The following is a 41,345-nucleotide window of genomic DNA, read 5'->3' on the forward strand; positions in this document are numbered from 1 at the left end:
TTATTAGTGTGAAAAGACGAATCAATCAACTGTGATAATTATCACTTTATTATACGAGTTAAAAAGTAAAATCGCCCGACAAACATAACTGATGGATAAGTTAATGAAAAAAATAATACCCGCAATTTTCTTATTTAGCACCTGTACTTACGCAGCTGTTATTCCAGATGCACAACTGAAAGAGATGTGGTTATCGCCAAAAATATCTGCTGAAAAAATCATCTCTAAAATGAATTTTGAAGAAAAGTTAGGGCAAATATTAATGGTTGATATTCGCTCCTGGAACCATACTGATAACGATGATAAAACAGCATTCATTGAAATTAATGATACTGTCAGTAAGATGATTCGCGATTATCACTTAGGTTCAATTATTCTTTTTCGTGAAAATCTGATTGATACACCACAAACAGTCGAGTTAATTAATAATCTTCAAAATGCGCGCAGTAATCTCCCTCTGTTTATTAGCACTGACCAAGAAGGGGGCTATGTCACTCGTTTACGAGTGGGTACTGAAATGCCAGGGAATATGGCATTAGGGGCCACTGGGTCATCCAAGTTTGCTCAGCAAGCTGGAAGTATCCATGGCTATGAGTTATCCAGCTTGGGCTTTAACTTTAATTTTGGCCCCGTAGTTGATGTTAACAATAATCAGAACAACCCCGTTATTGGCGTACGTTCTTATTCCGATGATCCTGTGTTGGTGGGGGAATTAGCCCGCAGTTATATCAGTGGCATTCACAAATATAATGTACTCACCTCACTCAAACATTTTCCAGGCCATGGCAACGTTACCTCGGATACACACTTTTCCTTGCCGACAGTCAATATTGATAAAGCTGCATGGCAGCAAGTCGAACTGAAACCCTTTGTCGAAGTCATGCCAGTGACTGATGCCATTATGACTGCTCATGTGGTTGTGCCAGCCCTGGATGATTCAATGCTCACAAATATTAAGGGCGAAAAAGTGGGTACTCCAGCCACATTATCAAAGCCTATCCTGACCGACATCCTCCGCAATCAGCTAAAGTTTGATGGCTTGATCCTGACTGATGCTATGGATATGGGGGCGATTACCAGTAACTTTGATCGTAACTGGTCTATCAAACAGGCCATTATGGCTGGTAATGATATTGTCTTAATGCCAATGGAAATTAAGAATCGCACCAGTATTGAACAACTCAATGCACTTTATGTTTATTTAAAAACTGAGGCCACAAAAGATCCTGCGCTTAAACAACGTATTGAAGATGCTGCACAGCGAGTCATTTATACCAAACTGAATAAGCGTATTTCTCCTGAGCCACATGATGTCGCTATTGCGGAAAAAGTTGTGGCATCGAAAAACCACAAGAATATTGAGAATTTCATTTCTGAACAGGCCATCACATTAATTAAAAATGATAATGTTTTACCTTACCAAGTTAAGCCACAAAATAAGATAATGGTGTTCTCCGACGAGAAACCACGCAACGAACTCATTACTAAGCATCTAGATGATATTGCTAATGAATTTCACGTTGATTTTTCCATTAAAAATCAAGTGATAAAACTGGATAAAAGTGATACCAGCTCTGAAGATCTCGCCAAACAAATTAAAGGTCAAGATCTTATCATTCTTGCTACCTATAATCTTAAACTCGATCCCATCAATGCACAGCGCATCATCGAAGAAGCTAATAAGGCTAATATTCCTCTGGTCGTTATATCTAGTCGCAATCCTTACGACATTGCTTACCTATCCGGTGTAAAGGCGAATATTGCTATTTATGGTATTACGGGGTTCGATGTGACCAATAATGTGCGAAACAGTTTAGAAACTAATATCCGCAGTGGGCTAAGAACGCTATTTCAGGGGCCAAAAGGGAAATTAGATGTATTGGCAGAACCACATGGGAAATTGCCGGTGGACATTAGAACTCCTGATAATAGCCAGATACTCTATCCACGTGGTTATGGATTAACGACGTTATAAAATTACGGACGGTGAAAATGAATATCTTAAAAGGACTTGTGGTTTTCAGCACACTAACAATGTGTACGACTGTATTAGCAGATGAATTTGAAACTGACTATGAACAGGAAATTTATAAATTAAATAAGAGAATTCAACAAATAGAAAAAGAAAAAAAAGAAGTACAGGATAAGTTAAAGAAAAAAGTCTGGAACTTCGAAACTTATATAGGTGCAGAGCAAGAGATAGACAGTGATGAAAGTTGGAAGTTTATTAAAGGTAGTATGGCAACCTCACCTTATGTTGGTGCCTATATTTATCAGAATGACTCACTGTGGCTATATGACATTCAGTTTTTAAAAACATATCTGGATAATAATCCAGAGTATGATCGTACGCGTTGGCAGGCAGGAGTAACCAGAACTTTTCCTTTTACCTACGATGGTAAGAGTGGTAATGCGAAATTGCGCTTAGGTTATCGTAATGATAACTGGCATTATCCCTCAATAAGTAATCCGGCATTGGCTGACCCTGAGTACAAAGGGGATGTTCGTAAAGGTGAAGAGCGGCATGAAATTTGGATCCGTCCACAGGCATATTATCAATATTCTGAGAATCTAAGTTTTAACGCCAGCTTATCATTTCGCTTGATTGATCGTAAATTGGATTATGCTCGCGCTAAAGGGAATTATGGCGTATACAAACGAGATTGGAGCCAAATAAATGAGCATTTTGCTGGTGCCAATATCACCTTTAATCAGAAGAATTCACTCTGGTTAAACTATTTGTATATTGATGAGCAATTGGTCAATACGCTTTATAACAAAGAGCATTTCTTATGGGGAATTTATCGCCATAAGTTTGATAATGGTCTTCTGTTTATGCCTTATACGCGTCTGGCCCTGGTTAGAGGAACGCAAAGTTTTCGTGACTCGAATAATCATGAAACTGTACATAAAGAAAAGAATCGTAGTCGCTATGGTTTGCAGGTGCTCTATCCGTTAACGAAGCAGACTTCAATTTTTGCTGATACTTATTACCGCCCAGAGCAAACCTGGACTAACAGCAACAAAACCAGCAATAATTTTTGGTTTTGGGCTGTGGAGTTGAGACATAATTTCTGATATTTAATTAGATATATCAGAACACCAATTTATTAATAGTGAGAGACTAGGGATGGGGTATTTCCTGAGAATATTATTATGTCTGTATGGGCTGTTTATTATCACTGCTGCTCATGCCGGCGTTGCCCAAGAAATTATTTTAGGTGTTGATCAGGAAAATGTTTATGGACCACTGCTAAAAAATAAGCGCATTGGTTTAATGGTCAACCAAAGCTCGATTAACAAGGAAGGGCGTCATACCGTCGATAAATTGTTATCCGAGCAAAATAAATTCCATTTTACAGTGACAAAGCTATTCTCTGTTGAACACGGTATCCGTGGGAATGCAGATGCCGGATTGGGGGATGATAATCACATCGATAAACAGAGCGGTCTCCCTATTATTTCTTTGTATGGAAGAGATAAAGATGGGCGAATGAGGGCACATCCCACTGAAGCGCAGTTATCTGATGTGGATATCGTTATTTATGATTTACAGGATGTTGGTGTTCGTTATTTTACCTACACTATTTCCATGCATCATATGTTAGAAAGTCTGCAAAAATATCATAAACAATTTATGGTATTTGATCGGCCGAATCCACTCGGAAATCATGTTTATGGGCCAATTCTTGAAGAGGAGAATATTTCCGGAATTGGTATGCATCCTGTCCCTATGGTGCACGGGCTGACATCGGGAGAGTTTGCCCGCATGATAGTTAATGAAGGCTGGTTAACCCATTTCAATGATGCTAATTGGCAGGCATTTGGTATCAAAACTTACCAATTCCCGCCAAAGGATTTGACTATTATCGCCATGGGCAATTACACACATGATTCGCCTTATTCATTGCCGGTAAGACCTTCGCCCAATTTACGCAGTGATTTGTCTATTCAGCTTTATCCTTCTTTAGGATTATTCGAAGCAACCAGTGTCAATATGGGCCGAGGCTCAGACTATCCCTTTGAGCAGTTGGGTTTCCCATCCAGAAAGTTTTATATTAATACCTGCTATCACGTAGATATTAACCAGCAGAACACCGGGTGGCCGCAGGCGGGCAAAGAAGTGTGTGGTGAAAAGTTTACTGCCACCAATATAGCCGATATTAAACCGACGATACGTTACTTTGTTGAATGGTGGTTTAAATTTAAAGATGCAGGTTATCCCATGGTGATCCCTGCTCAGATGGAGGTAAATTATCTGGAACATCAGGAAGAGTATTTTCTAATACGCCCTACTTGGTTGGCTAAATTAACAGGTACGCGCAATCTGGTTAAATTAATGGAAGAAGCAGATAAGAAGAAATTAACTGTCGATGAGACCGTGAATTATCTGGAGTCTAACTGGCAGTCCGATCTTGATAATTATCTGAAGTTACGTGAGAAGTATAAAATTTATCCGTAAATCTTATTATTCTTCTTTGACGTTTGGGGTGACAGTGAAAGCTGCATCCCTTTTTTATGATGATTACCTTGGGTAGCGTAATGGCTTATTCGTATCAAATAAAAAGGAGTCAGACGATTCCTCATCTAACTCCTTGTTTTATATGGTGGCCCCTACTGGACTTGAACCAGTGACCAAGCGATTATGAGTCATAAAATTGGCATGTTTTTAATTGTTCGCCATTGTCTCTGTTTGTATTTTTAATTGTCTATAATCAATCGGTTATGAAGTTGTTTTTGTTTCTGATTGGTTCTCTTATTTCCCCATTGTACTATCCTTACCTGACCCGTTACCTGACCCGAAATGGGCATCGGGTCAGGTAACGCTTATTCTCAGAAAGGTAAACTCATGGCCGCTAATCTTACCGAGACTGCTATACGTGGATTGAAGACAAAAAGCACGGCGTACTACGTGTGGAGCAACAGTGCTCAACGTGGTACTGGCAGGCTTGGTGTTAAGGTTCAGCCTTCAGGCAGCAAAGTTTTTTATTTCCGTTATTACGTTGAGAAAGGGAAGAAAGAGAAGTTCATCCAGTTGGGCATCTGGCCTGAGATGAAACTGGTGACGGCCAATGAACTGGCGAAAAAGTACGGAGCCTGGCTTGTCGAAGGAAAGGAACCCCAGCAAGAGCTTGAGCAACAGCGCCTGGCCGAACAGCACATTATGCAGATCCATCGTTCTCAAGGATCGTTTGAAGAACTGGTACATGGCTACGTTAACAAGATGAAGCTCGACAACAAGCGTACTTGGGCTGATGTATTGAAGCGCATGGAGCGAGAGTGCTACACCGTTATTCCTCGTGATACTAAAGCGAAGGACGTGACGCCTCTGCAGATCAAAACCATCCTCTCGGGTATTATCCAGCGTGATGCGGTGGTCCATGCGAACCGAGTTCGTTCTTATTTGATGGCGGCATTCAACTACGGTCTGAAAGCTGATAACGATCCGATGAATACCAGCGTGGGTATTACGTTCGGCCTTGAAGTTAACCCGGTATCGGCCATACCGAAGCAGTCTTCGGCGGAAAAAGTGGGTGATACATGGCTAACGCTGGAAGAGTTGCGTGTTGTCATGGAGCAGTTCGCAGAGGCCACCAATGTTGGGCCGCTGATGCAGCATTTAATCCGCTTCTGCGTTTATGCTGGTGGGCAGCGTCCATTTGAAATGATTGCCAGCCAGTGGAGTGCGATTGACTGGCAGCAAAAGACGCTCCTGGTCATTGCCGATGTATCGAAAAACAAGCGTGAGCACCTGATCCCGCTGACTGAATCGGCGCTACAGGAATTAGCTTCAGTGAAAGAGCTGACTAAGGAAAGTAACAGTCCCTATATTTTCCCGCTATCAACAAACGGTGAGCGCCCGGTGCGTACCGACAGTCTGGCGCGTTCCATCATGTATTTCCGGGCCTTTAATCCTGAGTTTAAAGTTTTCACGGCGCGAGATTTACGTCGGACCTGTAAAACGCTGATGGGAGAGGCGGGGATCAGCAAAGAGATCCGCGACCGTATTCAGAATCACGCTTTGAACGACGTCAGCTCGAAACACTATGACCGTTATGATTACCTGACTGAAAAGCGCAGGGCGCTTGAGATTTGGGAAGATAGAGTCAACAACTACCAGCGACAGCAGGAAAACAACGTTGTGAACTTGTTTGGACGGAGGTAAGGGCTTGTCAAAATATGAGCTTAATTCAGCAGAAGAGCGGTATCAGCCGGGCTCTGGGGACTTGGTGCTGGCTAATAAGCTGGGAATCATTGATGAACAGGAAATGGATACGCTGGAGTCTGGCCTGCTGCTGATGCTGTATGAGCAGCTATTTATTGAGAGCCAGCCGCCTGAGGCGCTGGCTTTTGAGCACATCAGTAGGTGGCATCGTCAATGGCTGGGGAATGTGTACGACTGGGCGGGGAGGCTGCGTAATGCCAACCTAACTAAGGGTGGCTTCCAGTTTGCTGCTGCCGACAGGATTCCTCTGCTTCTTGATGGTTTCGAGAGGCAGTTTCTCTCCCGAACTGGTGAACTGAAATCCCTGGCTCGCCCGGAGCTGGTTAGTTCTCTGGCTGAATGCCACGTGGAGTTTATTTTGATCCACCCATTCAGAGAAGGTAACGGGCGTCTGTCGCGGCTGCTTTGCGATGTACTGTCGGTTCAGGCAGGGAAGGGCTTACTGGATTACAGCCTGTGGGATGAGCACAAGGAGTTTTACTTCAAGGCAATACAGGCAGGCGTATCAGGGAACTACAGTCCCATGATGCAACTAGTGGGCGATATCTTGCCTGACTAACGGGCGAGGCCAACGGCTTTCGCCTGTGCCTGGTTTTGTTTGAGTTGCTGCTCAATTTTTTGCACAGAAACGCCCGTTTCGATCGCGGTTGAGCTGGCAACGGAACGATAAATCTGGGCTTTTGTAACTTGCGGTGATGTTGATTGGCTACTCATCTGAGGACTCCTTATGCTATCTGGCTATAATAGTGGTACAAGCTAAGTCTAGCAAGGTTGCTGAATGTGTTGTAAGACTTACAACTACACCATAGTCGATTAGAAAAAATTTAATAATTGCTCGATACTTATTGAGCCTGCTCGGATTATATCTCATTATCAATATGTAGTTTGTTAAAAGTGACATATGTAAAAAACTCCCATGTAAGTTGGATTTTTTAGTATTGTACTAATTAGTTATCAATTACAATGATAGCAATGAATTAAAAAATACAAATGAATTAAGGTGTTGTGTGATGGGGGTTGGTAATGAAGTTATTCTATTCTTTATCCGAAGTTGTTGATAAGTTTGGTCTGGATATTGAGTTTATTATTAGCGAGTGGATAATAGGGAAGTTTTATATTTTTATTCATTTTGATGGTGAACCATGCACGTTAAGGCATTGTCGAGAAAATAAGGATGATTTTGAATATGATGTCCGTAATGGAATGGATTTATTTCAACACGAAAGTAACCCGCTTCATGAATATTTATCGTTTACACCTGAGCAGAACTTAGAAAAACACTTTCAATGGAAGTTTAAACATGAGTGGTCTATTCGCTTCTTTAAAGGATATAACGAGTATAGATATGATGGAATGGCGTATGGTTACTGGCATATAAGACCGACAAAGACTACGCATTTTAGCCGTGCACAGTACGTATTGTCTGATAAAGAAAAATATAATAATTTGAAAAACAAAGCTGGAGTTGTTTTTGTTTCTCCTTTTTATAATTCTGATTATGACTATTTGGTTTTCCGTAAATCTTTAACATCAGAAATAAAAAATCTTTATATTGAAAGAGAAGCGATTGAGCTATTTTATAATGATCTGATATCTGAATCTACTATTAAAAATACTGATGGTAGTGTTAGTGCTCCTGAGGAATATGAAGATGTAATAGTATCTTACTATCCACCGAATAGTAGAATTGCAATATACATTCTAATCAATGAGATTTTTTCTCGAAATGGAAAGGTCCCTCCAGGTAAAGCTGCTTGGTTTTTTCAAAAAGAAGGTATTCCGATTAACCCATCAACGGTGAAATTGTGGATGGATAATCCACCAGTCGAACGGAATGTACAGTATCGAGAAAAAGCAAGAGTTAGTGAGATGATCTATATGCTACTGCGTGAGCATTTTAAAGATAAAAAATTTTTGAGAAATCCTTCTGCTGTAGCTGAAGTACTAACAGAAATAGCACAGTCAAATACATACAATTTTGATGTTAACTTCACTTGCGAAGAAGTACGTAACTGGTTGAAATTAAGTAAAAAATAATCACTACCACCACTTGCTAAGCACTTACTAAGCCTTAGCAAGTGGTATGCCGCTTTTTTTAGACTCATCCATAGTTCATTCTTCTTCAACCAAAACGAAGGAGGCAGAATGGAAACATTATTTAACTACCCAACAACTCAACAGCGGTTACAACTTTTGCAGGGCTACGGTGAACCTAGCGATCGCCTGGTTCGAGAGAAAGAACGTCAATACATCACATCTGTATCTCGGTCAACAGCATGGAAACTGGAGCGATTAGGGAAATTCCCTCAAAGGAAATCAATTGGATTAAAATCTTGTGGTTGGTTATTAAGCGATCTTCTTTATTGGATCAATGAACGTTAAGGATAATTAAGTTTTTATAGAAAATAGGAGAGAAACCTGTAGTTTTTTATTTTTTTTCTGAAAACAGAGGAGTGATGACATGTATGTCTAAAAGAAATAAATCCCAGCAAAACAAAGAGCTCTGTCTAGAATTTCAGACGCTACCCACTTTTGCTCAAGAAATAATAAATTACATACATTATAAAACAGGAGCCGCCGCTGAACTTATTTTAATAGTGTTACTTGGGGTAATGGCACTTGCCTGCCAGGACAAATTTGATGTTCAGCTTAAAAATGGGAAAACCTTTACATCACTTTATCTCATGCTATTGGCACGCTCAGGTAGCAGGAAATCAACCGTATTCAGGTTGTTAATGGAGCCTATCTACCGACTGGAAAAAGAGCTGAAAGATGATTTTCTGTTAAAGGAGAAACTTTATGAGCTGAAGTTAATATCTTGGGAAACTGAGTTAAAAGAGCTTAAAAAACAATATAGCAAAGCTATTCGTCAGAAGACCGATGTGACTGAAGCGCTTGAAGTACTGGAGGAATGCCAAAGAAGAAAACCAGCAGTTCCAGCAAGAAAATATCTTACTAAAAACGATTCGACAAGTGAGGGGCTTAGAAAAGTATTAGCACTTGGGTCTCCGTCGTTGATGCTCGGTTCTGATGAGGCCGGAGGATTATTCGACGGTAATCTTTTCCGCAATACACCAGTACTTAACTCTCTTTGGGGGGAAGGAAGAATTTCAGACAGCAGGGCTTCTCGTGACAGTTACGATGTTGATGATGCACGGCTAACGATGCTGCTGATGATGCAACCTAGTTTGTTTGATGGCTTTCTTGATAAACAGGGACAAAAAGCAAAAAGTTCTGGGTGTCTAGCCCGGTTATTACCTATTGACATGGAGCAGATACATGAATTGTGTGACGTCCCTAATGCCTGTTCATGGTCTAGTGAGTCAGGGCTTGAAGGATTTTTCTCTACTCTCACTAAGCATTTGCAAGATGGGATAAAGCGCAGAGAGAAAAATGAAGAACGTATCTGTGTTACTTTTTCTCCGGAGGCACAAGTCGCCTGGAATTCACAGAGTGGAGAAATTCAGGAAAAAATAAAAAAAGGAGGCGAACTACACCATTATGATGATTTTGGTGCTCGATTTATGGAGCATGCTTCAAGAATTGCAGCTGTAATGCAAATGTTTATTACACCCGACTCACCAATAATTACTAAGGAGACTTTGGTATCAGCGTTTAAAATAACTGAATGGTTTATTAATCATTTGATGATGAAAATAGATTCCACCAGAAAATATAGTGATTCTGAAATATTGTTTTTTTGGCTTGAGGAACATGTTCCCAGTAATAAATCTTACGACTTTAGGAGGCATAGCATTCGTAGAGATGGTCCAAATTCTCTTAGGAGCATAGAGCGCCTGATATCTGCTTTAAATAAGCTTGAAAGTGAAGGAAAGGTTCAGTTATTCAAGGAGGGTGGTGTTGATTACGTGAAATTAATTGGTTCAGAAATTAAGCCTGAAGATTTGGCTATTGCATTAAACATACCATTAATTTCATCTGGGTCTGTTGGTTTTAATAAACTACCAAGGCATGAATAACTTCAGAGTAACCAATGTCTTTCTGATTAATATATTTTATTCTAGAAGCTAGTCACGCTGCGGATTTAGCTTGATTTATTAGCGAGGGTAATCAATGGGTTTTAACTGGTATATGTAATATACCTTTATCAATAATCTAATCTTATACCTGCATATCCCCCCCACTAGGGATTATATCCAACATCACATGGGTAGCGTGAGGGCTACCCATTACCTAATGATTAATATTTACAGAATGAAGGATTATTATGGAATCACAATATTCACTTACCAACGAAGAAATTGATTATTTGGCAGCAATAGCTTCCAAAAAGTATAAATCACCTATAGACAGATACATGCTCATCGCATTACTTAACATGGTCTATAACGCGCTGGAGCAGCATAAGCGTATACTGGGTATTCGTACTGACCCGAGGTTCGCTCTGTCTCATGTACCGGGAGAGCCTGATCTACCACTGTGCTTCCAGCGAGACGATACGCAGGCAATCACTCGCTTCTTCGATTCACTGAAAAGCCAGTTAAGGGCAGATCATAACCGGTCCAGGAGACCGGGTAATCCAATATTGCCATTTTATGGATGGTGTAGAGAACGTGACACAAGCGAGCATCCCCATTACCACCTGATGTTGTTGTTTAATGCAGATGTGTATGGGTACCTAGGCAATTACCAAGAACTCAATGCTAAAAATATGGCAACCCGAATACAGAAAGCCTGGTGTAGTGCTATAGGGCTTGCTCACGAAGAATACGCGACATTAACTGAATTCCCACCTAATGCTGTTTACAGGTTTACCAGGATTGATGCCTTGGATCGTAACTCAGTCTACTGGGATTTCCTGATTCGACTGGCGTATCTGGCGAAGACTAGAACCAAGGATACCCACAGCAGCAACCGTAACTTTGGCACAAGCCAGTGTCCAACCTTAGGCGGATTAGCCTGTAAATAGCACTCAGGGTGAGGTATTTATCCTCACCCAGTCTATTAACATAATTGATACATTTCTCGGTAAAAAATTCGATACTGTGTCTCGGTACCCTGCTACAACCTGCTACATGTAGCAGCTGTAGCAGTCTTCAAAGATTGGAATAATCATTTTGGTTGAGTATAAGACCATCCCAATACAACCAACTGAATGTCTGGGCTGCTGACAGTTCAGTATGCTTATGTAGAGTTACCTGTGAGATTTAACTTCGGACTTTAAAAGTACGCTCCACTGTCGCTATATGATGCTGCAGTCGAAGCTCGAAATCGTTACGGTTCGCATCTGGAGAGTATACCCCTTCTTCATCACGCGATTTTGCGAGTTCATAACCTGCTGCATCTATCCAATGAATAGTGTTGCCCTGTAGAACAGGGACGACGGCGTAGCGTTTCAATTTCCCGTCCGTACCTGTCAGCTCCGCGTTTTCCACTCCACTTTCGGCTTGCATTACCCTGTTGTGTTGCTGGCTGCGTTGCCATTTGAGGAATAATTGAGGATCAATCATGTCTTCATCTTCAAGGTTTTCATACCCCTCGTTAAGCCATTTCTCAAATTCTGCACGGAGTTCTATCGCTTCATTTCGCGTTTTTGCCAGTCCCTGTGCCAGAACAAATGCAACAAATGGGTCAAGTGTACCCCAGCGTAATAATTCTCGTGCCCAGAAACCGAACCACGGCAATCCCGTTGTAGCACGCCACTTCTCTAACGTTGGTACAGCCAGCGGATCCCCTTCCCCGTTAGTCCAAGCTCTAGCAACTACGGCTCCAATAGCCACGCCCAATCGAAACTCAAGATTATCGGTAACGAATCGTTGCCACGCCCGTAGGTCGCCAGGAGCTGGAAAATCTGCAACGGTTCCTTTCATCCACCATGATAAGAGGCTTGGCCAATCGTCTAGAAGACGCTGGTCAGTTGCCGTGTTGCGAATACGGAAGCCAAATCCTCGATCATTAGCAACCAGTTCACCAATGTTCTCGAAGAGTGCCAAACGCTCAGCATCGGTGGCACTACCATAGTTAATTGCCTGCACAATCAACTCGTATATTTTCTGCGCCACTGCTTCGAAGCGACGGCCGACATAAGGCGTAAAACCGTAGAGGTAAAGTCTTTTCCGTTCATCACTGTCTGGGTAGATATTGTCGATAAGTGCCCGCCCGCGCCTCACAAAAGTCTTTGCAAGCCATTCTTCTTGCGCTGCGACAACATTTGTAAACGTTTTTTGCCACAACTGAACAAGGTGCACTTCAGCCTGCATAGCAGTCAATTCCTGAGCCTGTCCTTGGTTTAATTCTTCTATCGCGCTTAGCAAAACTCCATCAAGTTCGTCCAGACTATCGGCAAGGCGAGCAATAGGGATTGTTTCGGCTCTCCCAGCCATATCGCTTATTTCACCTGGGCTCGCAAAGTCAAGCCATTCCAAGAAATCTTCACCTTCTATTCCAAACAGTTCCGCAGCGCGTGCAGCAATCGTATCAATCAATAGGGCAAGTGGACTGGAGACAACCTGAGCATCCCTCGCGTCATCTAATAAACGCCCACGCAACAAGCGATAGTCGGCAATGAGTTCTCTACGTTGCTTTTGTTGGGTTATAGCGTCACTGATACAGAAGGCATGGTTGAGTGCCCTTCGGATAAGTGGTTTCAATGAGTATCGAACACTGGTCCATTTCCCCGAGAACCCGCGCTATTACCTCAACATCAACGCCAATAACTTCAGGCAGGTTTATGAGGATCTGAGCTTCAGGTTAAGTTACTTCGCAAAAAAACGGACGAAGTCCTACAGCCGGGAGATACGGTCATTTGGTTGTAGCCAGAAATAATAAGGGAGTATGACGCCGGCGTGGCTGAAGTGGCTCAGCAATTTTGCTGAGCTGTTCAGTGAGCCCGGATGAGCACCATTGGACTATATTGGCCCGGTTGAGCTCTCTATTGCTCCGTCTTCAGTCTAAAAGGTAGGTTATTCACTTCACGTAAAGCCAGCAGTACTTATTTGCCACCAATATATTCAACTACAGAAGTACTTACGGTAAATTGACCGTCAGACTGAGCTTCTTAGCGAAAGTACAAATCATCGGCACCAAAACAGCATCGAAACATTTATAAGTTGAGCTTATGAGATTTCACCCCGAAGGTCCTTCTATACCAGATATCCTGTTAGAACGGCGTGATGCTGGTCGCGTTGTATTTCTATGTGGTGCCGGAGTTTCGATATCGTCCGGCATGCCAACATTTGTAGATCTCGCTCAATACGTGATTGAACGCTTTGCCCCTCCGGCAAACTCAGAAATCATGACGGCCTTTAAGCCATGGCTGAGTAATCCGTCTTCGGTAAATATCCCTCTCGATCAGATATTCAATCTACTCCACCATGAGTACGGTAAGGATGAAGTTAACCGCCTTGTCACCGAGCGTTTAAGTATTTCCCAGGAGAGAGGAGAAGTTGGACGTGAGCATGCTCTCCTCAAACGAATTTCATCAAACCAGAGTGGAGTACCGCAAATTGTTACAACAAACTTCGACCGTTTATTCGAGATAGGCCATGATGGGAAAAATCTGGCTTGGCATGTACCACCAGCATTCCCAGAACTAAAATTTAGTTCTAAAATTGAGGGAATAACATATCTGCACGATCGTCTGGTAGAAGTCAATTCTGAAAGCCATCCCTACATATTGAACAGCGCAGACTTCGGGCGAGCTTATCTCTCAGAAGGTTGGGCTACCAAATTCGTCAAACTTCTACTGGAACAATATATCGTTGTTTTGGTGGGCTATCAGGCTGAAGATCCACCGATTAAATACCTTCTTCAGGGCCTCAATCATGATGGGCAATATGATCGGTCAAGGCTCTATGCATTTGATCGTGGTCTTCCTGAAGAGATCGAAGCTAAGTGGCGTGATCGCGGTGTCACTGCTATAGCCTATTCCGATCATCCCATGCTCTGGAAGAGTATGGCCGCATGGGCAGAGCGAGCTGATGATCCACGTAAATGGCGAGCTTCTGTGATCGCTAAAAGCCAGCAAGACCCGAAAACTATGGCACCGTATGAACGTGGTCAAATTGCTCATGTACTCCGCACAGCACAAGGTGCGAGATTATTCTCTGAAGCTGTTCCACGCCCTCATCCAGAATGGGTTTGTGTGATGGATGCAAATATCCGGTCAGCGAAACAAAAGCGAATTTGTAGCGACGACGAAGTATTCGATCCTGGTGCAGCTTATGGATTGGATGACGACCTAAGAAATATATCTGATGATGAGCTCAAACAGGGGATTAATAACGACAATCTCCTTATATGGCGTGAAGAAGATGATAGCCCGCCATATTGTCACCGCCTGACGGGGGGCTTTGAGGCTTTACCTAAAAGACTTTACCACCTCGTTTCCTGGTTTGGTAAATCGCTTGATAGCCCGGTAATTGCCTGGTGGGCAATCCAACAAAATCGACTTCATCCACAACTTCTACAACAGCTAGAATGGCAATCTGAGCGTCCAGGCACTCTTCATACCCGTGCTCGTCATGCCTGGAGCTTGATACTTGAACACAACCTAGATACTCGTAATTATAAATATAATAACGATTGGTTCGACCTGAAAGCACGAATTAATGCCGTGGGCTGGACTGCAAGTGTTATACGAGAATTTCGGAGAGTTACAACACCGCGATTGGTTATTAAACCACCATGTGGCTTGGGGGAAGTCAGGCCGCCAAGTGGTGACTGGGAGAAAATACAGTTTAGTGAATTAGGGCAGTGCGAACTTGTTTTTCCAAAGAGGCATAATGAAGATTTAGGAATTACCGATGATGTATTGCCTCAAATTATCAACATCTTGGAGCAACAACTGACCGCTGCTTCAGAGTTGCTTAGTAATAGTGATGCGCTTTACTTTAAAACGCCGAGCTGTTATCCGGACCGCAAAGTTGAGGGAAAAGAGTTCTTCAGTGAGTCCGGCGAAATCTTACTTTGGTTCGTCACACTTTTTGATCGAATGGCTGATATGTGGCCAGACCTTGCAAATGCTCATGCAACGATTTGGCCCGCAACAGAACAATTCTTCTTTCGTAAGCTCAAGCTGTATGCATTTAACAAAAAGTGAGTTTTTAAGGCTGATCATGTTGCCGAAGAGGTTTTGGCCTTAAAGAATGACGAATTCTGGGACACTTATCTTTCCCGAGAACTTCTTTTCCTCTTGGTGGATCGTTGGAAGGAGTTTTCTCAGGTGAATCGAAATCAAATCACTGAGCGTATTGTGGGAGGTCCTAGCCAGATACCCTACTGTTCAGATGAAGAATTTCCGGTACAGAGAGATGAGCTTGCTGCCTCCTACGCCAGTTATCTCAAGTCGCAGGGTTGTGAACTGAATACATTTTACAACGAACGGCTTGCCGAAATGATCAAAGGAATTTCTGGTTGGAATAATGGTTGGGCGAACTCTGTAGTAACCAGTAAAGGCTCGTATACTCAACGGATTCATACGGACGAAAAACCAGATGTAATCTTGGACCTTCCCGTCAATGAGGTTATCGATAGAGCAAGGAAAGAGACAGGGCGGGAATTTGATGGTTCTATTATGAAACAACCTTTCCTTGGTTTAGTAAAAGCAAACCCGAGAAAAGCGTTATCTGCACTGACTATTAAGGGAAAAGCTGGCGACTACCCCAATGAATTCTGGTCGTCTATGATAAAAGATCTTCCGACAGACGTTACACCTAGGCTGAAACGGGTGTTCCTGAATCGAATAGCGCGGTTACCGAATGTAGTTATAGTCGAACTGCGTCATACATTAAGCTATTGGCTTGAACAAAACTTTGTTAAAACCCTTAAGTTTGATGCAGGCCTCAGTTGGACTGTCTATGAGCATGTAGTCGAAGGCATATTGAGCGGTGGGACTGATTCTACAAAGGGCGCTCTTCGTGATATTCGCCAAACTGGCGAACTAATTCTACCCTCCCGACGCACATTTGGTCATGCACTTAATGGCCCGATAGGTCGATGTACCAAGGCCCTTATTCACTCTATTCCAGGAGAAGAACAGGATGCTGGCTTACTGATTCCGGATGATATTAAATCTCGCATTGAGTATCTATTCAATGCACCGGGGGAAGGAGCAGACCATGCCGTTGCAATAGCAGCCAGCAATCTGAACTGGCTGATGTTTGTTGACCCCGTCTGGACAAAGGAACACCTTATACCAATGCTTGTCTTTGATAATCCAGTTTCAGAACCTGCATGGAATGGATTTCTTCATGATCGTAATGGGCCTTCAAACCCAGTAGTTAGACTTATTAAACCTAGCTGACCTGCTCCCCGTTGATTAATACACCGCGATGTTAGTAATGTCTTCATAAGCCACATGAGGACATCCCCATGAAGAAGCGTTTTTCCGACGAACAGATCATCAGTATTCTCCGCGAGGCTGAAGCCGGAGTTTCTGCCCGTGAACTCTGCCGTAAGCACGCCATTTCCGACGCCACGTTTTATACCTGGCGTAAGAAGTATGGCGGCATGGAGGTGCCTGAGGTTAAGCGCCTGAAGTCGCTTGAGGAAGAGAACGCCAGACTCAAGAAGCTGCTCGCCGAGGCCATGCTGGATAAGGAGGCGCTTCAGGTGGCTCTTGGGCGAAAGTACTGACGACAGACCAGAAGCGCGAAGTCGTGGTGTTGATGTGTGATGCGACCGGTCTGTCGCAACGTCGTGCCTGCAGACTCACAGGTTTGTCCCTGTCGACCTGCCGCTATGACGCTCAGCGTCCGGCGGCTGATGCCCATTTATCAGGGCGCATTACTGAACTGGCACTGGAGCGCAGGCGTTTTGGCTACCGCCGCATATGGCAGTTACTGCGCCGTGAAGGGCTTCTGGTTAATCACAAGCGCGTGTACCGCCTTTATCATCTGAACGGGCTGGGCGTTAAACGCAGACGTCGTCGTAAAGGGCTTGCAACAGAACGTCTGCCGCTGCTCCGCCCGGCGGCGCCCAACATGACCTGGTCGATGGATTTCGTCATGGATGCGCTGGCTACTGGTCGCAGGATCAAGTGCCTTACCTGCGTCGATGACTTCACAAAGGAATGCCTGACGGTCACTGTTGCCTTCGGGATTTCAGGCGTGCAGGTCACGCGTATTCTGGACAGCATTGCGCTGTTTCGCGGCTATCCGGCTACGATAAGAACCGATCAGGGCCCGGAGTTTACCTGCCGCGCGCTCGATCAGTGGGCCTTTGAGCATGGAGTGGAGCTGCGACTTATCCAGCCCGGCAAGCCGACGCAGAACGGATTTATTGAGAGTTTTAACGGACGCTTTCGCGATGAATGCCTGAATGAACACTGGTTCAGCGACGTCAATCATGCCAGGAAAACCATCAGCGAATGGCGTCAGGATTATAACGAATGTCGCCCGCACTCCACGCTGAATTATCAGACGCCGTCTGAATTTGCAGCGAGCTGGAGAAAGGGTAATTCTGAGAGTGAAGGATCCGACATTACTAACTGAGCCTTGTATCTAATCCTGGGGGCAGGTCATAGCCTATTAGAGCTTATTCCGTGGCTAAAAAGATTCTCTTGGGAGAAAGAACTGTCCATAGAGGCTGCCCTATGGCTAGGACGTATGAGAATATTTAAAATTGATGAAGAGGGCGGTCTTTGCCGAGGTGAAATGCGCCCGGTGTTGCGCTCTATGTCGGATGAAACACGAAATCGCTTCATCGCTTGGTTGGGTTTTGTTGGGCAAAAAGAAGATAACGGTTGGGCTAAATACATTATTCCGTTAATCAATGAGGACTGGCCCAGAGAACGTCGATATAGGACGCTAGCTTCAGCGAAAGCGTGGATAGGATTGTTAGGGGAAACCGGTGATGATTTTCATAGGGTTTACGAAACAGTTAAGACGTTCTTGGCCCCGTTGGAAACTGAATATTGTCCGTTATATCGCTTCACTCGAGAGCACGGTAATAAAAAACCACTTACAACCATTTTCCCTGAATCGACACTGGATTTAATGAACAGAATTACGCCATTAAGTCTTACCCGCCCGCCACTTGAGCTACAGAAAGTACTTGCACTGATTGAAGATGTAGAGCCCCGGCTGATCACGGATCAACGATATTTAAGGCTTACTGATTTAGTAGAAAAAAATTAATGAGACCGTTATAAACATGCTGAGGCGGTTTCTTTGTAACAGATGTGGTAAGGTCCGGACTGCTCGAAAGTGAGCAGTCTCTGCTTTTATTTCTGAGTTATACTGCAACAGTATATCAATAAGTTCCTGCCATTGTAGATTTGTACTACATTATTGCACCGATAAAAATTTTGGGAAGATATGATTCGGTACCATGTTTTGTTTAAAAATGGCATTAACCTGTGTGCTGAGACGACGTAACAACTATTACATCGTCAAGATGGGTAGACCGCATATTCAGTGACTACATATTTTGCCATCACAAAAATTTAAGCTATGGCTATAATTTCATTATATTCGTCTTCAAGTAAATCAGATAACAGCTCATTATCATGGGGGCGTTTCATGCCAGAAATTGTTGGATACAATTGCCAGTACCAGTTGTTTTTGCGTATGAAAGTTGCACTTTAAACTTCAATACGAAATTAATCTTGGTGAGTTTTTTAATGATGTACTCTTACATATGAACTTGGAGTTGTGTCATTGCTTTCTTCAAAAATTATTAAAATGCCACTGCGGGTGCTTAATCACTGATCTAGCATACTGGCATATCTGCTACCATATGGATTAATTCTTTTAGACCGATGCGCTTTGTATATACCGACTTGCAGACAAAGTTTAACACAGCAGAGCTGAAAGACATTTTAGCCAGATTAGTATCCCGAAAAATAATATTTATGATGATTCTTCTGTTGATCGTATTCCGTACAGCTAACCGAAGAGTGAGGGGGGGTCCATCCCATTAACTGGAAATCTCTTCAGATATTACAAAGATAAAAGACTTTAAAACTCAGGTCTATGTCTAAATCAGATGATTGCAGACCTGAGTCTGGAGTGCTACTCACTGAAAAACGTCATCGGAAATAGCCATAAATCAGCTGGTAAGCGCGATTTGGTAACTAACATGGACTCCGTATTCGCTAGGGGTTGCGTACGTTGAATCTTAGACGGATGATTTAACGTAACTGTCAGGATAGCATTCGTAGTTAGTTTATTTTTTGAATTACAAGCAACAGATGAACGTTAACGTTTTGTGAATATGAAAGGCAATGGAAAAGCTTACGAAATGTACTGGTTTTGTGTTCTATAGCAAAACACATTTAGACATTAGGAATAGTTCCTCCATCTCAGTTTTTTCGATAACCTAAAATTGCATGGTGACGTTGAATTTTACTCCTGAGAATTATTGAACACAGAAGAAAATAGCATTAATTAAATATGTTAGTTACATACCCATCCCACGTAATCCTTCCTGTTTTTATTTGTCTGTATTTTCCATAAGTGAAATTTTTTCATTATCTAAAAATACCCATCATTTTCCTGTAACTAAGAATCTATTCTGAATAGTGACAATTTATTAATCCATTTGTACTCATAATTTAAAAATGCGGAAGGAGGACCATACGCCCTCCCTCAACGTCACTTATTTACCCTAATTCATAATGCGGTCTAAGCGTGCCCCGCTAGGGCTTTAAATACCATGGCAATGGCATGAGCGCCAGGGTCCATGTTACCTACCAGGCTGTCGCTATTCAGATATGACGAGCGACCGGCGTTGGCTTTAGCGGCATGGCAGGTTTTCTCGGCACCCACTTCAGCTGCCAGGTATGCGTTTTTAAGGTCGCCTGGTTGGTTTGCAAGCGCTTCGAGAGCGGGTTGCAATGCGTCAATTAAAGTACGATCACCTAAATCAGCCCCACCATAGTATTTCATCTGTGCCAGACCCGTTTGCAGTGCCGCTACAACTGACTCACCTTTCTGGAGTGATTGCCCTGTAGCAGTAAAGAAAATGGACATCAATACACCGCTGGAACCGCCCATCACCACAGTTAAACGTTCACCAATTAATGCGCAAAGCGTTTCCAGCTGATTCAGTGGTAACTGGCTTTGCTGACGTAATAAGGCAATTTCGCGGGCTCCGGCAGCAAATGTTGAACCGGTATCACCGTCGCCCACTTTGGCATCCAGGGCATTAAGTACACTTTCCAGGCTCGATAACGTTTGGGTGACCACATCCACATAGTGACCCACTGCGTTATTTTCTGAAGGCTGGAATGCGACTCGGGCGCTTTGTAAAGCACAGGGTATGATGCGCGGTGAACGCAGGCGAACCAGTGTTTGCCAGTTAGCGGTTTCTACATCAGTTATCAGCGCTTTTTCAATATTGCCTTCCATTACCATTGCCGTGATGGAAAAACCTTTCATATCCAGTGCACTTACTAGCGCTGCAGGCCCAATCAGCCAGTCGATACGGCCTGCTAAAGCGCTATGCACCAGTTCACGATTAAGGACAGCCATCTCGGTAATAGAAACGCCGCCCAGGTTGTTGAGCATCACCACCAGACGACCTGTCGCTGGTAACGCCACGAGCAGTTTATCGACCATCAGTTTGATGATTTGCTGGCTATTTTGAGTGTGAATAACGCTGGCACCTGGTTCACCATGAATACCCATTCCAAGCTCTGCCTGGCCTGGATGGTGGCGAACGGCATCATCAGGATCTTGGGGAAGGTGGCAACTGGAGAGGGCAACACCAAGACTAAAGACGCGCGCCATAGCAAAACGTGTTTCTTGCACAACTGTGTCCAGGCAGTTGCCTTGTTCGGCAAAATGACCCGCCACTTTATGGATAAGGATCGTGCCTGCAATACCGCGCGGCTGTTTGTTATCCGGCAGTGAAATATCATCCCCAACGATAACCATTTCGACTTTGTAGCCCAGGCGACGCGCTTTTTCTGCCGCCAGCCCAAAGTTGAGCCGATCGCCGGTGTAGTTCTTAACAATAAGCAGGCAGCCTGCTTCACCTGTCACCGCCTGGATTGCAGTCAGTACCGCATCAACACTAGGTGAAGCAAATAAATCACCGCAAACCGCCGCGGTTAGCATTCCTTTGCCAACAAAACCGACATGAGCTGGCTCATGCCCGGCACCACCGCCGGAAATAATAGCAACCTTGCTTTTATCCAGCTCACTGCGCACCACAATACGAATGGCCGGGTCGGTTTCCAGTCGGGCTAAATTGTTCCACGGGCAGGCGACAATGGCTCCCTCGATAGCGTCATTAACAAGGTTTTCGCGTTGATTATAGAAAAATTGCGACATAACGGTTTCCTGAACATGAGGTACAACATTCCCTCGGAGAGATCTCCGGGGCGAATGTTAAGGATGGAAGATTGGGTTGTGTAACTACGAACGGACGGGTACGTTTTCCAGCGTTAGCAAGTCACCGCTGCAAAAATTTTGCAAGGCATCTCCCTGTTGGCAGAGGAACGGAATACCAGCCTCTCTGGCAATAATTGCACTATGCGACAGAGCGCTTCCTTCTTTCAGGCTGATACCTGCCACTTTGCGGGTATCCAGTTGAAGCACCACAGAGGGATAAATATCATCAGCAATGATGATCGTCGGGCGCTGATGTTGCGGGTGTCTTTCCGTGGTTTGCGTCAGATGGCCTAGCACGCGCTGCAAAATATCATCTACGTCGATGTAACGAGCTTGTAGATAGGCATCATCCAATTGACGATACTGCGCACTTAAATCAGCCATCACAGTATGCCAGGCCCATTCGGCGCTATAGCCATGAGTGCGCAGCAATTCGCAGGCGCTGTCGATGAGTTCCGCATCGTCGAGCAGGGTATGGTGACCCGAAAAAATCGCCGCAATGTCGTCGGAATATTTTTCAGCAGCCAGTTGGGTGAGGCTGTTGAGATCGTCAAGAGTATGGCTGATGGCCATTTTCAGACGTCTGGCTTCTTCATCAGCGCTGTTACTAGCCGATTCCCTTAATGCAAAATTAACCGGAGAGTAGCGCAGCACCTCACCGCTGACAGTAACCACATCCGCAGTGGATTGCTGGCGGGAAGGTTGTGTTGCCAAATCCTCGCCAAAGTTTTCCACCGCCAGTGTTTTAAATGCCACCAGCGCTTCAGTGGCTTCCGGGCCTTTGGCAATTAAGCGAAGTGTGTCTTGGTAGCGAACCTGGAGCAGGGCAATCTGGTTAATGCTATCTGGCTTGACGCACTTACCGTCTTTTTCGAGCACCAGATGCGCATTAAACCCTGCCAGCGCTGAAACCAACTGCGCCGCCGGGCGAACATGCAAACCATGAGGATTGTTGATGACCACAGTGGCAGACAACGCTTCACCGCCAAGTGATTCATTACTCGCCAACGTTGGTGCGGTAGCCTCTTCCGCTGGTAGCCCTAACTGCACACGTTTCGCCTGTAGTGAGTTTTGTGCATCCATAATCACTTTTTCAATGCCAGCACCTGCGGCTGCGCTGACCGTAGCCGCTAAGGTTCCTTCTACCAGAGGCGCTGCGCATAAGCGGACTTTCTGTGCGATGACGGGGTCGAGTAATTCCAAAGCCGTCTCAGCACTTAGTAAGGCGCTCCCCATATCCATCATGACCAGCACATGATCGGTATCGGCCACGGATTCAATCGCTTCCATGACTTTAATGGGATCCGTACCAATGGGATTCACAGGATCGTCGATCCCTGCGGCGATGGCCAACCGACAGCCATCCCCCCTTAACATCTGCCGGGCCAGTTCCCCGACTCCTTGGCCCAGTTGGGCGCTATGAGAAACAATTACCAGGTTTACCATCGCCTTATCCTTTGCTTTACTCTCTGGCCGCCGCGGCCAGCATCTGCATCATAAACAACACCGAGGTTGCACCAGGGTCCTGATGCCCGATGCTGCGCTCACCCAGATAACTGGCACGCCCTTTACGAGCCTGCATCGTAATAGTCGATTGTGCTGCCTGCTCAGCAACCTGGCAGGCAGTATCCAGGGCCGCTAGCAGCGACAAATTTTGCTCGCTGGACTGCTTTAGCGATTCGGCAACTGGTAGCCAAACATCACACATGGTTTTGTCGCCTGGCTCTGCTTTGCCCCGATTAATCACGCCGTCGGCACCTTCACTTATCATCTGATACAGCTCATTGAGCGTCAGACTTTGGTGGGCCTGAGTCACCTGGGCTGCACGAATAAAGAAGGTTCCAAAGAGGGGGCCACTGGCGCCGCCAACATTGGAAAGCAGCACCATGCCGGTATTCTTCAGGATAAAACCAATGTCTTTGTCAGCAATGGAAGGGAGTTTTTCCACGACCTTGCTAAAACCACGGTGCATATTCAGCCCATGGTCTGCATCACCTATTTCTCTGTCCAGCCCGGTCAGAAAAACACACTCGGAGGTGAAAATCTCCCCGCAGCGGTAGAGCCAGTTAACAATTTGATTTTTGGTTAGTGACATTGCAATCTCCTTAGTGACCCCAGTTCAATGCAGGGGTGTGAACAGGGGCATCCCACAAAGTGAGAGTCTCTTTATCCGCTTTCAGTAAGGTAATCGAGAAGCCTGCCATATCCAGCGAAGTACACCAGGTGCCAACCAGGTTACGAACGATAGAAATCCCAGCTTCCTGGCAGCATGTTTCCAGGCGGTTGTAGACGCCGTACAGCTCAGAAAGTGGGGTGGCTCCCAGGTTGTTGACCATCGCAATCACCTTATCGCCGCTTTGCAGTGCTTGTTTGGCTTGTTTTACTTCCTGCCAATTGCCCTTGGTGCGATCCCATTGGCGCAGGGTTCGGCTGTAGTTACCATTTTCGAGTAACGTGCTAAACATCTCATCTACGGTGTTATCCAGCGAGGTGAAACGGCGGCGGTCTATACCTGGCTCACCGTGAATGCCCACCCCAAACTCCATTTCGTCATCCTGAAGCTCGAATGAGAGTATCCCCGACGCAGGAACGGTACAGGCGCTTAACGCGATACCAATAGAGTGCCCCAAATTATTCAGCTTGCGACCCAGTTCGGCACAGGCTTCCAGAGAATCGCCTCGTTCTGCTGCCGCCCCAACCAATTTCTCAATCAAGACCGTATTGGCAACTCCACGGCGTCCTGCGGTGTACAGGCTATCTTTTACTGCCACATCGTCATCGACCACCACAGTGGTGACTTTAACACCGCCTTCGTGTAGCAGCTCGGTTGCGGTTTCAAAATTGAGGATATCGCCGGTGTAGTTTTTAATAATCAGCAGGACGCCTTCACCACCGTCAATCGTCATGGCGCATTCGTACATTTTGTCCGGTGTTGGGGAGGTGAAAATCTCACCAGGACAAGCTCCGGTAAGCATTCCCTGGCCGATAAAGCCGCAATGCATCGGTTCATGGCCACTACCGCCGCCAGATAAAAGAGCGACTTTCCCCGCAACAGGGGCATCGGCACGGGTCACGTAAACCGGATCCTGATGCAGTTTCAGTTCAGGATGAGCTTTAGCCAGCCCAGTAAGTTGCTCGCTCAGTACATTTTCCACACGGTTAATCAGTTTTTTCATTATTCATACTCCGCAGGAGATCTATGGGTCATTGGGTTGTTCAGGCCCGGTGTAGGGTATCGGCCTTCGCAAAACCTTTTGCAGCCGACGCAATAATTCTCTCCTGGGCAGGGGAAAAAAAAACAGCGAAAAAACCAGTTCCATAGTGGAACGGAAAATTATTAATTTGTTTCAAAATGGAACTCATTTTGCCAGCAAACGACAACAATGAGAGCCTGGGCAATCTTTTGAATGTTTCTGATGTGCTAGCCAGGTCTGGTCGCCGTGTCCAGCGGGCATTATTTTTCGGAGGGTTCAAGTAAAAGGGTTATTATTCAGTTTCTTTGTTCATACTGACTGTGATGCAAAGACGGATCAGGATCTCAATCCTTACTTTTGTTCAGGTTATACGTTCCATAATGAAACTTACATTTTGATTTTACGTTTCATATGGGAACAAAAATTATGAAGATTTTTTTGTCCGGCACCCGCTCTAGAGTGATGTTACCGCGCCGCAGTGTTCAACCTCTCGCTGGAACCGATTAGCAAGAGTGAGCAACGTCAGGCGTCATCATGTAAACGAGTTCAAAAAATCAATTTGAGGGTGAAGAGAATGCTACAAGTTATTCAATCTCCGGCAAAATATCTCCAGGGTCCTGATGCATCCGCGTTGTTTGGTCAATATGCTAAAAATTTAGCGGATAGCTTTTTTGTGATTGCTGATGATTTCGTGATGAAGCTGGCTGGGGACAAGGTGCTCAATGGTTTGCACCAGCACGATATTATCTGCCACGCAGAGCGTTTTAACGGTGAATGTAGCCATGTGGAAATCAACCGCCTGATTGCCATTCTGAAACAGAAAGGCTGCAAAGGCGTGGTGGGTATTGGCGGAGGGAAAACCCTCGATACCGCAAAAGCAATTGGTTATTACCAGAAACTGCCAGTTGTTATCATCCCGACCATTGCTTCTACTGATGCGCCAACCAGCGCGTTGTCTGTTATCTACACCGAAGCCGGCGAGTTTGAAGAGTACCTTATTTACCCGAAAAACCCCGATATGGTGGTGATGGATACCGCCATTATCGCCAAAGCGCCAGTACGTTTGCTAGTGGCCGGGATGGGCGATGCACTCTCTACCTGGTTTGAAGCGAAAGCGTGTTATGACGCAAGAGCGGTCAGCATGGCGGGAGGGCAGTCCACTGCTGCGGCATTAAGCCTTGCGCGCCTTTGCTACGACACCTTGATGAACGAAGGTGAAAAAGCACTCCTGGCGGCACAAGCAGGCGTGGTGACGACGGCACTGGAACGCATTGTTGAAGCAAACACCTATCTGAGCGGTATTGGTTTTGAAAGTAGCGGTCTGGCGGCAGCGCATGCGATTCATAATGGTTTCACCATCCTTGAAGAGTGCCACCATCTTTACCACGGTGAAAAAGTCGCTTTCGGTACGCTGGCACAGTTAGTGCTGCAAAACAGTCCGATGGAAGAGATTGAAACGGTGATGGGTTTCTGCCAGCGAGTCGGCCTGCCAATCACACTTGCGCAGATGGGCGTTAAAGAAGGCATTGAAGAGAAAATTATGGCTGTTGCAAAAGCAACCTGTTCGGAAGGGGAAACGATTCACAATATGCCATTCCCGGTTTCGGCAGAAAGTGTTTATGCCGCCATCCTTGCCGCAGACCGTTTTGGTGAACAGTGGCTGGCAGGTAAATAACGCCAGCTGACAAAGAAAATGACGACACGTTTAAAAATGTGACCTTGCCTCCGCCTTTCGGCGGGGGCATTTTTGCCCTTATGGCAGCCGGAGTCGGCACCCGTTGCTGGGGCTAAAACAGGCTATGACTATGCAGAATCAAAAAACCGAACAGGAAGTTTCCTCCTTTATCGCTCAATCCTGGCATCGTTGCGGGAAAATTATGCAGCGGGAAACATGGGGTATCCCTCACCAGGCTCAGGGGCTAACTTTTGAGTCCATCTGTCGTCGTAAAACCGCGCTGCTGACTATTGCTCAAGCCGCTCTGGAAGATGCCTGGGAGTTTATGGATAGCCGCGCCTGTGCGTTAATTATTCTCGATGAGTCAGCTTGCATCCTCAGCCGCTGTGGACACCCTGAAACCCTGGAGCAGCTAAAAACGTTGGGGTTTCGTGCCGGGAGTTATTGTGCGGAAAGCATTATTGGGAGTTGTGCCCTTTCGCTGGCGGCTATGCAGGGGCAGCCGATAAAAACCCACGGCGAGCAACATTTTAAACAGGCGTTGTTTCCGTGGTCATTTTGCTCAACACCGGTGTTTGATAACAACGGGCGGCTTTTTGGATCGATAGCATTGTGTTGCCGAACCACCGAGGCAACACCAGCAGACTTGTCGCTGACTCTCGCAATTGCCAGAGAAGTCGGGAACTCACTCTTAACCGACAGTTTGCTTGCCGAATCTAACCGCCATCTGAACCAGATGTACGGCCTGCTGGAAAGTATGGACGACGGGGTGATGGCGTGGAATGAACAAGGCGTTTTGCAATTTCTTAATGTGCAGGCAGCAAACATGCTTCATCTGGATAATCAGGTCAGCCAGGGGAAAAATATCAGTGAACTGCTTACGCTCCCGGCTTTGCTGCGCCGGGCGATTAAACATGCCAAAGCGCTAAACCACGCTGAAGTGACATTTGAAAGCCAGCATCAGTTTATTGATGCGGTAATTACTCTGAAGCCCATCGTTGAAGAGCAGGGCAACAGTTTTATCTTGTTGCTCCACCCGGTTGAACAGATGCGTCAGTTAATGACCAGCCAACTGGGCAAAGTGAGCCACACCTTTGAGCAAATGTCGGCTGATGATCCTGAAACTCGCCGTTTAATTCACTTTGGTCGCCAGGCGGCGAGAGGGGGGTTCCCCGTGCTGCTGTGTGGGGAAGAGGGCGTGGGAAAAGAGCTGATTGCTCAGGCTATTCATAATGAAAGTGAGCGCGCTGGTGGCCCCTATATTGCCGTAAATTGCCAGTTATATGCAGACAGTGGTCTGGGGCTGGATTTTATGGGAAGTGCGCCAAATAGCGACGAAAATGGGCGATTAAGTCGGTTAGAACTGGCTAATGGCGGAACCCTTTTTCTTGAGAAAATTGAATATCTGGCACCAGAACTTCAGTCAACGTTATTGCAGGTGATCAAACAGGGTGTTCTGACGCGCCTTGATGCCCGTCGTCTTATTCCCGTCGATGTGAAAGTCATCGCCACCACGACGGTTGAACTTGGGAATCTGGTGGAACAGAACCGTTTTAGCCGCCAACTTTATTACGCATTACACTCCTTTGAGATTGTTATTCCCCCTCTGCGTGAGCGAGCGAACAGCATTCCATCGTTAGTACACAATCGGCTACACAGCCTGGAGCGGCGTTTTTCTTCTCGCCTGAAAGTCGATGACGATGCTCTGGCGCAACTGGTGGCATATTCCTGGCCGGGTAATGATTTTGAGCTAAACAGCGTGATTGAAAATATTGCCATCAGCAGTGAGCATGGCCGCATTCGCCTGAGCAATCTTCCTGCCCACTTGTTTAGCGAACGCCCTGGCGACAGAAGTAATTCCTCATTGCTGCCTGCCAGTCTGACATTCTCCGCCATCGAGAAAGAGGCCATTATTCATGCGGCCAGAGTCACCAGTGGCCGAGTGCAGGAGATGTCTCATTTGCTTAATATTGGCCGCACGACTTTGTGGCGTAAAATGAAGCAATACGATATTGATGCCAGTCAGTTTAAGCGTAAACATCTGGACTAAATTGCGGTTCTGGATGGCACTCTTCCAGGCGAGCCATAGAAAACAGCGCATCAGACAGCCGATTAATGTAACCCTTCAGTGCATCACGCAATGGGATGTCGCGATCCATGGCCACCAGGATGCGCTCGAGCTGGCGAGCTAACGTACGGGCGACATGCAATTGTGCTGAAGCCATGTTTTTCCCAGGAATCACAAACGCTTTCAATGGGCCGGTTATCGTCATGTTCTGGTCAATCAGCTGTTCCAGCTCGCTAATATCTTCAGCTTCAATGACACGAGTTAACCGAGCTGCGCCTTTGGCATCGCTGGCCAGTTCTGCTCCGACAATAAACAAGTCTTCCTGAATCTTATGCAGAGACTGGCGCAACGGCGTGATTTTGCTGGCGGCATAACAGACGCCAAGTTGAGAAATTAGCGCATCAACGGTGCCGTAAGCTTCCACCCGGATATCGTCTTTATTGATTCGGCTACCACCAAACAGGGCGGTGGTTCCCTTGTCTCCGGTACGGGTATAAATGTGATACATCGTTAAGTTGCCTCACTAAAAGGGATCACTTTGACCAGTTGCCCGGCATTCGCGCCAATGTTGCGCAGCTTACGCAAACTGCTCTCAGGCGGGCAGCTCCGCAGCGCCTGGTCGATGGGCAATTGGGCATGAGTTAACACTGTTTCACCCAAGGCACTGACCCCCAACCCCACACGTAATGCGGAGCTACGCGCTGCGCGCTGACCGAGCTGGAGTGCGCTTTCCCCGGTGTTTTGCAACGTGGTCTGGCAAGGTATACCTTGTTCTTCCAGCCCCATACAAATCTGAAAAATAATGCCATTGCTGATTATCTTTTCATCGTAAAACAGATGCACGGCAGGCGGTTTAGGAATGCCAGGATTCTGCATGAAGTTGGCTCCATGACGAGTGAATATAAGGAGTTAAAAAATGGGCCGAACAGGCGGCCCATTGAATCATCAGAACGCCTGACGGAAGATTTCAACAATGTCTTTTTCATTACCTTTTCGCGGGTTAGAGAAAGCATTTCCGTCTTTCAATGCCATTTCAGCCATGTATGGGAAGTCAGATTCTTTAACGCCTAAATCGCACAGGTGCTGCGGAATACCCACATCTGCAGAAAGACGTGCAATCGCGTTGATGGCGAGTTCAGCCGCATCCATTGTTGATAAACCCGTGGTGTTCTCACCCATAAATTGTGCGATGTCGGCGAATTTTTCTGGATTGGCAATCAAGTTATATCGTGCGACGTGAGGCAGTAAAACCGCATTTGCCACACCGTGCGGCATATCGTAAAGGCCGCCTAACTGGTGAGCCATGGCGTGAACATAACCGAGATTCGCGTTATTGAATGCCATGCCAGCCAGTAGGGAAGCGCAGGCCATATTTTCGCGCGCAACCAGATTGGTGCCTAAGGCCACAGCTTGACGCAGGTTGGTCGCAATCAGTTTAATCGCCTGAATAGCGGAGGCGTCGGTAACCGGGTTGGCATCTTTTGAGATATAAGCTTCTACTGCGTGGGTTAACGCATCCATACCTGTTGCCGCGGTAAGACCTGCTGGCTTGCCAACCATCAATAGTGGGTCGTTAATCGAAACCGAAGGCAGGTTACGCCAGCTCACAATCACAAACTTCACTTTGGTTTTGGTGTTGGTCAACACACAATGGCGAGTCACTTCACTGGCTGTACCGGCGGTGGTATTCACGGCAATAATCGGTGGCAATGGATTCTCCAGCGTTTCAATACCTGCGTAGCTGTAGAGATCTCCCGGATGCGTCGCAGCAATGCCAATCCCTTTACCGCAGTCATGAGGACTACCGCCACCAACGGTAACAATCACGTCGCATTGCTCTTTCTGGAAAACAGCGAGTCCATCGCGAACGTTAGTATCTTTCGGATTGGGTTCTACGCCATCAAAAATAACCACGTTGATGCCAGATTCGCGCAGATATTTTACGGTTTGATCCACTGCACCATCTTTAATTGCACGTAAACCTTTATCCGTCACCAGGAGTGCTTTTTTACCCCCTAATAATTCGCAGCGTTTCCCTACGACAGAGACTGAATTAGGGCCGAAAAAGTTCACATTTGGAACCAGGTAATCATATATGCGATTGCTCATAATAAACCTTCATAAATTGCTGAGGAAATAATATTAATTTTGAGAGAAACAATTAAGCGCGACAACTGCTAATTGAATATCTTGCTCTACGGTGCCGCCGCTGACACCAACAGCACCAATAACTTGACCATTTTCAATAATAGGGAAACCGCCACCGAAAATAACAATGCGCTGTTGGTTAGAAAGTTGTAAACCGTAAAGAGATTGCCCCGGTTGGACATCATGAGTGATTTCATGAGTAGGTTTTTTCAGGCAGCACGCTGTCCAGGCTTTGTTTAGCGCAATCTCGTAACTGGTGATAAAAGCTTGATCCATCCGCTGTACCAGTAGGGTGTTTGCACCACCATCCACCACGGAGAACACGACTGGCACGTGCATTTCCAATGCGGATTGCTCTACAGCTTCAGCCATTTTTTTCGCGATAGCGAGGCTGACATTGCCAGCGGTATGACTTTTTTTCATGTGATCTCCTGATAATAGTATTCTAACGGCCTTACCAGGGCCGGATGGATTAATTAAATAGGTTGTCGATAAATTATTGTGAAGGTTATTTATATTCTCGCCTTACATTTTCATTCTATTTTTACTCAATTGGACATGAAGTCAATAGTGCCAAAAATAGTGAAAATTAATTCTGTGGTTATATTTTTGGTTGTTTTCTGGAATAAGTAAGGATTAGGGTCACATTTCTTTGAAAAGTTAATTCTTGCTGTTTCGTTATGAAACCTGGCAATAAAAATACGTGCCATAATGAAACGTAATTAATTTTGTTTTTATATCACGTTATTCATCTTAAATTTTCGGCAATTACCGCCGGGGGCATTAGCCCTGGGTGTCACACTTATCCTTTGAGCCAAAATATGATGAAAAGATCAAAACGATTTGAGGTTCTCGCCCAACGCCCCGTGAATCAGGATGGCCTGATCGGCGAATGGCCAGAAGAAGGCTTGATTGCAATGGGAAGCCCGTGGGACCCATGCTCTTCCATTAAAGTAGTCGACGGATTGATTGTAGAGCTGGACAGTAAGCAGCGCGCCGAGTTTGACATGATCGACCGCTTTATCGCCGATTACGCCATCAACATTGCCGAAACTGAACGAGCCATGGCGCTGGATTCGCTGGATATTGCGCGCATGCTGGTGGACATCCACGTGAGTCGTGCCGAGATTATTAAAGTCACCACAGCTATTACCCCAGCTAAAGCAGTCGAAGTAATGACTCATATGAACGTGGTCGAGATGATGATGGCGTTGCAGAAAATGCGCGCCAGACGCACCCCGTCTAACCAATGCCATGTTACCAATCTCAAAGATAATCCGGTCCAGATTGCCGCAGATGCAGCAGAAGCGGGGATCCGTGGTTTTTCAGAACAGGAAACCACGGTGGGTATTGCCCGTTACGCGCCATTTAATGCCCTGGCGTTGCTGGTCGGTTCCCAATGTGGACGCCCTGGCGTGCTCACCCAGTGTTCTGTGGAAGAGGCTACGGAGCTGGAGTTGGGTATGCGTGGCTTGACCAGCTACGCAGAAACAGTATCGGTGTACGGAACAGAACCGGTATTTACCGATGGAGATGATACCCCATGGTCCAAAGCGTTTCTTGCCTCCGCTTATGCTTCCCGCGGATTGAAAATGCGTTATACGTCGGGCACTGGCTCTGAAGCATTGATGGGATACGCAGAAAGTAAATCGATGCTGTATCTAGAATCTCGCTGCATTTTTATCACTAAAGGTGCAGGAGTTCAGGGGCTGCAAAATGGTGCCGTGAGCTGCATTGGTATGACGGGAGCGGTGCCTTCGGGGATCCGCGCTGTATTAGCCGAAAACCTGATTGCCTCGATGCTGGATCTGGAAGTGGCTTCGGGCAATGATCAAACCTTCTCCCATTCGGATATTCGCCGAACCGCCCGTACGCTGATGCAGATGTTGCCGGGTACTGACTTTATTTTCTCCGGTTACAGTGCTGTGCCGAACTACGACAACATGTTCGCGGGCTCGAACTTTGATGCGGAAGACTTCGACGATTACAACATCCTACAGCGCGATTTGATGGTAGATGGCGGGCTGCGTCCCGTGACCGAAGAAGAGACCATCGCCATTCGCCAAAAAGCGGCCCAAGCTATCCAGGCAGTATTCCGCGAGTTGGGATTACCGGTAATTACGGATGAAGAAGTCACCGCAGCAACCTATGCCCACGGCAGCAAAGATATGCCACCGCGTAATGTGGTGGAGGATCTGAGTGCGGTTGAAGAAATGATGAAGCGCAATATTACCGGGCTGGACATTGTGAAAGCGCTGAGTTGCAGCGGTTTTGAAGACATTGCCAGCAACATTCTCAATATGCTGCGCCAGCGTGTCACCGGGGACTACCTGCAAACCTCTGCCATCCTTGACCACCAGTTTGACGTGGTGAGTGCCATCAACGACATCAACGATTACCAAGGGCCGGGCACCGGCTATCGCATCTCACCAGAGCGTTGGGAAGAGATTAAAAATATCGCCACTGTCATCCAACCAAACACCATTGAATAAAGGAAGACCGACAATGGAAAATAACGTCAAGAAAGCGCCGGTGTTCACTCTGAATCTGGTGGAAGGAGAGGTTGCAACTACAGGCGAGCGTGTGGATGAAGTGGTCATTGCGGTGGGGCCTGCATTTGATAAGCACCAACATAAGACGCTTATCGACATGCCTCACGAAGCGATTATTAAAGAGCTGGTGGCGGGTGTGGAAGAAGAGGGGCTTCATGCTCGAGTGGTGCGTGTTCTGCGCACATCGGATGTTTCGTTTATGTCCTGGGATGCCGCAAACTTAAGTGGTTCCGGTATTGGGATTGGGATCCAGTCTAAGGGGACGACGGTCATCCATCAGCGCGATTTACTGCCATTGAGTAACCTCGAACTGTTTTCACAAGCCCCGTTACTGACGCTCGCCACTTACCGCCAGATTGGTAAAAACGCGGCCCGCTACGCGAAACGGGAATCTCCGTCACCCGTACCGGTGGTTAACGACCAGATGGTACGCCCTAAATTTATGGCTAAAGCGGCATTGTTCCATATCAAAGAGACCAAACATGTGGTGCCGAATGCGAAGCCTGTCACTCTGCACATCGAAATTTCCCGGGAGGAACAATGAACAATAAACCAATGACCGTTGAGGATTACCCCCTTGCTACGCGCTGCCCTGAACGTATTCAAACGCCGACGGGAAAGCCATTAACGGATATCACCCTGGAAAATGTGCTCGCCGGAAAAATTGGCCCGCAGGATGTGCGTATCTCCCGACAGACCCTTGAATATCAGGCACAAATTGCCGAACAAATGCATCGCCATGCTATTGCGCGCAATTTGCGTCGGGCGGGGGAGCTGATCGCGATCCCTGATGCCCGAATTCTGGAAATCTACAATGCTTTGCGTCCTTTCCGTTCAACGGTCGCAGAGTTGCTGGCGATTGCGGACGAGCTGGAAACGCGCTACCAGGCAACAGTAAATGCGACTTTTATCCGCGAAGCCGCAGAGGTTTACCAGCAACGCGACAAGCTGCGTAAAGCAGGCTAAGGGTAAAACGTTTATGGCATTAATAGCGGGGATTGATATTGGCAACGCCACTACTGAGGTGGCGTTGGCCGAGTCCGGCGAACATGGCTCCCGATTTTTGACCAGCGGGATTGTCTCAACCACCGGAACAAAAGGTACCAGGGAAAACATTCCAGGGGTGATAGCTGCACTGGAACATGCACTGGAAAAAGCCGGGCGCGCTCAAAATGAGGTGGCGTTAATCCGCCTCAATGAAGCGGCACCGGTTATCGGTGATGTGGCGATGGAAACCATCACTGAAACCATCATCACCGAGTCCACTATGATTGGTCACAACCCCCAAACGCCAGGCGGTGAGGGGATTGGTGTGGGGACGACCATTGCACTGGAAAAGCTGGTTGATGTCGATTGCCCTGAGTATGACAAAGGCTGGATCCCGCTTATCAACAGCCGGGTGGATTTCCTGGATGTTGCTTGGCAACTGAATGCGGCTCTGGAGCGAGGGATTAATATTGTCGCGGTGATCCTGCAACAAGACGATGGCGTGCTAGTCCATAACCGCTTATCGCGGACATTACCTATTGTTGATGAGGTAACGTTGCTTGAGCAGGTGCCTGAAGGGGTGCAGGCGGCGGTAGAAGTGGCTGCGACGGGGCAGGTTATCTCTGTGCTTTCAAATCCCTATGGTATTGCGACTTTTTTCAATCTTAGCCCGCAAGAAACCCAGATGATTGTCCCGGTTGCCAGGGCATTGATTGGTAACCGTTCCGCTGTGGTACTGAAAACGCCAAAAGGTGATGTGAAATCACGGGTTATTCCAGCGGGGAACCTCTTTATCCGCGGGGAGAAACGCAACGCGCAAGCGGATGTGACTAGTGGCGCAGAGATCATCATGCAAGCGGTAAACGGTTGTGCGCCAATTCTGGATATAAAAGGTGAGTCCGGAACCCACGCGGGAGGCATGCTTGAACGCGTTCGTCAGGTGATGGCTTCTTTGAGTGGACACGGTGCTGATGAGATTTTCATTCAGGACTTGCTGGCAGTGGACACGTTTATTCCCCGTAAGGTTCAGGGGGGGATCGCCGGTGAGTTTTCAATGGAAAATGCCGTTGGGATCGCCGCGATGGTGAAATCAGACCGCCTGCAAATGGAAGTCATTGCCCGCGAATTGAGCCTGAAACTGAATACCCATGTGGAAGTGGGGGGAGTAGAAGCCAATATGGCGATTGCCGGTGCGCTGACTACGCCTGGCAGCGCTGCACCTTTGGCGATCCTCGACCTTGGTGCGGGCTCAACCGATGCGGCGACCATCAATGGTTCCCGACAGGTGAAATCAGTCCACCTTGCCGGGGCTGGCAATATGGTGAGTTTGCTGATTAAAACCGAACTGGGATTGAGTGATTTATACCTCGCAGAAGAGATCAAAAAATATCCGCTCGCCAAAGTGGAAAGTCTGTTCAGTATTCGTCACGAAAATGGTGCGGTGGAGTTCTTCCGCGAACCGTTGAGTCCGTCGGTTTTTGCCAAAGTAGTTTACATCAAAGCAGGCACCTTGGTGCCTATTGAAAACCATACCTCACTGGAAAAAATCCGGCTGGTGCGCCGCCAGGCAAAACAGAAAGTCTTTGTCACCAACTGCCTTCGTGCATTACGTCAGGTCTCGCCAGGAGGCTCCATTCGCGATATTGATTTTGTGGTATTGGTGGGCGGTTCCTCGCTGGATTTTGAAATTCCGCAGCTTATTACGGAAGCCCTTTCCCATTACGGCGTTGTTGCCGGGCAGGGCAATATTCGTGGCACAGAAGGACCGCGTAATGCGGTAGCTACTGGACTGGTACTTCCGCTGGAAGCCTGAGGCCACAATTTTAATCTTCCTTTGTATCTACAGCAGGATCCAATCATGAGTCAGACATCAAGTTTAAAAGGGCAATGTATTGCTGAAATGCTGGGCACCGGGTTGCTGGTCTTCTTCGGTGTCGGGTGTGTGGCAGCGCTAAAGGTGGCTGGAGCCAATTTTGGCCAATGGGAAATCAGTGTGATTTGGGGCTTAGGCGTCGCGATGGCTATTTATCTGACCGCCGGAATTTCTGGTGCGCATCTAAACCCGGCGGTGACGCTGGCATTCTGGTTGTTTGCCTGCTTTGAACAACGCAAAGTATTGCCTTATATCGTGGCTCAGATAGTTGGTGCATTCTTTGGTGCGGCGCTAGTTTACGGTTTGTATTCCAGCCTGTTTATCGACTATGAACAGGCGCACAATATGGTGCGAGGAGGTATTGAAAGCCTGCAACTGGCGGGGGTTTTTTCTACCTATCCCAATATCCATCTCGGACTGGTTCAGGCATTCGCAGTGGAAATGGTCATCACTGCTATTATGATGGCGATGATTATGGCGCTATCTGATGATGGCAATGGGATCCCACGCGGGCCGCTGGCACCGTTGTTAATTGGTTTACTGATTGCGGTTATTGGTGCATCCATGGGGCCGTTAACCGGCTTTGCCCTGAATCCTGCGCGCGACCTGGGCCCGAAAATCTTTGCTGCGCTTGCCGGCTGGGGAAAAGTAGCCTTTACCGGTGGATTCAATATCCCTTATTTCCTTGTCCCGCTCTGCGCACCTGTTGTCGGTGCTTTGCTCGGAGCATGGCTCTACCGTCAACTAGTGTCGCCTCATCTTCCTTGCGAAAAACCTGCGGCGGTTACTGAGCGTCAGTAGGTTAAGCCGGATAATAAAATCCACGCAAATGCGTGGATTTTTTACTATCACCCCTAAACCCCTTCTTGGGGAGGTGGTGATTGATTCTGTAAGGCTTAGAGCCTGAAGAAAGCCAATGCCGTTTTTCCTTACTCATCACAAGTAAAAGGAGGCACACCAACATGTGCCTTTACAGAAGTTGATCACCTCATGTTCATTGTTTAACATTAACAGGATTTAGAAGTGTCTTGAATTAATGATCCATTTATGGACGCCCCGGGTAATGCAAGAAATGGTTCGATACGGTTTGCGACCATATATCCGGCGTCATCAGTAGGTTTAATTACCGGTGCTATGATGCCATTTGAACTCTGTTTCTTTATCACTACACCGGTATAAAATTACCTAGCATCACTTCAGGCTGTTACAGGGACGGCAAAGTAAATTGTAAGGTGTAGGGCTTTGTCGCATTAACACTGATATATGAGCAAAAATCGGGTGATGCTGCCAACTTACTGATTTAGTGTATGATGGTGTTTTTGAGGTGCTCCCGTGGCTTCCATCTCCATCAGTTGTCCCTCCTGCTCAGCTACTGAAGGCGTGGTGCGTAACGGTAAAAGTACTGCCGGACATCAGCGCTATCTCTGCTCTCACTGCCGTAAAACATGGCAACTGCAGTTCACTTACACCGCTTCTCAACCCGGTACACACCAGAAAATCATTGATATGGCCATGAATGGTGTTGGATGCCGGGCAACCGCCCGCATTATGGGCGTTGGCCTCAACACGATTTTACGTCACTTAAAAAACTCAGGCCGCAGTCGGTAACCTCGCGCATACAGCCGGGCAGTGATGTGATTGTCTGCGCTGAAATGGACGAACAGTGGGGCTACGTCGGTGCTAAATCACGTCAGCGCTGGCTGTTTTACGCGTATGACAGGATACGGAGGACGGTTGTGGCGCACGTCTTCGGTGAACGCACTCTGGCCACACTGGAGCGTCTTCTGAGCCTGCTGTCGGCCTTTGAGGTCGTGGTATGGATGACGGATGGCTGGCCGCTGTATGAATCCCGCCTGAAGGGAAAGCTGCACGTAATCAGCAAGCGATATACGCAGCGAATTGAGCGGCATAACCTGAATCTGAGGCAGCACCTGGCACGGCTGGGACGGAAGTCGCTGTCGTTCTCAAAATCGGTGGAGCTGCATGACAAAGTCATCGGGCATTATCTGAACATAAAACACTATCAATAAGTTGGAGTCATTACCCTAAAAGCGAGTTGTTTTAAAAGTATTCAAATGCTAAGTTAATGAAATTAATTATAAAATTTTGCTTACGGTTAAGCCTTTCGTCGTATTGGTTTTTTCAGGGCTGGCGGGGCGCTGTCTTGTTTGTCCTTTAAGATTTATTTATTCTTCGAGCGCTAAGCGTCCATTCGATAATTTCGATGAATATATCCCCTGTTTGCCCTCCTCTGGCCTGGCGACATGGTGTACGCTCCTGGCAACGCTGAACTCAGAATATTTATCCAGTCACTCTATTTTTTAAGAGCAGTAAACCTATGACTACAATAAAGAACCGTCGTTTACGTCCGCGTGCGCATCGTTTTGCTCTTGAGTCTCGCCAGCTTTTTGATGGAGCCGCTCTGGCTGAAACCGCCATCCATGAGGCATCGGCAAGCGATCTGGTGCACCATGAAAGCGCCACCGAACCCGCGAAGGCGCTGGATATTCCCCACGCCGCCACAGCCGACGCCGCAAGCGAAAAACCGGGCAGCGCCGCCAGCGAAGTCTATGTAATAGACCAGCATATCTCCGGCTGGCAGTCGCTGGTGGACCAGGTGCCGCAGGGCAGCCAGGTGGTGATTATCGATGAAAACAGCTCGGGTCTGAGCCAGCTTGCCGACGCGCTGAAAGGCGAAACCAATATTTCCGCCATTCATATTCTGAGCCACGGCGCGTCCGACGCCATTACGCTTGGCACCGATGTGCTGACGGCGGACAACCTCTCGGCGTGGTCTTCACAGCTCAGCGCTATCGGCGCGAGCCTTAGCGACAGCGGCGACATCCTGCTTTACGGCTGCGACGTCTCCGCCCAGGATAACGCCTTTATCACCCGCTTCGCCGAACTGACTCAGGCGGACGTGGCGGCCTCCAGCGACATGACCGGCAGCGCGGCGCTTTCCGGCGACTGGGTGCTGGAAAACCATACCGGCAGCATTGAAGCGAAAACCTTCGCCTTTGATTACGACGGCCTGCTGGCCGGGCCGGAAGTCACCGCGCCGGAAAAAGGCATCACCGTCGCCGAGTCGAGCAGCCTTAACGCCGCAGGCGCCGATACCGCCACGCTCAGCGGCTGGCAGGTCAGCACCACGGACGCCAGCGAAACCGTCATAGTCACGGTGAGCCTGAGCAACAGCGCCATCGGCAAACTCAGCGACAGCCAGACCAGCAACGCTTCGCTGACCATGACCGGCACTGCCAGCGAAGCGCAGGCCTGGCTTAACAGCATCACCTTTACCTCCGCTGACGTCGAGCTTGGCAACACCGGCGCCAGCGGCAAGCTGGACGTCACGGTGCGCGACAGCGCGGGCGTCAGCACCAGCAAATCCATCGATGTGACCGTGACCCCGTCGAACGACCCGGTAAGCGTGGCCGACGCCACCCAGAACGTGCCGGAGATCGAATCGGGCGGCAGCGTCATCACCACCGTGACCCTTAACGCCATCGATGCGGAAGTAACGGCGGGCACCCAGCAGCCCGTGCAGATTGTCTATGCTCTGACCGACCTGCCGCAGTATGGCTATCTGACGCTGAACGGCGACCGGATGGGCGTCGGCTCTATCTTTACCCAGCAGGATTTGATCGACGGCAAGGTGAAGTATGTCCACACCGCCACGGGCGCAGACCAGAACGCCGCCGACGGCTTTACGGCGGTCATCAACGACGGCGCGACGCCGAAGGCGCAGTCCGATACCGTCCACGTCACGCTGAACATTACCCCGCAGAACCAGGCGCCGACCCTTAGCGGCAGCGGCGTGGTCTTTGAAGGCCAGCCCAACAATGCGGTCAACACCGGCAACGTCGGCCAGTATATAGAGGCGGACGGCGGCGGCGATCCGGGCGACACAACGCTGACTCTCACCATTACCGCCCTGCCGACCCACGGCACGCTCTGGTTTAACGGCGTCGCCGTCACCGTCGGCCAGACCTTTGACTATGCCGATCGCAATCTGCTGACCTATGCTAACGACGGCAGTGAAAACCAGGGCACCGACAGCTTTGGCGTACGCGTCACCGACCAGGGCGGCGGCACCGGCGTGCCGGCCAGCACCGACGGCACCATTACCCTGACCGTGCGCCCGGTGGATGACGACCCGACTCTGGACAACGTAACGCTGCACGCGCAGGTGGACGATCTGGCGAACGCCGTCACCCTTACGTCTGCGATGATCGGCGCAAGCGACGTGGATTCCACCGATAACCACCTCAGCTTTATCGTTGACGACAGCAAGCTCACCCACGGTTACCTGACGCTGGACGGCTACCGCCTGCAAAACGGCGGCACCTTCACCATGCAGGATATCGTCGACGGCAAAGTGCAGTACGTGCAGTACGCCAGCGCCAGCGCATCGGGTGACACCGACAGCTTCAACTTTGTGGTGGTGGACAACACCACTGCGCTGCGCTGGAACGCCGACGGCACGACCTACAGCCGCATCGGCGGCGTGTACACGCCGGGCACCGAAACGCTGACCAGCTTTACCTTTACCATCGGCCTTGCGGTGGTCACGGGCGGCGGTCCCGGCACGATTCCGGATCGCGTCACCACCATTACCAACCGCGATTCCACCTGGGCGGGCGTGGACTTCACCTCTGGCTACGCCCGCGGCGAAGTGGAAGAAGGCGGCATCCTCGTACTGAACGGCACCAGCGGCGACTTCTCCAGCGTGCCGGGCCTGAGCTACACCGCCACGGGCGTGGACGCCTCGCAGGTGGTCTATACCTTCCTTGGTTTCTCGAACGGCGCAACGGGCGGCGAGCTGCAAAAAAATGTCGGCGGCAGCTGGGTGACGCTCGGCGAATACGCCACCTTTACGCAGGCCGACCTCGACAGCGGCAATATTCGCTTCCAGCACGACGGCGGAGAGACCTTTGTCTACGCCGCGGCGTTCTCTGTCTCGGCGGGGCTGACCACGCTCGATGCTAACGGCAACCCGGTGACCGATATCTGGACGCCGACGCTGAACATCTACGTCACGCCAGTGAACGATCTGCCGGTGGTAACCGGCTCCTCCTCCACCGTAATCGCCGAAGGCGAAACCGCTTACCTGACCACCGGCCAGATAGCGATAAGCGACCCGGACGACGCCAACAGCAGCAACGGGCTGGAAGAGAGCGCGACGATCAAAGACGGCAGCGCCAGCGCCAACAACTATGCCTATAACAACGACGCGACCGACGCCAACGTGATCTCTTCCCTTCTTTCAGTACCGTTGTAAAGTAGAGTTTTGGCCCTTCTTTTCCGTCCAAAAAGAGGTCATTCG

Annotated in this window: 33 protein-coding genes; 23 read left to right on the forward strand and 10 right to left on the reverse strand. The window is 47.6% G+C overall.

All coding sequences use genetic code 11. From position 1 onward, the window contains the following. Nucleotides 1–103 precede the first annotated feature (103 nt). The 5 genes from HU019_RS14205 (at nt 104) to HU019_RS14225 (ending at nt 6,785) form a co-directional block, all read left to right on the forward strand. Entirely contained in the window at nt 104–1,975 is a 1,872-nt protein-coding gene (locus HU019_RS14205) for a glycoside hydrolase family 3 protein (RefSeq protein ID WP_174848955.1), read from the forward strand. Nucleotides 1,976–1,992: 17 nt separating this feature from the next. Further along, on the forward strand, nt 1,993–3,078 hold the full coding sequence (locus HU019_RS14210; protein ID WP_174848956.1) for a hypothetical protein: 1,086 nt from the start codon (nt 1,993–1,995) through the stop codon (nt 3,076–3,078). 52 nt (nt 3,079–3,130) lie between these two features. Further along, nucleotides 3,131–4,462 carry an exo-beta-N-acetylmuramidase NamZ family protein gene (locus HU019_RS14215; protein WP_174848957.1) on the forward strand — a complete coding sequence of 444 codons (1,332 nt, stop codon included), beginning with the start codon at nt 3,131–3,133 and terminating at the stop codon, nt 4,460–4,462. A 387-nt stretch (nt 4,463–4,849) separates the two neighbouring features. Then, nucleotides 4,850–6,166, forward strand: a complete 1,317-nt coding sequence (locus tag HU019_RS14220) for a tyrosine-type recombinase/integrase (protein WP_095283467.1) — start codon at nt 4,850–4,852, stop codon at nt 6,164–6,166. Nucleotides 6,167–6,170: 4 nt separating this feature from the next. Then, nucleotides 6,171–6,785, forward strand: coding sequence for a Fic/DOC family protein (locus tag HU019_RS14225; protein ID WP_174848958.1), 615 nt, complete (start codon nt 6,171–6,173; stop codon nt 6,783–6,785). Here HU019_RS14225 and HU019_RS14230 read toward each other — a convergent pair. Further along, nucleotides 6,782–6,940: a hypothetical protein gene (locus HU019_RS14230; RefSeq protein WP_095283466.1), complete on the reverse strand. Its 159-nt coding sequence runs from the start codon at nt 6,938–6,940 to the stop codon at nt 6,782–6,784. The genes HU019_RS14225 and HU019_RS14230 overlap by 4 nt on opposite strands. A 309-nt stretch (nt 6,941–7,249) precedes the next feature. Here HU019_RS14230 and HU019_RS14235 point away from each other — a divergent pair, with 309 nt between their 5' ends. The 4 genes from HU019_RS14235 to HU019_RS14250 all read left to right on the forward strand — a co-directional run bounded on the left by HU019_RS14235 (nt 7,250) and on the right by HU019_RS14250 (nt 11,156). Next, nucleotides 7,250–8,263 (forward strand): hypothetical protein, encoded by a 1,014-nt coding sequence (locus HU019_RS14235; RefSeq protein WP_174848959.1) that lies wholly within the window; start codon nt 7,250–7,252, stop codon nt 8,261–8,263. Nucleotides 8,264–8,371: 108 nt separating this feature from the next. Beyond that, nucleotides 8,372–8,608, forward strand: a complete 237-nt coding sequence (locus HU019_RS14240; protein WP_095283464.1) for a helix-turn-helix transcriptional regulator — start codon at nt 8,372–8,374, stop codon at nt 8,606–8,608. Nucleotides 8,609–8,691: 83 nt separating this feature from the next. After that, nucleotides 8,692–10,206 (forward strand): YfjI family protein, encoded by a 1,515-nt coding sequence (locus HU019_RS14245; RefSeq protein ID WP_095283463.1) that lies wholly within the window; start codon nt 8,692–8,694, stop codon nt 10,204–10,206. Nucleotides 10,207–10,454: 248 nt separating this feature from the next. Next, nucleotides 10,455–11,156: an inovirus Gp2 family protein gene (locus tag HU019_RS14250; protein WP_095283462.1), complete on the forward strand. Its 702-nt coding sequence runs from the start codon at nt 10,455–10,457 to the stop codon at nt 11,154–11,156. Between the two features lie 238 nt (nt 11,157–11,394). Here HU019_RS14250 and HU019_RS14255 read toward each other — a convergent pair whose 3' ends face one another. Then, nucleotides 11,395–12,837, reverse strand: coding sequence for a hypothetical protein (locus tag HU019_RS14255; protein WP_167381220.1), 1,443 nt, complete (start codon nt 12,835–12,837; stop codon nt 11,395–11,397). Here HU019_RS14255 and HU019_RS14260 point away from each other — a divergent pair. The 5 genes from HU019_RS14260 (at nt 12,752) to HU019_RS14275 (ending at nt 18,324) form a co-directional block, all read left to right on the forward strand. Further along, complete coding sequence (locus HU019_RS14260; RefSeq protein WP_095283460.1) at nt 12,752–13,012, forward strand: YagK/YfjJ domain-containing protein; 261 nt, start codon at nt 12,752–12,754, stop codon at nt 13,010–13,012. The two genes, HU019_RS14255 and HU019_RS14260, sit on opposite strands and share 86 nt — an antisense overlap. Nucleotides 13,013–13,412: 400 nt before the next feature. Continuing rightward, nucleotides 13,413–15,287: an SIR2 family protein gene (locus tag HU019_RS20175; protein WP_217450921.1), complete on the forward strand. Its 1,875-nt coding sequence runs from the start codon at nt 13,413–13,415 to the stop codon at nt 15,285–15,287. Between the two features lie 123 nt (nt 15,288–15,410). Beyond that, nucleotides 15,411–16,490, forward strand: a complete 1,080-nt coding sequence (locus HU019_RS20180) for a hypothetical protein (protein ID WP_217450922.1) — start codon at nt 15,411–15,413, stop codon at nt 16,488–16,490. Between the two features lie 68 nt (nt 16,491–16,558). Then, nucleotides 16,559–17,679 (forward strand): IS3 family transposase gene (locus HU019_RS14270; protein WP_088581779.1). Its coding sequence is split into 2 segments (ribosomal slippage): nt 16,559–16,817 and nt 16,817–17,679, totalling 1,122 coding nucleotides; the frame shifts between segments, so codons are not numbered across the junction. Nucleotides 17,680–17,793: 114 nt separating this feature from the next. Next, a complete protein-coding gene (locus HU019_RS14275; RefSeq protein ID WP_032751337.1) occupies nt 17,794–18,324 on the forward strand; it encodes a hypothetical protein in 531 nt (176 codons plus the stop codon). A gap of 1,488 nt (nt 18,325–19,812) precedes the next feature. On the opposite strand, the gene HU019_RS14280 is transcribed toward HU019_RS14275, so the two are convergent. From HU019_RS14280 to dhaK, 4 genes are all read right to left on the reverse strand, one after another. After that, nucleotides 19,813–21,465, reverse strand: coding sequence for a dihydroxyacetone kinase subunit DhaK (locus HU019_RS14280; RefSeq protein ID WP_095283458.1), 1,653 nt, complete (start codon nt 21,463–21,465; stop codon nt 19,813–19,815). An 84-nt stretch (nt 21,466–21,549) separates the two neighbouring features. Continuing rightward, the gene (gene dhaM / locus HU019_RS14285; protein WP_095283457.1) at nt 21,550–22,971 is read right to left on the reverse strand and encodes a dihydroxyacetone kinase phosphoryl donor subunit DhaM; all 1,422 of its coding nucleotides are present in this window, start codon (nt 22,969–22,971) and stop codon (nt 21,550–21,552) included. Nucleotides 22,972–22,987: 16 nt separating this feature from the next. Further along, a complete protein-coding gene (dhaL, locus tag HU019_RS14290; protein ID WP_095283456.1) occupies nt 22,988–23,620 on the reverse strand; it encodes a dihydroxyacetone kinase subunit DhaL in 633 nt (210 codons plus the stop codon). Between the two features lie 10 nt (nt 23,621–23,630). After that, a complete protein-coding gene (gene dhaK / locus HU019_RS14295; RefSeq protein WP_095283455.1) occupies nt 23,631–24,701 on the reverse strand; it encodes a dihydroxyacetone kinase subunit DhaK in 1,071 nt (356 codons plus the stop codon). Nucleotides 24,702–25,293: 592 nt separating this feature from the next. Between dhaK and HU019_RS14300 the strand changes: the two genes are divergently transcribed. After that, nucleotides 25,294–26,394 (forward strand): glycerol dehydrogenase, encoded by a 1,101-nt coding sequence (locus HU019_RS14300; RefSeq protein WP_095283454.1) that lies wholly within the window; start codon nt 25,294–25,296, stop codon nt 26,392–26,394. 124 nt (nt 26,395–26,518) lie between these two features. Further along, on the forward strand, nt 26,519–28,444 hold the full coding sequence (gene dhaR / locus HU019_RS14305) for a dihydroxyacetone kinase operon transcriptional regulator DhaR (protein ID WP_095283453.1): 1,926 nt from the start codon (nt 26,519–26,521) through the stop codon (nt 28,442–28,444). On the opposite strand, the gene HU019_RS14310 is transcribed toward dhaR, so the two are convergent. From HU019_RS14310 to HU019_RS14325, 4 genes are all read right to left on the reverse strand, one after another. Continuing rightward, the gene (locus HU019_RS14310) at nt 28,422–28,970 is read right to left on the reverse strand and encodes a cob(I)yrinic acid a,c-diamide adenosyltransferase (RefSeq protein WP_095283452.1); all 549 of its coding nucleotides are present in this window, start codon (nt 28,968–28,970) and stop codon (nt 28,422–28,424) included. The genes dhaR and HU019_RS14310 overlap by 23 nt on opposite strands. Nucleotides 28,971–28,972: 2 nt before the next feature. Next, nucleotides 28,973–29,338: a glycerol dehydratase reactivase beta/small subunit family protein gene (locus HU019_RS14315; RefSeq protein WP_095283451.1), complete on the reverse strand. Its 366-nt coding sequence runs from the start codon at nt 29,336–29,338 to the stop codon at nt 28,973–28,975. A 69-nt stretch (nt 29,339–29,407) separates the two neighbouring features. Continuing rightward, nucleotides 29,408–30,571, reverse strand: coding sequence for a 1,3-propanediol dehydrogenase (gene dhaT / locus HU019_RS14320; protein ID WP_095283450.1), 1,164 nt, complete (start codon nt 30,569–30,571; stop codon nt 29,408–29,410). 33 nt (nt 30,572–30,604) lie between these two features. Next, a complete protein-coding gene (locus HU019_RS14325; RefSeq protein ID WP_095283449.1) occupies nt 30,605–31,033 on the reverse strand; it encodes a GlcG/HbpS family heme-binding protein in 429 nt (142 codons plus the stop codon). A gap of 401 nt (nt 31,034–31,434) precedes the next feature. Here HU019_RS14325 and HU019_RS14330 point away from each other — a divergent pair, with 401 nt between their 5' ends. The 7 genes from HU019_RS14330 (at nt 31,435) to HU019_RS14360 (ending at nt 41,300) form a co-directional block, all read left to right on the forward strand. Beyond that, nucleotides 31,435–33,102: a propanediol/glycerol family dehydratase large subunit gene (locus HU019_RS14330; protein ID WP_095284383.1), complete on the forward strand. Its 1,668-nt coding sequence runs from the start codon at nt 31,435–31,437 to the stop codon at nt 33,100–33,102. A 13-nt stretch (nt 33,103–33,115) separates the two neighbouring features. Continuing rightward, complete coding sequence (locus HU019_RS14335) at nt 33,116–33,706, forward strand: propanediol/glycerol family dehydratase medium subunit (protein WP_095283448.1); 591 nt, start codon at nt 33,116–33,118, stop codon at nt 33,704–33,706. After that, the gene (locus tag HU019_RS14340; protein ID WP_095283447.1) at nt 33,703–34,128 is read left to right on the forward strand and encodes a diol dehydratase small subunit; all 426 of its coding nucleotides are present in this window, start codon (nt 33,703–33,705) and stop codon (nt 34,126–34,128) included. The genes HU019_RS14335 and HU019_RS14340 overlap by 4 nt, the downstream gene beginning before the upstream one ends. A gap of 13 nt (nt 34,129–34,141) precedes the next feature. Continuing rightward, a complete protein-coding gene (locus HU019_RS14345; protein ID WP_095283446.1) occupies nt 34,142–35,962 on the forward strand; it encodes a diol dehydratase reactivase subunit alpha in 1,821 nt (606 codons plus the stop codon). 45 nt (nt 35,963–36,007) lie between these two features. After that, complete coding sequence (locus HU019_RS14350; RefSeq protein ID WP_095283445.1) at nt 36,008–36,823, forward strand: MIP/aquaporin family protein; 816 nt, start codon at nt 36,008–36,010, stop codon at nt 36,821–36,823. Nucleotides 36,824–37,354: 531 nt separating this feature from the next. Further along, nucleotides 37,355–38,052 (forward strand): IS1 family transposase gene (locus HU019_RS14355; RefSeq protein ID WP_223216367.1). Its coding sequence is split into 2 segments (ribosomal slippage): nt 37,355–37,604 and nt 37,604–38,052, totalling 699 coding nucleotides; the frame shifts between segments, so codons are not numbered across the junction. Between the two features lie 308 nt (nt 38,053–38,360). Then, complete coding sequence (locus HU019_RS14360) at nt 38,361–41,300, forward strand: DUF4347 domain-containing protein (RefSeq protein ID WP_227739446.1); 2,940 nt, start codon at nt 38,361–38,363, stop codon at nt 41,298–41,300. Nucleotides 41,301–41,345: the final 45 nt, after the last annotated feature.

Source organism: Yersinia artesiana (genome assembly GCF_902726545.1).
GTDB classification, from domain to species: Bacteria; Pseudomonadota; Gammaproteobacteria; order Enterobacterales; family Enterobacteriaceae; genus Yersinia; species Yersinia artesiana.

Bases quoted from the DNA above. Each gene is read 5' to 3' on its own strand.
- HU019_RS14245 (WP_095283463.1), top strand. From the start codon at position 8,692: ATGTCTAAAAGAAATAAATCCCAGCAAAACAAAGAGCTCTGTCTAGAA.
- HU019_RS20175 (WP_217450921.1), top strand. From the start codon at position 13,413: ATGCCAACATTTGTAGATCTCGCTCAATACGTGATTGAACGCTTTGCC.
- HU019_RS14250 (WP_095283462.1), top strand. From the start codon at position 10,455: ATGGAATCACAATATTCACTTACCAACGAAGAAATTGATTATTTGGCA.
- HU019_RS14345 (WP_095283446.1), top strand. From the start codon at position 34,142: ATGGCATTAATAGCGGGGATTGATATTGGCAACGCCACTACTGAGGTG.
- HU019_RS14220 (WP_095283467.1), top strand. From the start codon at position 4,850: ATGGCCGCTAATCTTACCGAGACTGCTATACGTGGATTGAAGACAAAA.
- HU019_RS14340 (WP_095283447.1), top strand. From the start codon at position 33,703: ATGAACAATAAACCAATGACCGTTGAGGATTACCCCCTTGCTACGCGC.
- HU019_RS14205 (WP_174848955.1), top strand. From the start codon at position 104: ATGAAAAAAATAATACCCGCAATTTTCTTATTTAGCACCTGTACTTAC.
- HU019_RS14315 (WP_095283451.1), bottom strand. From the start codon at position 29,338: ATGCAGAATCCTGGCATTCCTAAACCGCCTGCCGTGCATCTGTTTTAC.
- HU019_RS14215 (WP_174848957.1), top strand. From the start codon at position 3,131: ATGGGGTATTTCCTGAGAATATTATTATGTCTGTATGGGCTGTTTATT.
- HU019_RS14325 (WP_095283449.1), bottom strand. From the start codon at position 31,033: ATGAAAAAAAGTCATACCGCTGGCAATGTCAGCCTCGCTATCGCGAAA.
- HU019_RS14350 (WP_095283445.1), top strand. From the start codon at position 36,008: ATGAGTCAGACATCAAGTTTAAAAGGGCAATGTATTGCTGAAATGCTG.
- HU019_RS14260 (WP_095283460.1), top strand. From the start codon at position 12,752: ATGAGTTCTCTACGTTGCTTTTGTTGGGTTATAGCGTCACTGATACAG.
- dhaT (WP_095283450.1), bottom strand. From the start codon at position 30,571: ATGAGCAATCGCATATATGATTACCTGGTTCCAAATGTGAACTTTTTC.
- HU019_RS14330 (WP_095284383.1), top strand. From the start codon at position 31,435: ATGAAAAGATCAAAACGATTTGAGGTTCTCGCCCAACGCCCCGTGAAT.
- HU019_RS14310 (WP_095283452.1), bottom strand. From the start codon at position 28,970: ATGTATCACATTTATACCCGTACCGGAGACAAGGGAACCACCGCCCTG.
- HU019_RS14235 (WP_174848959.1), top strand. From the start codon at position 7,250: ATGAAGTTATTCTATTCTTTATCCGAAGTTGTTGATAAGTTTGGTCTG.
- HU019_RS14230 (WP_095283466.1), bottom strand. From the start codon at position 6,940: ATGAGTAGCCAATCAACATCACCGCAAGTTACAAAAGCCCAGATTTAT.
- HU019_RS14360 (WP_227739446.1), top strand. From the start codon at position 38,361: ATGACTACAATAAAGAACCGTCGTTTACGTCCGCGTGCGCATCGTTTT.
- HU019_RS14240 (WP_095283464.1), top strand. From the start codon at position 8,372: ATGGAAACATTATTTAACTACCCAACAACTCAACAGCGGTTACAACTT.
- HU019_RS14210 (WP_174848956.1), top strand. From the start codon at position 1,993: ATGAATATCTTAAAAGGACTTGTGGTTTTCAGCACACTAACAATGTGT.
- dhaK (WP_095283455.1), bottom strand. From the start codon at position 24,701: ATGAAAAAACTGATTAACCGTGTGGAAAATGTACTGAGCGAGCAACTT.
- dhaL (WP_095283456.1), bottom strand. From the start codon at position 23,620: ATGTCACTAACCAAAAATCAAATTGTTAACTGGCTCTACCGCTGCGGG.
- dhaM (WP_095283457.1), bottom strand. From the start codon at position 22,971: ATGGTAAACCTGGTAATTGTTTCTCATAGCGCCCAACTGGGCCAAGGA.
- HU019_RS14335 (WP_095283448.1), top strand. From the start codon at position 33,116: ATGGAAAATAACGTCAAGAAAGCGCCGGTGTTCACTCTGAATCTGGTG.
- HU019_RS14280 (WP_095283458.1), bottom strand. From the start codon at position 21,465: ATGTCGCAATTTTTCTATAATCAACGCGAAAACCTTGTTAATGACGCT.
- dhaR (WP_095283453.1), top strand. From the start codon at position 26,519: ATGACTATGCAGAATCAAAAAACCGAACAGGAAGTTTCCTCCTTTATC.
- HU019_RS14275 (WP_032751337.1), top strand. From the start codon at position 17,794: ATGAGAATATTTAAAATTGATGAAGAGGGCGGTCTTTGCCGAGGTGAA.
- HU019_RS14300 (WP_095283454.1), top strand. From the start codon at position 25,294: ATGCTACAAGTTATTCAATCTCCGGCAAAATATCTCCAGGGTCCTGAT.